At 58.6% G+C, this 52,183-nt stretch carries 45 protein-coding genes, 1 other RNA gene and 1 riboswitch; of the genes, 33 read left to right on the top strand and 13 right to left on the bottom strand.

Going from position 1 to position 52,183, the window contains the following annotated elements:
- Positions 1-108 precede the first annotated feature (108 nt).
- Positions 109-1,866, bottom strand: a complete 1,758-nt coding sequence (locus tag ACR0J4_RS22530) for a DNA polymerase III subunit gamma/tau (RefSeq protein WP_170642669.1) — start codon at positions 1,864-1,866, stop codon at positions 109-111.
- A 169-nt stretch (positions 1,867-2,035) separates the two neighbouring features.
- Between ACR0J4_RS22530 and ACR0J4_RS22525 the strand changes: the two genes are divergently transcribed.
- Positions 2,036-2,539: a phosphatase domain-containing protein gene (locus tag ACR0J4_RS22525; protein ID WP_170642670.1), complete on the top strand. Its 504-nt coding sequence runs from the start codon at positions 2,036-2,038 to the stop codon at positions 2,537-2,539.
- On the opposite strand, the gene ACR0J4_RS22520 is transcribed toward ACR0J4_RS22525, so the two are convergent.
- Positions 2,536-2,943, bottom strand: a complete 408-nt coding sequence (locus ACR0J4_RS22520; protein ID WP_170642671.1) for a hypothetical protein — start codon at positions 2,941-2,943, stop codon at positions 2,536-2,538. The two genes, ACR0J4_RS22525 and ACR0J4_RS22520, sit on opposite strands and share 4 nt — an antisense overlap.
- Before the next feature lie 88 nt (positions 2,944-3,031).
- Positions 3,032-3,251, bottom strand: a riboswitch (cobalamin riboswitch).
- A 160-nt stretch (positions 3,252-3,411) separates the two neighbouring features.
- Between ACR0J4_RS22520 and ACR0J4_RS22515 the strand changes: the two genes are divergently transcribed.
- Positions 3,412-4,269, top strand: coding sequence for an alpha/beta fold hydrolase (locus ACR0J4_RS22515; RefSeq protein ID WP_170642672.1), 858 nt, complete (start codon positions 3,412-3,414; stop codon positions 4,267-4,269).
- A 43-nt stretch (positions 4,270-4,312) separates the two neighbouring features.
- On the opposite strand, the gene rsgA is transcribed toward ACR0J4_RS22515, so the two are convergent.
- The 3 genes from rsgA to ACR0J4_RS22500 form a co-directional block, all read right to left on the bottom strand.
- Positions 4,313-5,341, bottom strand: coding sequence for a ribosome small subunit-dependent GTPase A (gene rsgA, locus ACR0J4_RS22510; protein ID WP_170642673.1), 1,029 nt, complete (start codon positions 5,339-5,341; stop codon positions 4,313-4,315).
- A gap of 157 nt (positions 5,342-5,498) precedes the next feature.
- Positions 5,499-5,597: signal recognition particle sRNA small type (ffs, locus tag ACR0J4_RS22505), an RNA gene on the bottom strand.
- Between the two features lie 39 nt (positions 5,598-5,636).
- The gene (locus ACR0J4_RS22500; protein ID WP_480668828.1) at positions 5,637-7,484 is read right to left on the bottom strand and encodes a bifunctional 2',3'-cyclic-nucleotide 2'-phosphodiesterase/3'-nucleotidase; all 1,848 of its coding nucleotides are present in this window, start codon (positions 7,482-7,484) and stop codon (positions 5,637-5,639) included.
- A 185-nt stretch (positions 7,485-7,669) separates the two neighbouring features.
- Between ACR0J4_RS22500 and nudC the strand changes: the two genes are divergently transcribed.
- Both nudC and ACR0J4_RS22490 read left to right on the top strand, forming a co-directional pair.
- A complete protein-coding gene (gene nudC, locus ACR0J4_RS22495) occupies positions 7,670-8,653 on the top strand; it encodes an NAD(+) diphosphatase (protein WP_170747260.1) in 984 nt (327 codons plus the stop codon).
- A 39-nt stretch (positions 8,654-8,692) separates the two neighbouring features.
- Positions 8,693-9,160, top strand: coding sequence for an SRPBCC family protein (locus ACR0J4_RS22490; protein WP_170642675.1), 468 nt, complete (start codon positions 8,693-8,695; stop codon positions 9,158-9,160).
- Between the two features lie 25 nt (positions 9,161-9,185).
- Here ACR0J4_RS22490 and ACR0J4_RS22485 read toward each other — a convergent pair whose 3' ends face one another.
- A complete protein-coding gene (locus tag ACR0J4_RS22485) occupies positions 9,186-10,019 on the bottom strand; it encodes a prephenate dehydratase (RefSeq protein ID WP_170642676.1) in 834 nt (277 codons plus the stop codon).
- 120 nt (positions 10,020-10,139) lie between these two features.
- On the opposite strand from ACR0J4_RS22485, the gene ACR0J4_RS22480 reads away from it, so the two are divergent.
- The 5 genes from ACR0J4_RS22480 to ACR0J4_RS22460 all read left to right on the top strand — a co-directional run bounded on the left by ACR0J4_RS22480 (position 10,140) and on the right by ACR0J4_RS22460 (position 16,511).
- A complete protein-coding gene (locus ACR0J4_RS22480; RefSeq protein ID WP_170471271.1) occupies positions 10,140-10,655 on the top strand; it encodes a c-type cytochrome in 516 nt (171 codons plus the stop codon).
- A 171-nt stretch (positions 10,656-10,826) separates the two neighbouring features.
- Positions 10,827-12,734, top strand: coding sequence for an extracellular solute-binding protein (locus ACR0J4_RS22475; protein ID WP_170642677.1), 1,908 nt, complete (start codon positions 10,827-10,829; stop codon positions 12,732-12,734).
- 1 nt (position 12,735) lies between these two features.
- Positions 12,736-13,830, top strand: coding sequence for a microcin C ABC transporter permease YejB (locus tag ACR0J4_RS22470; protein WP_170460207.1), 1,095 nt, complete (start codon positions 12,736-12,738; stop codon positions 13,828-13,830).
- Entirely contained in the window at positions 13,831-14,937 is a 1,107-nt protein-coding gene (locus ACR0J4_RS22465) for an ABC transporter permease (RefSeq protein ID WP_170642678.1), read from the top strand.
- Entirely contained in the window at positions 14,934-16,511 is a 1,578-nt protein-coding gene (locus ACR0J4_RS22460) for an ABC transporter ATP-binding protein (protein ID WP_170642679.1), read from the top strand. The genes ACR0J4_RS22465 and ACR0J4_RS22460 overlap by 4 nt, the downstream gene beginning before the upstream one ends.
- A gap of 19 nt (positions 16,512-16,530) precedes the next feature.
- Here the strand turns inward: ACR0J4_RS22460 and ACR0J4_RS22455 are convergent, their stop codons facing one another.
- Complete coding sequence (locus ACR0J4_RS22455; RefSeq protein WP_170642680.1) at positions 16,531-18,459, bottom strand: elongation factor G; 1,929 nt, start codon at positions 18,457-18,459, stop codon at positions 16,531-16,533.
- Between the two features lie 214 nt (positions 18,460-18,673).
- Complete coding sequence (gene hemN / locus ACR0J4_RS22450) at positions 18,674-20,029, bottom strand: oxygen-independent coproporphyrinogen III oxidase (protein ID WP_170642681.1); 1,356 nt, start codon at positions 20,027-20,029, stop codon at positions 18,674-18,676.
- Positions 20,030-20,090: 61 nt separating this feature from the next.
- Between hemN and fnrL the strand changes: the two genes are divergently transcribed.
- Positions 20,091-20,834 carry a transcriptional regulator FnrL gene (gene fnrL, locus ACR0J4_RS22445; protein WP_170638369.1) on the top strand — a complete coding sequence of 248 codons (744 nt, stop codon included), beginning with the start codon at positions 20,091-20,093 and terminating at the stop codon, positions 20,832-20,834.
- A 77-nt stretch (positions 20,835-20,911) separates the two neighbouring features.
- Here the strand turns inward: fnrL and ACR0J4_RS22440 are convergent, their stop codons facing one another.
- Positions 20,912-21,751 (bottom strand): universal stress protein, encoded by an 840-nt coding sequence (locus ACR0J4_RS22440; RefSeq protein ID WP_170638371.1) that lies wholly within the window; start codon positions 21,749-21,751, stop codon positions 20,912-20,914.
- 193 nt (positions 21,752-21,944) lie between these two features.
- On the opposite strand from ACR0J4_RS22440, the gene ccoN reads away from it, so the two are divergent.
- From ccoN to ccoP, 4 genes are read left to right on the top strand one after another with little or no spacing between them, the layout of a single operon-like run.
- Complete coding sequence (gene ccoN / locus ACR0J4_RS22435; protein ID WP_170638373.1) at positions 21,945-23,552, top strand: cytochrome-c oxidase, cbb3-type subunit I; 1,608 nt, start codon at positions 21,945-21,947, stop codon at positions 23,550-23,552.
- Between the two features lie 14 nt (positions 23,553-23,566).
- Positions 23,567-24,295 (top strand): cytochrome-c oxidase, cbb3-type subunit II, encoded by a 729-nt coding sequence (gene ccoO / locus ACR0J4_RS22430; protein ID WP_170460225.1) that lies wholly within the window; start codon positions 23,567-23,569, stop codon positions 24,293-24,295.
- 11 nt (positions 24,296-24,306) lie between these two features.
- Positions 24,307-24,513, top strand: coding sequence for a cbb3-type cytochrome c oxidase subunit 3 (locus ACR0J4_RS22425; protein ID WP_170460227.1), 207 nt, complete (start codon positions 24,307-24,309; stop codon positions 24,511-24,513).
- A complete protein-coding gene (gene ccoP, locus ACR0J4_RS22420; RefSeq protein WP_170642682.1) occupies positions 24,510-25,373 on the top strand; it encodes a cytochrome-c oxidase, cbb3-type subunit III in 864 nt (287 codons plus the stop codon). The genes ACR0J4_RS22425 and ccoP overlap by 4 nt, the downstream gene beginning before the upstream one ends.
- Before the next feature lie 142 nt (positions 25,374-25,515).
- Here ccoP and ACR0J4_RS22415 read toward each other — a convergent pair whose 3' ends face one another.
- A complete protein-coding gene (locus ACR0J4_RS22415; protein WP_170460231.1) occupies positions 25,516-25,674 on the bottom strand; it encodes a hypothetical protein in 159 nt (52 codons plus the stop codon).
- Positions 25,675-25,773: 99 nt separating this feature from the next.
- Here ACR0J4_RS22415 and ACR0J4_RS22410 point away from each other — a divergent pair, with 99 nt between their 5' ends.
- From ACR0J4_RS22410 to nusG, 7 genes are all read left to right on the top strand, one after another.
- The gene (locus ACR0J4_RS22410) at positions 25,774-26,652 is read left to right on the top strand and encodes a LysR family transcriptional regulator (RefSeq protein WP_170642683.1); all 879 of its coding nucleotides are present in this window, start codon (positions 25,774-25,776) and stop codon (positions 26,650-26,652) included.
- 99 nt (positions 26,653-26,751) lie between these two features.
- Positions 26,752-28,179: a cytochrome c oxidase accessory protein CcoG gene (gene ccoG / locus ACR0J4_RS22405; protein WP_170642684.1), complete on the top strand. Its 1,428-nt coding sequence runs from the start codon at positions 26,752-26,754 to the stop codon at positions 28,177-28,179.
- Between the two features lie 2 nt (positions 28,180-28,181).
- Positions 28,182-28,640 carry a FixH family protein gene (locus ACR0J4_RS22400; protein ID WP_170460237.1) on the top strand — a complete coding sequence of 153 codons (459 nt, stop codon included), beginning with the start codon at positions 28,182-28,184 and terminating at the stop codon, positions 28,638-28,640.
- Positions 28,641-28,644: 4 nt separating this feature from the next.
- The gene (locus ACR0J4_RS22395; protein ID WP_170642685.1) at positions 28,645-30,822 is read left to right on the top strand and encodes a heavy metal translocating P-type ATPase; all 2,178 of its coding nucleotides are present in this window, start codon (positions 28,645-28,647) and stop codon (positions 30,820-30,822) included.
- A gap of 5 nt (positions 30,823-30,827) precedes the next feature.
- The gene (gene ccoS, locus ACR0J4_RS22390) at positions 30,828-30,986 is read left to right on the top strand and encodes a cbb3-type cytochrome oxidase assembly protein CcoS (protein ID WP_170375394.1); all 159 of its coding nucleotides are present in this window, start codon (positions 30,828-30,830) and stop codon (positions 30,984-30,986) included.
- A gap of 101 nt (positions 30,987-31,087) precedes the next feature.
- On the top strand, positions 31,088-31,285 hold the full coding sequence (gene secE / locus ACR0J4_RS22385; RefSeq protein WP_050605011.1) for a preprotein translocase subunit SecE: 198 nt from the start codon (positions 31,088-31,090) through the stop codon (positions 31,283-31,285).
- A 211-nt stretch (positions 31,286-31,496) separates the two neighbouring features.
- Positions 31,497-32,030: a transcription termination/antitermination protein NusG gene (nusG, locus tag ACR0J4_RS22380; RefSeq protein ID WP_117872965.1), complete on the top strand. Its 534-nt coding sequence runs from the start codon at positions 31,497-31,499 to the stop codon at positions 32,028-32,030.
- A gap of 108 nt (positions 32,031-32,138) precedes the next feature.
- Here the strand turns inward: nusG and ACR0J4_RS22375 are convergent, their stop codons facing one another.
- Positions 32,139-32,918, bottom strand: coding sequence for a hypothetical protein (locus ACR0J4_RS22375; RefSeq protein WP_170642686.1), 780 nt, complete (start codon positions 32,916-32,918; stop codon positions 32,139-32,141).
- A 432-nt stretch (positions 32,919-33,350) separates the two neighbouring features.
- Here ACR0J4_RS22375 and rplK point away from each other — a divergent pair, with 432 nt between their 5' ends.
- Together rplK and rplA are read left to right on the top strand one after the other, a co-directional pair.
- Positions 33,351-33,800, top strand: coding sequence for a 50S ribosomal protein L11 (rplK, locus tag ACR0J4_RS22370; RefSeq protein WP_113791694.1), 450 nt, complete (start codon positions 33,351-33,353; stop codon positions 33,798-33,800).
- Between the two features lies 1 nt (position 33,801).
- Positions 33,802-34,500 (top strand): 50S ribosomal protein L1, encoded by a 699-nt coding sequence (gene rplA / locus ACR0J4_RS22365; protein ID WP_170375389.1) that lies wholly within the window; start codon positions 33,802-33,804, stop codon positions 34,498-34,500.
- 66 nt (positions 34,501-34,566) lie between these two features.
- Here the strand turns inward: rplA and ACR0J4_RS22360 are convergent, their stop codons facing one another.
- On the bottom strand, positions 34,567-35,526 hold the full coding sequence (locus ACR0J4_RS22360; protein ID WP_170642687.1) for a phosphotransferase: 960 nt from the start codon (positions 35,524-35,526) through the stop codon (positions 34,567-34,569).
- 435 nt (positions 35,527-35,961) lie between these two features.
- Here ACR0J4_RS22360 and rplJ point away from each other — a divergent pair, with 435 nt between their 5' ends.
- The 6 genes from rplJ to ACR0J4_RS22330 all read left to right on the top strand — a co-directional run bounded on the left by rplJ (position 35,962) and on the right by ACR0J4_RS22330 (position 47,829).
- Positions 35,962-36,480 (top strand): 50S ribosomal protein L10, encoded by a 519-nt coding sequence (gene rplJ / locus ACR0J4_RS22355; protein ID WP_170375385.1) that lies wholly within the window; start codon positions 35,962-35,964, stop codon positions 36,478-36,480.
- A 79-nt stretch (positions 36,481-36,559) separates the two neighbouring features.
- A complete protein-coding gene (gene rplL / locus ACR0J4_RS22350) occupies positions 36,560-36,934 on the top strand; it encodes a 50S ribosomal protein L7/L12 (protein ID WP_008204003.1) in 375 nt (124 codons plus the stop codon).
- A gap of 250 nt (positions 36,935-37,184) precedes the next feature.
- Entirely contained in the window at positions 37,185-41,321 is a 4,137-nt protein-coding gene (gene rpoB / locus ACR0J4_RS22345; RefSeq protein WP_170642688.1) for a DNA-directed RNA polymerase subunit beta, read from the top strand.
- Between the two features lie 50 nt (positions 41,322-41,371).
- Positions 41,372-45,613: a DNA-directed RNA polymerase subunit beta' gene (rpoC, locus tag ACR0J4_RS22340; RefSeq protein ID WP_170642689.1), complete on the top strand. Its 4,242-nt coding sequence runs from the start codon at positions 41,372-41,374 to the stop codon at positions 45,611-45,613.
- Positions 45,614-45,757: 144 nt separating this feature from the next.
- A complete protein-coding gene (locus ACR0J4_RS22335; RefSeq protein WP_170552583.1) occupies positions 45,758-46,831 on the top strand; it encodes a pyridoxal-phosphate dependent enzyme in 1,074 nt (357 codons plus the stop codon).
- 128 nt (positions 46,832-46,959) lie between these two features.
- Positions 46,960-47,829: a DMT family transporter gene (locus ACR0J4_RS22330; protein WP_170471239.1), complete on the top strand. Its 870-nt coding sequence runs from the start codon at positions 46,960-46,962 to the stop codon at positions 47,827-47,829.
- Here ACR0J4_RS22330 and ACR0J4_RS22325 read toward each other — a convergent pair.
- Complete coding sequence (locus ACR0J4_RS22325) at positions 47,814-48,629, bottom strand: putative rhamnosyl transferase (RefSeq protein WP_170552586.1); 816 nt, start codon at positions 48,627-48,629, stop codon at positions 47,814-47,816. The genes ACR0J4_RS22330 and ACR0J4_RS22325 overlap by 16 nt on opposite strands.
- 409 nt (positions 48,630-49,038) lie before the next feature.
- Here ACR0J4_RS22325 and rpsL point away from each other — a divergent pair, with 409 nt between their 5' ends.
- The 4 genes from rpsL to ACR0J4_RS22305 all read left to right on the top strand — a co-directional run.
- The gene (rpsL, locus tag ACR0J4_RS22320) at positions 49,039-49,410 is read left to right on the top strand and encodes a 30S ribosomal protein S12 (protein ID WP_005621086.1); all 372 of its coding nucleotides are present in this window, start codon (positions 49,039-49,041) and stop codon (positions 49,408-49,410) included.
- A 15-nt stretch (positions 49,411-49,425) separates the two neighbouring features.
- Positions 49,426-49,896, top strand: a complete 471-nt coding sequence (gene rpsG, locus ACR0J4_RS22315) for a 30S ribosomal protein S7 (RefSeq protein ID WP_039529242.1) — start codon at positions 49,426-49,428, stop codon at positions 49,894-49,896.
- 18 nt (positions 49,897-49,914) lie between these two features.
- The gene (gene fusA / locus ACR0J4_RS22310) at positions 49,915-52,032 is read left to right on the top strand and encodes an elongation factor G (protein WP_170375372.1); all 2,118 of its coding nucleotides are present in this window, start codon (positions 49,915-49,917) and stop codon (positions 52,030-52,032) included.
- Between the two features lie 60 nt (positions 52,033-52,092).
- A partial coding sequence (locus tag ACR0J4_RS22305) for a GTP-binding protein (protein ID WP_215675807.1) occupies positions 52,093-52,183 on the top strand: 91 nt, incomplete at its 3' end.

Below are 52,183 nucleotides of genomic sequence, written 5' to 3'. Positions count from 1 at the left end.
CAGCGCTCGGGCAAAGCCCGAGCGGTGCCGGGCCCAAGGCCGCCCAGGGTGATCGGCGTCAGCCGATTGCCCGTGGCGGGCGCGGGAGGGTTTGGTTTTGTATAGAGGTCAGTCTTCTTCGAAAGGATCCCATTCATCTTCGACCTCGGGCAGGGCTTCGGTCTCGACTTGGGCGGCGCGTTGTTCCGGTGTTTCGATCCGGGTGATTTTGGCCTTGGGAAAACTTGCCAGAACGGCCTGAACCAGCGGATGCGCCGAGGCCTCTTCTTTCAGAGCCAGTTCCGCTTTATCGCGGATTTCGGCGATCGTCGGAGCGTCGCCATCCGATACAATGGAAACCGCCCATCTGTTGCCAGTCCAACGTTGCAGGGCTGATCCCAGCCGTGGTGCAAGATCGGTCGGAGCTTGCGACGATGGTGTGAATTCGATCCGTCCTGGCTGGTAAGAGACCAGCCGCACGCCGTTTTCGACCTCGACCAGAAGCTTGACGTCTCGGTTGTTCCGGATCAGCTCGACCACATGTTCGAAACTTGGGTATCGCGCCAGTGCCGTCTGTGTATCTTGCGCCAAGGCGGCGACGGGTCCGCCGCCGGACCCGCGTGGCGCAGGGGCGTAGCTTGTAGCGGCGCGGGCTTCGACCGGGGCCGCGCCGTTGCTTTGAATGGGCATCCCACCACCAGGTCCGCCGTTGAGGGGCGGAGGTGTATCCTGCAGCCGTTTGATCAACTCTTCCGGGCTGGGCAAATCAGCCACGTGAGTCAGTCGGATCACAGCCATTTCGGCAGCCATCATGGCGTTCGGGGCGGCTGAGACCTCCTCAAGCGCCTTCAACAGCATCTGCCACATCCGAGTCAGTACCCGCATGGGGAGGGCATCGGCCATTTGCTGGCCGCGGGCGCGTTCATCCGGGGAAACAGTGGGGTCTTCTGCTGCGTCCGGGGTGATCTTCACGACCGAGACCCAATGAGTGATCTCAGCCAGATCACGCAGCACGGCCAGTGGATCAGCCCCCTCGGCATATTGGCCACCAAGCTCGGTCAACGCCCCTGCAGCATCGCCCCGCAGTATCATGTCCATGAGGTCCAGAACCCGGCCACGATCCGCCAGGCCCAGCATCGCGCGTACTTGATCTGCCGTCGTCTCTCCGGCCCCGTGTGAGATCGCCTGATCCAGTAATGAGGTGGCGTCGCGGGCAGATCCCTCAGCAGCGCGAGTGATCAGCGCCAACGCGTCCTCGGCAATCTCAGCACTCTCAGCTGAGGCGATCTTGCGCAGCAGGCCGATCATATCCTCGGGTTCGATCCGGCGCAGGTCGAAGCGTTGGCAGCGCGACAGAACCGTGACGGGAACCTTGCGGATCTCGGTTGTGGCGAAGATGAACTTCACATGCGCCGGCGGCTCCTCGAGCGTCTTGAGCAGCGCGTTGAAGGCGCTGGTCGACAGCATGTGGACCTCATCGATGATGTAGATCTTGTAGCGGGCCGAGGCTGCGCGGTAGCGAACACTGTCGATAATCTCGCGAATATCATTCACGCCGGTGCGGCTGGCGGCGTCCATCTCCATTACGTCGACATGACGGCCCTCCATGATGGCGACGCAGTGCTCACATTGGCCGCAAGGCTCGGTCGTGGGTCCGCCAGTTCCGTCCGGTCCGATGCAGTTCATGCCTTTCGCAATGATCCGTGCGGTCGTGGTTTTACCGGTTCCGCGAATGCCTGTCATGACAAAGGCTTGCGCGATGCGATCCGCCTCGAACGCGTTTTTGAGCGTGCGGACCATCGCATCCTGACCCACCAGATCGGCAAAGGTTTCCGGGCGGTATTTTCGGGCGAGAACCTGATAGGCGGGGCTGTCTGAGTCGGTCATGTCTGCTCTGGCGGATTCGGAACGTCACCGCAGCGTAGAGGCCTGCGCCGCCCGCGTCCACATGAGTTGAAGAACGATTTTGTTTTGGAAACCGGCGCGTCAGGGGTACACTCTGCAGATTGTGAATCAAGCCTAAAGTCAGGATCAACGCTTCCGGGGGGATGCTGTCATGACGAATTTGGTCATTCATGCTTTGCAAGTGGGCGGGGGCACACTTGCCCTAACGTCGATGCCGGGAAAGGGCGGCGACTATGCAGGCGACCTTGAAACGATTGGAGATTGGAGGCCGGGGCTCGTGCTTTCGATGACAACCGAGGCCGAGCTGGTCCAGTTTGGAGCCCGCGATTTTGGCCGCGACGTTCAGGGGCGCGCCAGCCGCTGGGTGCATCTGCCGATTCAGGATTTCGGCGTGCCACCGTCAGAGGTTGATGCGCAATGGCCCGATGTTAGTGCCGCGGCGCGGCAGGCTTTGTCTGGCGGAGGGCGCGTGCTTGTCCATTGTCAGGGCGGATGTGGTCGCTCTGGCATGGTGGTGCTGAGGTTGATGATCGAATGCGGCGAGGCTCCAACCCAAGCGCTGGATCGGTTGCGCAAGCTACGCCCCTGCGCGGTCGAAACCGATGCGCAGAAGCACTGGGCCACCTTGCCCGCCCGAGCTTTGGCAGACTCCTAAGCCGACAGTTGCAGTTCCGCCGGGGTCGTTTTGCGCGGCGCAATCACTGATGCCTCGAGCATGGCGCAGGGCAGGGATGTCATCGCTGCGCTAGGCAGGCTGCTCGTTTCGGTTCCGAACATAAGGTCGGCGTAGCGATGGAGGGTCTCGCTGTCGGCATTAGGGTCCGCTCCGCAATAGACCCGCACCCGAGACTGGCTGGCCCGAAACCGGGCGTGGCAGCCGTCCGTGCAATGGGTCAGGTCGCTGCTGCCTTCGATTTCGAAATCCGATGTGGTCGCCGGACCGGCTTGGTCCAGTGCGTCAACCATCGAACGCGCCAGCCGTGCCAATGCAGGGCAAGTCTTGCCGGTATGTTGGCAGATGGTTGCTGAGAACCTATGTGTCTTCGTCTTCCAGATCATCCTGCGCCCTCCGCGCGGTGGACAGGGGCTGGGATCAGGTGGGGCAGATAGGGTCTGTCACGGCCTGCCCGGACACCCCGCCCGAGTTTGGGTTATGTTGACGATGGCAGGTCTCCTGACTTGCGGGTCATCGCTTTGCCGACCTTCCCGGCCTTTCGGCCAGTGGCTCTTCGACATCGCTCACCGCTTACAGTTGCGGGGGCAGTCGCGGATTTGGTTCGTCCCGAGCAAGCCGGGGAAAACCGCACCGTGTTCCCTTTTCATCCCGACTTCTTGTGAAAGCCGGGAACCATCGAACCATCGCTAGCGTTCATAACCATTCTGAGTCAAGTTGAACTTTCTGCGCTGCGGAAAGACGATCCGCAAAGTGGACGCGTGGTCAAGCGGGATCGCAGTTGACTTGCATGGGCTGTCTGGGGTCAAGTTGCAATGTGAACTCATCAGTTCAGTTTTCCACCGAGGATGCCCATGTTGGATGCAAACCAAACAGTGCTGATCGAAGATGTTCAGATCCCGGTGGGGGATGGTGCCCTGTCCGGGCGGATCTACCGGCCCGTGGCGCAGCCCGAAACCGTAGTGGTGGTCAACAGCGCGACAGGGGTTCCGCGAGACTACTACAAGCATTTCGCACAATGGTTGGCCTCGGATCGTGATATCGCCTGTCTGATCTACGACTACCGGGAATTCGGGCATTCGAAATCGGGCCCACAGCGTCGGTCGAAGATTTCGATGGCCGATTGGGCGTTGCAGGACATGCCCGCCGCGCGGGCCGAGATGCGCCGACGGTTCCCGCTGTCGCAGCAATGGTCAGTTGGTCATTCGCTTGGAGGGATGCTGGGGCCAGTGCAGCCGGATATCGACAAGATTGATCGCATGATCTGCGTCTGTTCTGGCCTTGTGAAGTTGGGCGATCATCCTTGGCCGTACCGCGCTCTGGCCGGGTTGTTCTGGTATGGGCATGTGCCTCTGGTCGTGAGCGGCCTGGGGTATTTGCCGGGCAAGGCACTTGGGTTTGGAACAGACCTACCGCCTAAGGTCTATTGGCAATGGCGCAAATGGTGCACCGCGCCGCAAAGCTATCTGCCCGAGATCGGAGACACACTGCCGCAAGCTACGTGGCAGGATGCTGACGTTCCCGTCGACCTTTTTGCCTTCACAGATGATGAGATGGTCCCAGAAGCTGCCGTTTGGCGGTTGGCCGAGCTTTATGGTCCAAAAGCACGCCGTCACCTGTTGTCACCGGAAGAGTTTGGTGTTCGGGAGATCGGCCATATCGGTGTGTTTGCCCGCCGAAATGCGGTGCTCTGGCCACGATTGATCGCTTGATGGGGGGCGCCGGCGGACCGACGCCCCTTTTTCAGCCCGTGTTTCAATCGCCGCGCCGCGCGGATTTTCCGTGCATCGCAGATCGGACCATCTTGCCGAAAGCCTTGTCGCGTGCCCGCGCCTCGGCCACGGTCTCAGAGTTGCGCTGATCCTCGCGCCTCAGCTTGCGCCAGCGTTCCAACCGATCTGCATCCAGTGTGCCTGCTTCAATCGCCGCCTGCACAGCGCAACCGGGCTCGGCCTCATGCTGGCAATCCGAGAACCGGCAGGTTTGGGCCAGCTCCAGAATGTCCGAGAACACTTCGTCCACCCCGTCCTGCGCGTCGAGCAGGCGCAGGGCGCGCATGCCGGGGGTGTCGACCAGCCAACCGCCATTTTGCATCGGATGTAAGGCGCGAGACGTCGTGGTGTGGCGGCCTCGGGCGTCATCCTCGCGGATTGTGGCTGTTGCCTGATCCTGCCCGGTCATTCCGTTGGCGAGCGTTGTTTTGCCAACCCCGGATGACCCGACCAAAGCCGCTGTCTGACTCGCCGGACACCATGCCAGAACCTGCTGCAGGTCTAACGCTTCATGCGCGTTGACCGTCAGGACTGTCAAAAACGGTGCCAGCGCTTCGGCCTGCTTGGCGTAGGCTGCGGGGTCCGAGCAGCTATCTGCTTTGGTCAGGACCACGACAGGATAGCAGCCCGCCTGATGCGCCAGTGCCAGATACCGTTCGAGCCGGGGCACATTGAAATCCGCATTGCACGAGCTGACGATGAACAGCACGTCAACATTGGCTGCGATCAGTTGCGCCTCGGCTCCGGTTCCGGCAGCACGGCGTTGCAACAGGCTGCGCCGGTCAAGCAGATGCTGAACGCGATTCTTGTCATCGGCCAGCACCCAATCGCCAACCGTAAAATCGCCAGTGGAATGACCAGGGGCCAACAGAGGCATTTCACCGGTCTCGTTCATCCCGACCAGACGGTCCCGGTGAACGGCGGTGATACGAAAAGGCATGAATTGTGCGTGCGCCGCGTGCTGTGCGGCGAAGTGAGAGGACCATCCCAGGTCTGAAAGAGTAAAAGACATTGGTTTGCCTGTGTTCAGATATAGCAATCCCATCGGATGGCAGACGCGCATCCGTTGGTGATGTGTTCAGGCAATCGGAGAGTTGGGTTTAGAACCGATCTGCCCGAAGGGTGTTTGCTACAATCATAAAGCCCTCCTGCGGCTGATGGTTTATACAAAGTGAGAGGTTGGACATCGACCCAAGCGGGGCTCGTTGTGGCTGCTTCCTTCCGGACCTGACCAGGTTGGCGAGGCGCTCGCCCGCGCCAACCTCTCAAGGCCTGATATAGGGAAGCGATGTGAAAATGACAACCCGTCACAAGGTCAGTCGTATCCTTTCAAAGCCCTCGGCATCAGGCTCCAGCAATTCTGGGGAATATTCGCTCAGCTCGGGCAAAAACTTCAACGCTCCGCTGCCGGTTCTGAGGATCGTGTGCGCACCATTTAGCGGAGCGAAGGAGAACGGGTAAGGAGCCTGATCCAGAGGGTCTGCGGGTAGGTGATCTGACAGGTAGTCGCGTAGTATCTCTTTGATATCCCTAGACGGCAGCGGAATGGTCCGGGCCTTGTCAACGAAAGGGAAATGCCCACCGCCGCTGGCGCGATAGTTGTTGAGGGCGACCACAAAGCTCTGGTCGTCGCGGATTGTTTGCCCGTCAAAGCATAGATTGCAGATGCGCTGGGCGGTTGGATCGCTCAGGGTGCCGTTGCTGTCGAACCGCGCCGGGCTGGACAGGTCGATTTGATAGTTGATGCCAAACACAACGTCAAAGTTATGCCCCGCCCGGCGGGAATCGGTTAGCTCGGTTTGGGTGTCTGGGTGGATCTGGTTGAAAAAACTTGCCGACATCTCAAGCCATTCCCGCAATTGTGCGCCGGTGATTTCGACGGCCCGCAACTCGTTGGGAAAGACATGCAGGTCAGCGACGTGACGCAGGCAAATCTTGCCTACAGGCACGTCTGTGTAGTTCCTCGGCCCGGCGCGTCCGCCGAATTTGTAAGGAGACACTGCTGATAGAAGCGGCACTGCAGCGAAGGCGGTGCCGTGCAGGAACGGGCGCAAACCCGCTGCTTGCGCCGCCGCCACCAGGGCGAGCCCGCGATCCGGAGCGCAGAAGCAGAAATAGCTGTGCAGGCTCTGCGTGGTATAGCTGACAGGTTCGGCCATCATCTTGCGCGTGGCCAGATGAGCGGGCTTAAACAGGTTGCTCAGGTCCTTGTCTTCGACCTCATCGGCAGTGGCGACCAGGTTGCAGTGGTGATCGGTGATCTGCCAGCGCCCCTCGGGTGCCTTGGTCAGGTGCAGGTCTATGACCCCCAGAAAAGACCCAGCAGACCCGGCCATGACCACAGGTGTGCCGTGGACCAGACCATTTTCGGCATCAACGCCGTCTAGCCCATGATGGGCCACGCTGGGTAGTATCAGGTGCGTGTGACCGGCAACAATCGCATCAATTTCTTCAATCGCGGCAAGGGGGATGACGGCGTTCTCAAGCCCCGGCTGAGATACCGAATGCTCCAACCCCGAATGCGCCAGAGTGACGACCAGATCGCAGTCCTGCGCACGCAACGCCTCAGCCGTTCTTCGGGCGGCGGTCAGGATATCCTCGGCAACGACCTTGTCTTTCAGGTGATGCGCCTCCCACATCGTGGTTTGAGGCGGAAGCACTGACAATACGCCGATTCGGATCGTTTCTTCCTGCGCAATGGACCGAGTCAGAACGACACTGCGCAGCCAGGGCTGCCGATCGTCCACATGGGTCAGATTGCTGCAAATCACGGGGCAAGGGGCTTGGCCTATGACGCGTTCAAGCACATCCAGTCCGAACCCGAAATCATGATTGCCCAAGCCGATCGCGTCATATTCTAGCGCCTTGAAGGCCTGCATCATCGGGTGCGGGCCCTCGTTTTCCACCGCCCAGTCCCCAATCGGCGTCCCTTGCAGCGCGTCGCCATTGTCGAACAAAAGGGTCAAACTGTCCTCGACCTGTTGACGGGCGTTTCGGATCGCCGACGCCGTACGCGTCAGCCCGATGGTCGGGTCCGTTTTGTCCGCATAATAGTCGAACCCGGTCAGGGTCATGTGCAGATCGGTGGTTGCCAGAATGCGGATATGCACGCCGGCGTCCTGCGCGTCTTTCATGCGCGGGGAGATTGCGGTCACGTTCGGTTGTCTACTTTTGCGCTATGAGAGTTAAGAAAATTTACCAAGAGGACAAATAAGTGAAAAATCCGAGGCGGTCATGCGGTGTTTCAGTGGCACCTGTCGATATGCCGCAGTAGTGAATTGACATTGCAACACCTGCGCGGACATGGCAGCCCTAGGCGTAAAAGGCTGAGGGGACCCTAATGAAAAACGCAGAGAACGTGACATTCGGCAGCTCAGGCCTTGAGCGTGCGGCCCATCTGCGGGGAGACGCGGACAAGCTGACCGAAGCGGCCCAGAACCCAAACGCCCGCTGCCTGCTGCTGTGGCGTGGAAAAGTGCTGGTGCAGGGCGAGGCTCTGGATCGGTTGGGTCTGGTCAACATGGCGCATCCTCTCGTTGCGAATGGCCCAGGTGGAGTGGTTGAGACTCCGATCCTGCTTGGCTGTTCCGATGACGGGGCGGCGGTGTTTGCTGCCGATATCTCTGAATGGCAGGCCGAGGGGCTGGATCTGTCGAGCTTGGGCAATTTCATCGACCCGTCCGAGCAACAGCATCCCGATCTGCCCGAGGGCCATGTGTTTGCCGAACTGCGCCGGGTCATGACGCGCCTTTCTACCCGCGATGCCGAGCTTGCGGCGACAGCCAAGGCGGTGATCGGCTGGCACGAGACGCATCGCTTCTGTGCTCGCTGCGGTGCGCCAAGCGACGTATCGCAAGCAGGATGGCAGCGCAGTTGCCCGACTTGCGGCGGCCAGCACTTCCCGCGTACCGATCCGGTTGTGATCATGTTGATTACCCATGGAGACAGCGTGCTGATGGGGCGCTCGCCGGGGTGGCCCGAGGACATGTTCTCGTTGCTGGCAGGCTTCGTCGAGCCTGGCGAGACGCTGGAATCCGCGGTGAGGCGCGAGGTGATGGAAGAGGCGGGCGTTCCCGTCGGCGCAGTGTTCTATCTGTCCAGCCAGCCCTGGCCGTTTCCCGCGTCGCTGATGTTCGGCTGCGCTGGCGAGGCACTGTCTCGGGACATCCAGATCGACCCGGTTGAAATCGAAGAGGCGATGTGGGTCAGCAAGTCCGAGATGATGCAGGCCTTCGCGGGGGAGCATCCGCGCCTGCTGCCCGCTCGCAAGGGGGCGATTGCGCATTTTCTGCTGCAGAACTGGCTTGCAGATACGTTGGACTAACGAAACACTGGCAAGCAAGAACGAGCAGCAAGGGCCCACATGCAGTTTTCAGCGCGCGAAGATATCGAGGCTCCCATCCACTCGGTTTTTGACATGGTTGCCGATTTCGATCGGTTCGAACGCATGGCGATGCGCCGTGGCGTTGACGTGCGCCGTACCACCGGCGGGGTTGCGCCCTCCGCAGGCATGGCGTGGGAGACCGAATTCAAGTTGCGCGGCAAACCCCGCCAGATGTCCGTACTGCTGACCGATTGCGACCACCCCTTGCAAATGCGATTCGAGGCGACAGGCAAGGGCATGACCGGGGTTACAGTGGTTGACTTTATGGCCCTGTCTCAGCGTCGGACCCGCTTAAGTGTGGATTTGTCACTCAGCGCCAAGTCCCTGCCGGCGCGGTTGCTACTGCAGTCAATGAAGCTGGGACAGGCACGGTTTCGTAAACGCTTTCAAATGCGCCTGGCGGAATTCGCCCGAGAATTGGAACAGCGCCACCGGCATGGCGCTTAGGTTCAACGTGGCCTAAGGCGTGGGCCTAGCCGCGTGGCTGGGCTGCCGGGTAGACGCCAAGTATTTCCACATTGGTGGTGAAATGCTCAAGTTCGTCCATGGCCAGTTGCACGTTCCTGTCTTCCGGATGCCCGACGATATCGGCATAGAACTGGGTCGCGGTGAACGAGCCATCGACCATATAGCTTTCCAGCTTGGTCATGTTGATCCCGTTGGTCGCAAACCCACCCATCGCTTTATAGAGCGCCGCTGGAATATTGCGGACCTGAAAGACAAAGCTGGTGATCATGCCATGCGCGCCGCGCCGCGACATGTCGGCCTCGGGTGACATGACCAGAAAACGCGTGGTGTTGTCGCCATGATCCTCGATATGACGGGCGAGGACGTTCAGGCCGTAGATCTCTCCGGCCAGTTCGCTGGCCAGAGCGGCTGAATGGATTTCACCCGTCTCTGAGACCTCACGCGCGGCGCGGGCGTTGTCGGGGCTGACCCGCCCATGAATACCGTGCTGGCGAAGGAAGCCCGCGCATTGGGGCAGCAACACCAGATGGGAATGCGCCTCGGTGATGTCGTCGAGCGTCGCGCCGGGCACGGCCAGCAGGTTGATGTGGACGCGCACAAAGGCCTCATCAATGATCTGCAGACCACTATGGGGAAGCAGCCGGTGGATATCGGCCACCCGCCCATAGGTCGTGTTTTCGACCGGCAACATCGCCAGATCAGCCGCGCCGGACCGAACCGATTCGATCACATCCTCGAAAGTACGGCAGGGCAGCGCCTCCATTTCCGGGCGTGCGTTGCGGCAGGCCTCGTGGCTGTAGGCGCCGGGTTCGCCTTGAAAGGCAATGCGTTTGGTCATTTGGTCGGTCCCGTGCAACAAGTTACAAAATTGGGCGTTTCGTCGCGGTGTCTATACCTTGCCTCTCGCAAGGGGAAGCCTTAGACACCTTTTCAGACAGCTGAAATGGACTAGCGATCAATGTTCGACACGATGACAGTTACCAAGGCCGCTGCGGGCCTGTTCGGCACGTTCCTTGTGCTGCTTCTTGCCAAATGGGGTGGTGACATCCTGTACCATTCGCATGGGGGCCATGGGGATGCACAGGCTGCCTACATCATCGAGACCGAAAGCTCGGGTGAAAGCGCCGATGGCGAAGAGGTGGTCTTTGAAGACCTGCTGGCCGCCGCAGACCCTGAAAAGGGCGCCAGAGTTTTCCGCAAATGTACTGCGTGCCACAAACTGGAAGACGGTGCGAACGGCACCGGACCCTACCTATACGGCATTGTAGACCGGCCCGTTGCGTCGGCCAAAGGCTTCACCGGCTATTCGGCGGCGATGCAGGCGCATGGTGGCAACTGGACTCCCGAAGCGCTTGATGCCTTCGTTGAAAGACCCAACGCATATATCTCGGGTACATCCATGAGCTTTGCCGGCCTGAAAAAGCCTCAAGAACGCGCTGACCTGATTGCCTATCTGCAAACCATCGGCAACTGATTGCCATCACGTTTGCGAAAAAACCCAAAGCCGCTGCCTTGTGCAGCGGCTTTTTTTATGTCGAAAATCTTCACAAAGCGTTCACGCATTCTAAACTTGAATCAGCCAGGACTGGCGATTTAGCTGGCGGAACAAACATAGATGACGACAACAATCCAGAGGATGAGCCATATGAAACCCCTCCTGCCTGCTGCGCGCGACATGAGTATTCGGCATTGGGGGGTGGTCTTAGGGTTGGTCGCCGTAACGCTCGGATCAGCCGAGGTCGCCCACGCGAATGATGAAAACGTCACAACCAGTCACGGGTACTCCTATTTTGGAAATCTGGACTACCCGGCTGACTATCCGCATCTGAATTACGTCAATCCCGACGCCCCCAAAGGCGGTGAGATGTCACTGGCAGCGTCTGGAACCTTTGACTCGCTGAATCCTTACTCACGAAAGGGTCGGAGCGGAGCGTTAACCACAATCCAATATGACCGCCTGTTCGAAAGCGCGGATGACAGCGTCGGTCAGTACTACGGTGTTCTGGCGGAAAGCCTCGAGTACGACGAAGGCCGCAACTACGTCATCTTCAACTTGCGCCCTGAAGCTATGTTCTGGGATGGAACACCGGTAACGGCTGAAGACGTTGTTTACAGCCACCGATTGTTTATCGAGCAGGGCCTGCCGTCTTACGCGCAGGCCGTCGGGCGTATGGTCACTGGGGCCGAGGCGCTGGATGATCACACTGTAAGGTTCACGTTCAACCCAGAAGTCACGCGCCGTAGCTTGATCGAAACCGTAGGATCGACGCCTGTCTTCTCAAAAGCGTGGTTTGAAGCCGACGAGTCGCGTCGTCTGGATGAACCTCGGCTGGAAGTGGCGGTCGGTTCGGGTCCGTACAAGCTGGACAGTTATGACATCAATCGCCGTATCGTCTACAAGCGCCGCGACGACTATTGGGGCAAAGACCTGCCGTTCAACGTCGGCCGCAACAACTTTGACACTATTCGCGTCGAGTATTTCGCGGACCAGACTGCCGCTTTCGAAGGTTTCAAGGCGGGCGAATATACGATGCGGATCGAGAGCGATCCCAAGCTCTGGGCGACAAGTTATGACTTCCCCAAGCTGACAGAAGGTTCCGTTGTGCGCGACGAAATCAAGGATGGCAGCCCGCCGACGCCGTCTGGTTTTGTATTCAATCTCGGCAAGCCCCAGTTCGCAGATAAGAACGTTCGAAAAGCGTTGGCTCTGGCATTCAACTTTGAATGGGCAAACGAATCCTTGTTGTTTGGATTGAATTCACCTCGCAACTCTTTTGTGCAAGGCACACCGCTCGAAGCGCAGGGCACCCCATCGGGCCCAGAGCTGGCCTTCTTGGAAACGCTTGGCGATGTCGTCCCGGCTGATTTTCTATCCGAGGATGTCGTTGTTGCTCATGAATCCAACCCAGCGCGCCTGAACGACCGGCGCAACCTGCGCAAAGCGTCGAAGATGTTGGACGAGGCGGGTTGGCCCGTGGGCGAAGGTAACGTGCGTCGCAATGCTGAAGGGCAGACGCTGAAGGTGAATATCCCTTACCCTTCGAACTTGCCGACATCGACGGCGACGATGATCGAAACCTACGTTCAGAACCTTCAGGCATTGGGTGTAGATGCATCTGCGGAAAAGGTTGATCCGGCACAATACACATTGCGTAGCCGAGAGCGCGACTACGATATGGTCTATTCCACGCGGTATGGGTCGTTCCTGTCGACCGGCGGCGGATTGAGCCAGATGTATGGGTCCGAAGAGGCAGCCTTTAGCCTGTTCAATCCCGCTGGCCTGGCAAGCCCGTTGGTCGACGCGATTATTGAAGCGTCTTTTGAAACCGACAATCAGGCTGATCAGGACGCAGCACTTATGGCTTTGGATCGTGCCCTGAGGTATGAGTTTTTCGTGATCCCCGTGGGATACATCGCGGACTACTGGACAGCCTATTACGACATGTACGAATACCCTGAGAACCTGCCGCCCTATTCGTTAGGTCATTTGGACCTTTGGTGGATCAACCCCGAGAAAGAAGCCGATTTGAAGGCAAAAGGCGCGCTGCGGTAAAATGGGCGCCTATATTCTAAGACGCCTGCTTTTGGTCATTCCGACCTTGCTGGGCATAATGGTCGTCAACTTCACGCTGGTGCAGTTTGTTCCGGGTGGACCCGTTGAACAAATCATCGCTCAGATCGAAGGACAGGGCGATGTCTTTGCGGGCTTCGCCGGGGGTGGAGACGCCGGTGCCGGGTCCGAGCCTGCAGGCGGTGTATTCGACGACAAATATGTGGGTGCGCGCGGCCTGCCTCCGGAGTTCATTGCCGAATTGGAAAAGGAATTCGGTTTCGACAAGCCGCCGCTTGAGCGTTTTCTTGGCATGATGGGCAATTACCTAACGCTCGATTTTGGCGAGAGCTATTTCCGGTCGATCAGCGTGATTGATTTGGTGCTGGAAAAGATGCCCGTGTCTATCTCACTGGGTCTGTGGTCGACGCTGATTGCCTATCTGGTGTCGATTCCGCTAGGCATCCGCAAAGCAGTCAAGGACGGGTCGCGGTTTGATACCGTGACGAGCGGAGCCATCATCGTGGCCTATGCCATTCCCGGTTTCCTGTTTGCCATCCTTCTGCTGGTGCTGTTTGCCGGTGGATCCTACTGGCAGATCTTCCCGTTGCGGGGGCTGACTTCGGACAATTGGGACAGCCTGAGCCTTTTGGGCAAGATCGCCGACTATTTCTGGCATATCGCGCTGCCGATCATTGCCTTGACGATCTCGGCCTTCGCGACGCTGACGCTGCTGACCAAGAACTCGTTTCTGGATGAGATCAAGAAGCAATATGTCATGACCGCCCGTGCCAAGGGATTGGGAGAACGCAAGGTCCTCTATGGCCATGTCTTCCGCAACGCGATGCTGATCGTGATTGCAGGCTTTCCTGCGGTATTCATTGGTGTCTTCTTTGGTGGTTCGATCATTATTGAAACGATCTTCTCTTTGGACGGTCTGGGTCGCCTCGGGTTCGAGGCCGCCGTGGCGCGGGACTATCCGGTGATCTTTGGCACTCTGTTCATCTTTGGTTTGATGGGGCTGGTCGTCGGTATCATCAGCGACCTGATGTATGTGCTCGTCGATCCGCGTATCGATTTTGAGAAGAGGGAGGGGTAAATGACGCTGTCCCCCCTGAATCAACGGCGTTGGCGCAATTTCCGACGCAATGGCCGCGCTTTCTGGTCTCTGATCATCTTCTCGGTGCTGTTCGGCCTGTCCCTATTCGCCGAATTCATTGCCAACGATAAACCGATCCTCGTACAGTATCGTGGTCAATTCTACACGCCGATTTTTAACTTCTATCCCGAAACTGAATTTGGCGGCGATTTCCAGACCGAGGCGATCTATCGCGACCCCGAGGTCCGCTGCCTGATCGACAGTGGCGGGCTTGAGGACTGTTTCGACGATCCCGAAGGTATAATCGAGCAGATCGAGGCAGGGACATTTCAAGCCGAAGGGTTCGAGCGCGGCTGGGCCATCTGGCCGCTGATCCCCTATTCCTACAACACCAGTGTTGATCGCCCGGGTGCGGCCCCCTTGCCGCCGAATGGTCAGAACTTGCTGGGCACGGATGATACCAAACGGGACGTGCTGGCGCGGGTGATTTATGGTTTCCGCCTGTCGATCCTGTTCACGTTGATGGTGACTGGCGTGGCGAGCCTGATCGGTATTTTCGCCGGTGCCATACAGGGCTTCTTCGGTGGCTGGCTCGACCTGATTTTTCAGCGTGTCATCGAGATATGGTCCGCGACTCCGTCGCTTTATGTCATCATCATTATGTTCGCCATTCTGGGCCGAAGTTTCTGGCTACTGGTGATCCTGATGATCCTGTTCAGCTGGACCGGATTGGTCAGCGTTGTGAGGGCCGAGTTCCTGCGGGCGCGCAATCTGGAATATGTCCGCGCCGCGCGGGCGCTGGGTGTTGGTAACACGACGATCATGTTCCGCCACATGCTGCCCAATGCGATGGTTGCGACGCTGACCTTCATGCCCTTTATCGTGACCGGCACGATTGGCGGGCTGGCTTCGTTGGATTTCCTTGGCTTCGGTCTGCCCTCTTCTGCGCCGTCGCTAGGTGAGCTGACCTTGCAGGCCAAACAGAACCTGCAGGCCCCGTGGCTGGCCTTCACCGCTTTCTTTACCTTCGCCATCATGCTGTCGCTGCTGGTCTTCATTTTCGAAGGCGTCCGCGATGCATTTGATCCCAGAAAGACCTTCTCATGAGCCTTTTGGATGTAAACAACCTCAAGGTCTCATTCCGCCAGGACGGAGAGGTATCGGCTGCGGTTAAAGGCGTCTCTTTCACCGTGGATCGGGGGGAGACGGTTGCGCTGGTGGGTGAGTCCGGTTCGGGGAAATCGGTGACGGCGCTTTCGACCGTGTCGCTGCTGGGCGACAGCGCGATGGTCGAAGGCTCGGTCAAATATGACGGGGCCGAGATGATCGGGGCGACCGAGGACAAGCTGATGGAGGTGCGCGGCAACGATATCAGCTTCATCTTTCAGGAGCCGATGACCTCGCTCAATCCCCTGCACACGATCCAGAAACAGATGGCGGAATCGCTGGCCTTGCATCAGGGCTTGGCAGGGGATGCCGCGCGCGACAGAATTGTGGAGTTGCTGAACAAGGTTGGCATTCGCGACCCTGAGGATCGCCTGGACAGCTATCCGCACCAGCTGTCGGGCGGGCAGCGGCAGCGTGTGATGATTGCCATGGCGCTGGCCAACAAACCGGATGTTCTGATCGCGGATGAACCAACGACCGCCTTGGATGTAACCATTCAAGCGCAAATTCTCGAGCTACTGGCTGAGCTACAGAAATCCGAGAACATGGGGATGCTGTTCATCACCCATGACCTTGGGATTGTGCGTCGGATCGCCGACCGGGTCTGTGTGATGAAAGACGGTGAGATTGTCGAAACCGGAATCACGGCAGAGATTTTCAACAACCCACAGCATCCCTACACGCGCAAATTGCTGGAGGCCGAGCCTTCAGGACACCCCGACCCCGTCGCCGCAGACGCGGAAGAGGTCGCCCGCACCGATCACCTGAAGGTCTGGTTCCCGATCCAGCGCGGCTTTCTGAAACGCACGGTCGGTTATGTGAAGGCCGTCAACGATGCGACGTTCAGCGTGCGGGCCGGGGAAACCCTTGGCATCGTCGGCGAAAGTGGCTCGGGCAAGACGACGATGGCGTTGGCCATTATGCGGTTGATCGCGTCCGAGGGTGGGATCACCTTCCGCGATCAGGATGTTCGCCGCTGGTCCACGCGAGAGTTGCGGCGCCTGCGCAAGGACATGCAGATCGTGTTTCAGGACCCGTTCGGCAGCCTGAGCCCACGTATGACATGCCAGCAGATCATCTCCGAGGGACTCTCTATTCACAACGTCGACCCGCATCGCGCCCCGCGCGAGCTGGTGGCCGAGGTGATGACAGAGGTGGGCTTGGACCCGGCCTCAATGGACCGCTACCCGCATGAGTTTTCGGGCGGGCAGCGTCAGCGGATTGCGATTGCGCGGGCCATGGTGCTGCGCCCGAAACTACTGGTACTGGATGAGCCGACAAGCGCGTTGGACATGACGGTGCAGGTTCAGATCGTTGATCTCCTGCGCGATCTGCAGCGGAAATACGGGCTGGCGTATCTGTTCATCAGCCACGACTTGAAAGTTGTGCGGGCGATGTCCCACAAGGTCATCGTCATGCGCAACGGCGACGTGGTCGAGATGGGCGCATCCGAGGATCTGTTTGAAAATGCGCAAACAGATTACACCCGTGAACTGATTGCGGCGGCGGGCTAAGGCCCGCCTCACATTTCCTTCAGGCGCTGGCTTTTTCGCGATCGGCGGATTTGGGGACCGGACCGCGCAACTCTTCATAATGATCGAAGCTCAGATTGACCCACCCCGTTCCCCGCGTGGCACTGGCGAGAGTTCGGTGCAACTCATCTTGCGCCACGGCCGGAAGTTGGGCGTTGAAGATTTCCCAACCTAAGGCATCCGGATTGCCCTCGAACCCCAAAACCTGCCCTTGCAGCGAACTGATCGTGGGAACCAGATCTCCGACGAAATCTGACGGCAGATGAATCTCGGCCGTGAGAATCGGCTGCAGTACCACGGGCTTGGCCTGCGGCAGTGCCTCACGCACCGCATTCTTGCCCGCCGTCCGGAACGCGTAGTCCGAGCTGTCGACATTGTGGTGTTTGCCGTCGCTGAGGGTGATTTTGACATCCACGACCGGGAAGCCTTCGGGGCCTTGTACCAACGCGTCTTTGGCCCCGTGCTCCACGGATGGGATATAGTTCTTCGGCACCGCGCCGCCCTTAACAACCTCTTCGAATTGAAAGCCCGAGCCACGGGGTAGAGGCGCGACCGAGATCACAACGTCGGCGAATTGTCCGGCGCCGCCCGATTGCTTGCGATGACGGTGGCGATGTTCGACCGGCGTACGGATGGTTTCGCGATAGGCGGTCTCGACGGGGTCGGTTTCGATCTCGATCCCGAAATCCTCCAATAGCTTGGCCGTCACGCGCCGCATGTGTTGTGGACCCTGAGAGCCGAGTACGGAATGTCCGCTCAGCTCGTCTTGTTCCATATGCAGCCCCGGGTCGATCTCGACCAAACGGCTCAGAGCGTTTGAAAGGCGTACGTCGTCGCGCTCATGCGCGGGTGAGACGACCTGCCGGTGCGCAACTGGGTGCGAAGACGCCCAATCCGGAAGCGGTGTAGCCGACCGGCTGTCATAGATGTATCCGGGGTTGAGGTGGTCAGACTTAACTGCAAGCCCGATTTGTCCGGCCTCCAACGCGCCAATCTGTGTTTTGGCGTCGAGGCTCGTCAAATTGCCGACCGTTTCGCCCCCAAGGGCTTCATGCGCTTTGACACCATCGCCCAGCCCGCGCAGCACGGTGATCTTGCCAATATGTTTCTTCACATCGGCAAAGCCCGCAATCGCGCGTGCATTGTCCGCGGCTTCATCTCGCCCGGCGGCGATATCGAACTCGGGCGCTTCGTGCCGCAGGGCTTTCATCAAGCGGGTGAGCCCATTGCCATGTTGCGCGGCCCCGAGACAGGCCGGGATCAACTGATGATTTTGTAGGACCTGAGCGGCCAAATCGTAAATCTCAGCGCTGGGGGGCTGCTTATCTTCGATCAGTTGCTCCAGCAGATGGTCGTCGAAATCCGACAGCGTTTCCAACAATTCAGTGCGGGCTTCCTGTTCACGGTCCTCGACGGATTGAGGCAGCTCAATCAAGGCCGAGGGCTGTCCTTCTTGGTACTTCCACGCACGTTCCGAGATCAGATCGACCGCGCCTATGATTGTATCGCCGTCACGGATCGGGACCTGCCGCAAGGCGATGTGATGGGTGCAATAGGTCTGCAGGGCCGCGATGATGTCTCGGATACGGCCGTTGGGGTTGTCCATTCGGTTGATGAATAGAAAGCAAGGGATGCCAGCCTCTTCTACCAGCCGCAGGTACGGCGCGCACAGAACGGCGGCATCGGGGTCTGGCGGGACGACAACCACGGCGGCGTCCGAGATCGCCATGGCTGGTCCCACATAGGCCAGCGCATCGCCGCCGCCATCCACGTCAACCGCGCACCACGGTTCGTCCAAATAAGAAAAACCGTGCAAATGCACGGTTCCGGAGATGTCGAATGTTGTCGGGCGCCCGTCGAGGCGGCTGATGGCCTCGACCAGAGTGGATTTGCCCGATTGACTGGGGCCTAGGACGGTGAAAACGCGCATATGTGCTGTCCCTCTTTCAGGTTGCAGAGTGGCTGCACGAAAGGGGCTGCCTTGCGCAAATGCGGTGGCATGGTTTGTCTGCGGATTTGCCTGCCTCGGGCTGTGGACCTGATCGAAGACCCACGCCCCGAGTGTGGAGAAAACACCAGCCTTGCGTCAAGCCCCCGTTCGGTATCGGCTTGGGTCTGCCGAAAACCGGGCCGCTTGCCCCAAGTTAGATCGCAGAGCTATGTCCGGCTTTGCTCAGGTCATAGGCATCGAAACTGCGGGCGATCATCCGGGTCAGAGCACGCGCCTCGGGCGGGATAAACAGCCCGTCATCGGTGACGCGCAGCAGGCCGTCAAATCTTGCGTTTACCTCGGCGTACATCTTATTCAGCTCTGCGATGGATACATCATGGCTGCGCAGGATCTCGGCCGAGTCGACCCGGAAATCGCACATCAACGCTTCGATTAAGCGGGCGCGCAGCACGTCCTGTCCCTTGAACGCATGCCCACGCGAGGTCGAGAACTGACCGTCGCGAATTGCCTTGGTATGGGCCGAGGTCGCGGGGTTATTCTGCGCGTAGCCCTGAGGAAAGCGCGATATCGAGCTTGCACCGATGCCGATCAGAACCTCGGCCTGATCGTCCGTATAGCCCTGGAAGTTGCGTTTCAGTTGGCCCGCTTTCAATGCTTTGGTCAGCCCGTCTTCTTGCGTCGCAAAGTGGTCGATTCCGATCTCGGCGTAGTTGTCCCACATGAACAGACGGCGGGCGGTGTCGAAAAGGTCCAGACGCTGCTCGGGCGTTGGCAGAGCCTCGGACGGGATCAGTTGCTGCCGTTTCGCCATCCACGGCACATGGGCATAGCCATAAAGCGCGACGCGATCCGGGCTGAGCGACAGAAGCTTCTGCACGCTTTCTGTCATCCGCGCCTTGGTCTGATGCGGTAGGCCAAACAGGATATCGGCATTCAGGCTGGTGATCCCACGCGCGCGGATCATATCCACCGCATCCCGCGTGGTATCGTAGCTTTGGATGCGCCCGATGGTTTTCTGGATCTCGTCATCGAAATCCTGTACTCCGATCGAGGCGCGGTTCATGCCCGCTTCGGCAAGGACGTCCAGACGCGCTTCGTCAATCTCATTCGGGTCGATCTCGACCGAGAACTCGGCATCCGGTCCCAGCGGCACGATATCCAGAATGTAGCGCGCCAGATCGCGCATCAGGTCGGCATTCAGCAGGGTTGGGGTGCCGCCGCCCCAATGCAGGCGGGATAGAAACACCCCCTCGGGCAATCGCGCGGCCAGCAGGTCCAGCTCGGCCTTCAGCACGTCGACATAGGCGACCACGGGGCTGTCGGTTTGCGTGCCTTGTGTGCGGCAGGCGCAGAACCAGCAGAGGCGCCGACAGAAGGGGACATGGACATAAAGCGAGATGGCGCTGCTGGGTTTAATCCGGGCGATCCAGTCACCAAAAAGATCAGCCCCCACGTCATTGCCGAAATGGGGGGCGGTCGGGTAGCTGGTGTAGCGAGGCACCTTCGCGTCAAAAAGTCCAAGCCTTGCCAATTGTGATTTATCTATCATGGAGATACCTTTAAGGGACCGAAGTCTTGGTTGCTTTGATAGAGATCAAGTAGGAAAGCGAATGTCAGTAGAGATAAAGTTTGATCATACCAACTGTGACGAATGCCCGATTCGTCATCGGGCCGTCTGTGCCCGGTGTGACGCGGATGAGCTGCAGTCCCTTGAGGAGATTAAATATTATCGCAGTTTCGAAGCGGGTCAGACGATCATCTGGTCCGGCGATCAGATGAACTTTGTCGGCTCGGTCGTCTCGGGTATCGCGTCTCTGACCCAGACGATGGAGGACGGGCGGACCCAGATGGTAGGTCTGTTGCTGCCCAGCGATTTCGTCGGGCGTCCCGGACGTGATTCTGCGCCATATGACGTTCAGGCCACCACGGATGTGGTGATGTGCTGCTTTCGCAAGAAGCCGTTCGAAGGGTTGTTGAGTGAGACCCCTCATATCGCGCATCGGCTTTTGCAGATGACTCTGGACGAGTTGGACGCAGCGCGGGAATGGATGCTTGTTCTGGGTCGCAAGACGGCGCGGGAGAAGATCGCCAGCCTGCTTTCGATCATCGCGCGCCGGGATGCCTCGATCACGCAGAAAGGGCTGTCAGGCCCACTCGTGTTCGACTTGCCGCTGACGCGTGAGGCGATGGCGGACTACCTCGGTCTGACGCTTGAAACGGTGAGCCGACAGATCTCGGCCTTGAAAAAGGACGGGGTTATCGTGTTGGAAGGCAAACGCCACGTGACCATCCCCGATCTGGGTCGCCTTATGGAAGAGGCCGGAGATGACTCGGACGGAGGTTTCTTGGTTTAGCGACGCCACCTGACAGGCATATGCCAAGGTGATCAAGCCGCCCCGCAGGGCGGCTTTTTGTTCGGGTCAGCACGCGATCAGTGCGCCATGAAGACTGGTACAGCGGATTGTTCCAGCATGTTGCGCGTGGCACCGCCAAGGATCGCTTCGCGAAAGCGAGAATGGCCGTAGGCGCCCATGACAATCATGTCTGATTCAGTGTCCATAGCGTGGCGGTTCAGAATGTCCGACACCCGGGTCATGGTTTTGCTGAGGACTTCGATTTCGCACCGGACACCGTGCCGCGCGAGCATCTGGGACAGCATGCCACCCGGGTCAGAGCGGTCGGGCCCATGCCGTGGCGGGTCGATCACCACGATACGCGCCAGATCGGCGTCTTTCAAAAACGGCAGGGCGCAGCGCACCGCACGCATGGCCTCGACGCTTTCGTTCCAGGCGATCATGATGTTCTTGGGCTTCGAAACAGGTTGCCCCGCGTTTGGGACGACCATGACCGGAGCGTGACCTTCGAACATTGCGGCTTCGACAATTGGTTCCGCCTCGGCACCGCGCCCCTCGCCATACGGGTGAGGCAGGACAACCAAATCCGAGAACCGCGCCCGATGGGCAACGTGGCGTCCTATGTCCGCGATCTGGGCGACTCCGTTTTCGGCCGACCACCGCACACCGGTTTTTCCCAGAAAATCCTCGGCATAGCTAAGCAACTCATCGGCCTCGGCATTGGCCCGGCTGAGGGTTTCCTGAAGGATAAGTGCGTTCGCCCCGGCGTAGTAATACCCTGTCTGACTGCGATCGACACCCAGGCACAAGGCCTCGGCATGACCATCCTGCGCCTCGGCCAATGCCGCCGCCTGAGACAGTGCTGCCTGCGCATTCGTAGTTTCCGTCATTATTGTGAGAATTGATTTGTAAGCCATATCGACCTCGTCTTTCGAGCAGCCGATCCAATGCGACCAGCGCCCCTCCACTTGACTATGGGTGTCACAGAAAACAACGGATTGTCTTGACTCAGATCAAAGCGGCAGAGGACGTTCTTCTACATTACGAACCACAGTCAAAAAGGTTCTGTGCGGCACGTAAATCGCGCAGGGCAGGGTAAAGGGACGCAATATGTCGAATTACATCAAGCTGATCGTGCTTGGTCTGATCGTGCTGTTTGCCGCGATCGGGTCCAATTATGCACGCGATTTGGCGTATCAGGTGCATGCGATACTGGTGATGATCATCGCCGGTGGTCTGTTCATCTGGACGCTTCGAAACACGGATGAGCCAGATATTCTTGTCGATCGCTCCGGCGAGTACATGGACGGCGTGATCCGCTACGGCGTGATCGCAACTGCCTTCTGGGGCGTGGTCGGGTTCCTGGCGGGAACTTTTATTGCGTTCCAGCTGGCATTTCCAACGCTCAACTTCGAATGGGCGCAGGGCTATCTGAACTTTGGACGGTTGCGTCCGCTGCACACCTCTGCGGTGATTTTTGCCTTTGGGGGCAACGCTCTGATCGCGACCTCGTTCTACGTGGTCCAGCGCACCAGCGCGGCGCGCCTTTGGGGCGGAAACCTGGCCTGGTTCGTGTTCTGGGGCTATCAGCTGTTCATCGTTCTGGCAGCGACCGGATATGTTCTGGGTGGCACGCAGTCCAAGGAATATGCCGAGCCTGAATGGTATGTGGACCTGTGGCTGACCATCGTCTGGGTCGCCTATCTGGCTGTCTATCTGGGTACGATCATCAAACGGAAAGAGCCGCATATCTATGTGGCCAACTGGTTCTACCTGGCCTTTATCGTGACCGTTGCGATGCTGCACCTGGTCAACAACATGACCATCCCGGTCAGTATCTGGGGTTCGAAATCGGTTATCGTCTGGTCGGGCGTACAGGATGCTATGATCCAGTGGTGGTATGGCCACAACGCTGTGGGCTTCTTCCTGACTGCGGGCTTCCTGGGCATGATGTACTACTTCATCCCGAAACAGGCCGAACGTCCCGTATTCTCGTACAAGCTGTCGATCATCCACTTCTGGGCGCTGATCTTCCTGTATATCTGGGCCGGTCCGCACCACCTGCACTATACCGCGTTGCCTGACTGGGCCTCGACGCTGGGCATGGTGTTCTCGATCGTACTGTGGATGCCGTCCTGGGGTGGTATGATCAACGGTCTGATGACGCTCTCGGGCGCATGGGACAAGCTGCGCACCGACCCAATCATCCGTATGATGGTCATCTCGGTTGGCTTCTATGGCATGTCCACCTTTGAGGGTCCGATGATGTCGATCCGTGCGGTGAACTCGCTCAGCCACTACACCGACTGGACCATTGGTCACGTACACTCGGGCGCGCTGGGCTGGAACGGCATGATCACCTTTGGTGCGCTGTACTATCTGGTGCCTGTCCTATGGAAGCGTGAGCGTCTGTATTCCCTGCAGATGGTAAGCTGGCACTTCTGGCTCGCCACGATCGGCATCGTTCTCTATGCCGCGTCGATGTGGGTCACTGGTATCATGGAAGGCCTGATGTGGCGCGAAGTGGATGCCAACGGCTTCCTGGTGAACTCGTTCGCTGACACCGTTGCCGCCAAGTTCCCGATGTATGTGGTTCGCGGTCTGGGTGGGGTTCTGTTCCTCGCTGGCTCGGTGATCATGTGCTACAACCTGTGGATGACTGTGCGTAAGGCACCGGCCAAAGAGGCCAGCCTGACCGTCGCAGTCCCGGCTGAATAAAGGAGGCCGGAGCAATGGCAATTCTTGACAAACACAAAGTGCTTGAGACCAACGCGACCCTTTTGCTGATCTTCAGCTTTCTGGTCGTGACCATCGGTGGCATCGTGCAGATCACCCCGCTGTTCTATCTTGAGAACACCATTGAGAAGGTGGAGGGCATGCGCCCTTACACCCCTCTCGAAATGGCGGGCCGTGAGATCTACATCCGCGAGGGCTGCTATGTCTGCCATAGCCAGATGATCCGCCCCATGCGGGACGAGGTCGAACGCTATGGCCACTACTCGCTGGCGGCCGAGTCGATGTATGACCACCCGTTTCAATGGGGATCCAAGCGGACCGGACCTGATCTGGCACGTGTCGGCGGCCGTTACTCGGACGATTGGCATGTCCGTCACCTGCGCGATGCCCAATCGGTGGTGCCGGAGTCGGTGATGCCGAAATATGGCTTCCTCGAGAACCGGAAGATCGACGGCAAGTATATCGGCGATATCATGGCGGCAAACGCGGTGGTCGGTACACCCTACACCGACGAGATGCTGGAGAACGCACAAGCCGACTTCCGCGCTCAGGCCGATCCAGACAGTGACTATGACGGGCTGTTGGAGCGTTATGGTGACAAGGTCAACGTCCGCAACTTCGACGGTCAATCCGACCTGACCGAAGCTGACGCACTGATCGCCTATCTGCAAATGCTGGGCACGCTGGTCGACTTCTCGACCTTCACGCCTGACGCAAGCCGCTGAGGGAGGGTGCAATGGAAGAATATACTCTCCTGAGGCAGTTCGCAGATAGCTGGATGTTGCTTCTGCTGTTCGCCTTCTTCGTTGGCATCATTGTCTGGGTGTTCCGCCCGGGCGCCAGCAAGGAATACAGCGATACCGCCAACATCCCTTTCCGGCACGTTGATGCACCCGCACCACGGCAAGACCAACCCGCCACATCCAAGGAGGCGCGGCCATGAGCAAGATACCTGATAAACAGCCGGGTGACCCGAATACCACCGGTCACAGCTGGGACGGCATCGAAGAATTTGACAACCCGATGCCCCGCTGGTGGCTGTGGACCTTCTACGCCACGATCTTCTGGGGTGTGATCTACACGATCATGTATCCCGCATGGCCTCTGGTTCAGTCGGCGACGGCCGGAATCACGGGCTGGTCATCCCGGGCCGAGGTTCAGCAAGAGTTGGTCTCGTTCGAAGAGGCCAACGCCCCGTGGAACGCCAAGCTGGTCGAAACCCCGCTCGAGGAAATCTCGGCGGACCCTGAGTTGCAGCAATATGCCGTCAACGCAGGCAGCGCCGTGTTCCGCACCTGGTGTGCGCAGTGCCACGGCTCGGGCGCGCAGGGCGCGGCGGGCTTCCCGAACCTGCTGGATGACGCATGGCTGTGGGGCGGCACGATGGAAGATATCCATTTCACCGTCAGCTATGGGATCCGGAACGAGGAAAGCGACGATGCGCGTTACTCCGAAATGCCGGCCTTTGGCGAACTCCTCGAAGGTGAAGAGATTACTCAGGTGGTTCAATACGTGATGTCGCTGACCAATGCGCAGACCGACGATGCGGCGGCGCAGGCAGGTAAGGTTGTCTTTGAAGACAATTGTGCCGCTTGTCACGGCGAGGACGGTAAAGGCGACGTCTTCCAGGGCGCGCCGAACCTGACGGATGCCATCTGGCTCTATGGCGGCAGCGAAGAGGCCCTCACTGAGACGGTGACCTACAGCCGCTTTGGCGTGATGCCCAACTGGGATACCCGCCTGACCGAGGCGCAGATCCGCGCCGTAACCGCCTATGTCCACCAACTGGGTGGCGGTCAGTAAGGCTACAAGAATACCTTGGGGCGGCTTGCTGCCCCTGGGTCCCGGCACCGGCTGTTCCATCTGTTCGCGCGTTTCCTGAACAGCCGGTGCCTATTTCCAAAACCATCATAGGGCCATTGGCCGATCCAGAACAGACCGCGTTTCAAAGGTCTTCAAGATCGACCGTGCGCGGGTGTTTCTTCCACCAATGATGCTCGGGCAACCAGCGCGCTTTGTTGCGGGTTGGTTTTGGTGCATCCCTGAGATTTGGCTCGTTGATCCGTGTCGCGGTCATGAACGATTTCGCAAAAACACTCAGCATGGGGCTTTCCTTTCGCGTTTTCTGTATGCGTCGAGGATGATGTTTCCCTGTACAGGATGCGAGCCAATTGCTATTTCTATATGTAAGCAGGGATTACATATGAACTGGTTGAAATTGCCTCCGCTCTCGTCCCTTCGCGCTTTTTCGGCCTTTGCTGAGAAGGGTGGTGTGGTGCAGGCCGGCGCTGCGTTGAATGTGAGCCACGCTGCCATAAGCCAGCAGTTGCGCGTGCTGGAAAAGCACATGGGCGTGGCTCTGGTCCGGCGCGATGGAAAGTCGCTTTCCCTGACACCCGAAGGCACGCATCTGGCCCGAGCCGTGCAGCTTGGGTTCGGTTCAATCGGCGCAGCCGTGGAAGAGGTGATGAGCACAGGCGGTGCCCGCCCGGTTCACGTGTCGCTGACACCAACCTTCGCCGCCTCGTGGTTGATGCCGCGACTGCCGGAATTTCAGGCCAAATACCCTGAAATCAGCCTGACGATCGACCCTTCTCCGCATCTGGTGGAACTGACGCCGGGCGGCGTCGATGTCGCGATCAGGTACGGGTCCGGTGGGTGGCCTGGTGTGGACTGCGAAATGCTGCTGGAAACCCCTTTTGTTGTCGTCGCGGCCCCCAGCCTGCTGGGCGGTCGATCGGGTTGGACGCCGGAAGAGTTGAGCCAGCTGCCTTGGCTGGAAGAGTTCGGCACCACCGAGGCCTCGACTTGGTTGGCTAGGCGCGGGGTGGATCACCCGCCTCAGGGGCGTCGCATCTCGCTGCCGGGGACCTTGCTGCTTGAAGGGCTGCGGGCAGGGCAGGGTGTCACAGCCACGGTGCGACATTTCGTCGAGCAAGATATCAAGGCGGGCCGCCTTGTCGAGCTCCATACCGAGCCTGAAAGCAGCGGATACCACGTTTTGACGGCCAAAACGCCTTTGAGAGCAGCGGTAAAGACCTTTGTCAGCTGGCTGAGGCGGCAGGCGGGTGACGCGCGGTAAAAGGTGTTTGTCTGATGCGCGTTTTGACCCATGTCAATGTTTGCGCGTCCATGATCTGGAAGAACACACTTCCATAAGACCCATCCTTGGAGCCAGCCAGTGAGCGATTCCGATCCCGCCCCCAGCTTGTATGCCGCCCGAGAACCTATCTTTCCTCGGCGTGTCTCAGGTCCTTTCCGGAACCTGAAATGGATTATCCTGATTGTGACCTTGGGGATCTACTACGTCACCCCATGGATCAGATGGGACCGAGGGCCCAGCCTGCCGGATCAGGCTGTGTTGCTGGACCTGGCCAACCGCCGCTTCTATTTCTTCTGGATCGAGATCTGGCCGCACGAATTCTACTTTGTTGCGGGCCTTCTGATCATGGCCGGTCTTGGGCTTTTCCTGTTCACATCGGCCTTGGGCCGGGTGTGGTGCGGATATGCCTGCCCGCAGACTGTCTGGACCGACCTGTTCATTCTGGTCGAACGCTGGATCGAGGGTGATCGCAACGCCCGCTTGCGCCTGCACCGGCAAGAGAAGATGGACCTCCGCAAGGCCCGTTTGCGTTTGACGAAATGGACCGCATGGTTCCTGATCGGCCTCGCAACCGGCGGAGCCTGGGTCTTCTACTTTGCCGATGCGCCAACCCTTCTGCGTGATTTGGTGACCGGCAACGCACACCCGGTTGCCTACACGACCATGTTGATCCTGACCGGCACCACTTTCTTGTTTGGCGGCTTCGCGCGCGAACAGATCTGCATCTATGCCTGCCCGTGGCCACGCATTCAGGCGGCGATGATGGACGAGGATACTCTGGTCGTCGGCTACCGTGAATGGCGCGGCGAGCCGCGCGGCAAAGGTAAGCGCACGGCAGATTCCGAGTTGGGTGATTGCATCGACTGCATGGCCTGCGTAAATGTCTGCCCCGTTGGTATCGACATTCGTGATGGTCAGCAGTTGGAGTGCATCACGTGCGCCCTGTGCATCGACGCCTGCGACGACATGATGGCCAAGATCGGCAAACCTCGGGGTTTGATCGACTATATGGCGCTGAGTGATGAGGCGCATGAACGCGCAGGTCAGCCTCCTAAGAATATCTGGAAACACATTCTGCGTCCGCGCACGATCATGTACACCGCGTTGTGGTCTCTGGTCGGGTTCGCGCTGCTGTTCGCGCTGTTCATCCGGTCTGATATCGACCTGACGGTCGCGCCTGTGCGCAATCCGACCTTTGTAACGATGTCGGACGGCACGATCCGCAACACTTATGACGTGCGCCTGCGCAACAAACATGGCGAAGAGCGTCCGTTCGATCTGTCTCTGACCGGCGATCTGGCCTTGGCTCTGGAAATCGAAGGCGTTGACGGGCAAACTGTGACTGTGGCCCCCGATACCGCGCAACTGGTGCGGGTCTACATTACGGCGGCGCCTGGTACGGGGCCTGCGCGTGCGGATACGTCTGCCGTCCGGATCTGGGTCGAGGATCTCGACAGCGGTGAACGCGCCTATAAAGACACAAGCTTCAACGGACGAGGGAACTGATCATGTCCGAGCGGAAATTCACCGGCAAACACGCCCTCGCGGTGTTCGTGTGTGCCTTTGGTGTGATCATCACGGTGAACCTGATCCTGGCCTATAGCGCGGTCAAAACCTTCCCGGGGCTGGAGGTCAAGAACTCCTACGTCGCCAGTCAGGAGTTCAACGACCGCCTGAAGGAACACCAAGCTTTGGGTTGGGAAGTACGCGCTGAAAACACGGGCGGTCTGCTGATCCTGCACATCACCGATGCCACCGGCGCGCCGGTTCAGGTGGCCGAATTGCAGGCCGTTGTGGGCCGAGCCACGCATGTTCGCGATGATTTCTCGCCCGATTTCACCTTTGACGGGCTTGCCTATGCAACGCCTGCGACGCTGGGCAAGGGGAACTGGAACATCCGTCTGGTCGCCCGCGATCATTCGGGGGCTGAGTTCGCTCAGCGGGTACCCCTGTACGTGAAAGGGTAGGGCGGTGACGGCTCAGCTATCCTCAGGTACGGCGGCTTGTCCGGGGTGTATCGCCGCCCCGGCGGAAGCTGCGCGTCCGATCCCTGAGGATGTTCAGATCGCGCTGTCTCTGCCCGGCATCCATTGCTCGGCTTGTATTGCGAATGTTGAGCGGGCTTTGAACGCCCATCCCGGGGTCGAGGACGCGCGCGTCAACCTGACCCTGAAGCGTGCGATGATCAAAGCCGCGCCTGAAATGCGGGCTGTTGATCTGATCCCGGTGTTGGAGCAGGCGGGCTATGAGGCGCATGAGCTGGACGCCGGAGCCCTGTCGGCCACCAGTGCGGACAAGGCGGGACGTGACCTGCTGATGCGCTTGGCTGTGGCAGGGTTCGCCTCGATGAACGTGATGCTGCTGTCGGTCTCGGTCTGGTCTGGGGCGACGGACGCGACGCGGGATATGTTCCACTGGATCTCTGCTGCGATTGCACTGCCTGCGATTGCTTTCTCGGCCCAGCCCTTCTTTGCCAACGCGTGGTCCGCTTTGCGTGTGCGTCGGCTGAACATGGATGTGCCGATTGTTCTGGCGATCCTGCTGGCGCTGTTGACCTCGCTTTGGGAAACAGCGTTGAGCGGCGAGCATGCCTATTTCGATGCCGCCCTGACGCTGACCTTCTTCTTGCTGGCGGGTCGGTACCTGGACTACCGCACCCGCGCCGCTGCTCGGTCCGCGGCTGAGGAGCTGACAGCACTGGAGGTCCCTCGTGCCCTTCGGTTGATCGACGGCACTGAAGAAGAGGTCGCTGTATCCGCACTGTCCGTTGGTGACCTGATCCTTGTACGACCAGGTGGGCGGATGCCAGTGGATGGCCAGATCGTCTCGGGTCAGTCGGAATTGGACCGTTCCCTGCTGACGGGTGAGACCCTGCCAGTATTTGCCGAGGCAGGCCAGATCGTCAGCGCGGGCGAGGTCAACCTGACCGGCCCTCTGACCATCCGCGCCACGGCGGTTGGTGAAGATACATCTCTGCATCGTATGGCTGATCTGGTGGCCATCGCTGAATCCGGCCGGTCTAGATACACCTCGCTCGCGGACAAAGCGGCCAAGCTATACGCGCCCGGCGTCCACATCCTGTCGGCGCTCAGCTTTTTGGGCTGGTACATCTATTCCGGCGACCTGCGCACGGCTCTGAACATCGCAGCAGCGGTGCTGATCATCACTTGCCCTTGCGCGCTGGGGCTGGCGGTTCCTGCGGTGACCACCGCGGCATCGGGTCGGTTGTTCCGCAAGGGGATGCTGATAAAACACGCCACCGCGCTGGAGCGTCTGGCCGAGGTCGACACGGTCGTCTTCGACAAAACCGGCACTCTGACCTCAGGCGCCCCCGAGGTGATCAATCTGGGCGTCCACACCACTACCGATCTTGAGATCGCACTGGCCCTGGCCGAGGCATCGGCGCACCCCTTGTCGGTCGCTCTGGCTAAAGCGGCGAGAGATGCCGGGATCAAACCCGCCACGCTGCGCGACATCACCGAGGTTCCCGGTTTTGGCACAGAGGCCCAGTATCGAAGCCAGCGCGTGCGTCTGGGGCGCGCGGCTTGGGTCGGTGCGGAACAAGGGGCCGAAACCTCTGCATGGCTGTCGGTTGGACCCAATGCACCGGTGGCCTTCCAGTTCACCGATGCCTTGCGACCGGGCGCGGCCGAGGCCGTCTCGGGCTTCGCCAAAGCCGGAAAGCAGGTGATCCTGATTTCGGGCGATTCGACGGGGGCCGTGAAAGCGCTGGCCGAGAAACTGGGGATCGAGAACTGGATTGCCGAAGCGTTGCCTCAGGACAAAGCGCAGCGCATTCAGGAGCTCAGTGAGAATGGCCGCAAGGTCCTGATGGTGGGTGATGGTCTGAACGATACGGCTGCCCTTGCGGCGGCGCATGTGTCCATCTCACCGGCCTCGGCCCTGGATGCGGCGCGCGTTGCGTCGGATATCGTTCTTCTGGGAACCGACCTTTCCCCTATCGCGGATGCCTGCGACACTGCCGTCAAAGCCACGAAACGGATTCGCGAGAATTTCCGCATTGCTACGGTCTATAACGTGATTGCAGTGCCGCTGGCGGTGATCGGGCTGGCCACGCCCTTGATAGCGGCGTTGGCGATGTCGACCTCTTCGATTACCGTATCTTTGAACGCCTTGCGGCTGAGGTAACTGTTATGGAAGTGCTCGCCTATCTGATCCCGATTTCCTTGTTTCTGGGCGGAATTGGCTTGGTTGCTTTTGTCTACACGGTCCGCTCGAACCAATACGAAGACCCCGAGGGCGATGCGCGCCGTATCCTCAGCGATGAATGGGATGACAAACCCAAGCAGTAGCTGGCTGAGGATGCAAAATCACAGTTGATCCCAACCGCCCTTGAAATTGCCGCAATGCCCGGCTATGTCCGGCCTATCCGCAAGCAGAGAGAACCCGCCAAATGGCCACCACCAACCCGATCCAGTTCATTCAGCAAGTTCGAGCCGAAGTTTCCAAGGTCGTCTGGCCAACCCGGCGCGAGGTGCTGTTGACCACGGTCATGGTGTTCATCATGGCTGCTCTGACCGCTGTATTCTTTGCTCTGGTCGATCTGGGCATTCGTGGCGGCTTGCAACTGATCCTGGGCGCGTTCAGCTAAGCGCCCTTGGGCGCGGAAACACCGCAGCCCCCCTTGCACAGCGCGGAATCTCAGAGTAGTTCACACGGGACTATTCGGAATGGGCGTGTGGCGATTCGGGCTGCGCGCCGCTTTTTATTCCGGAACACGCGGACAGGCCGCGACAGGATTTCAATACAGGGCGAACCCGCAATGCGGGACTTGGCCCAAGACAAACAAGGACGACAGGTTCATGGCGAAACGGTGGTACTCGGTCAGCGTTCTTTCGAATTTCGAAAAGAAGATCGCAGAGCAGATCCGCACGTCGGTGGCTGAACAGGGCCTTGAGGACGATATCGACGAAGTACTGGTCCCTACCGAAGAGGTGATCGAAGTCCGTCGCGGCAAGAAAGTCACCACCGAACGCCGCTTTATGCCCGGTTACGTTCTGGTGCATATGGAAATGTCGGATCAGGGCTATCACCTGATCAACTCGATCAACCGCGTCACCGGCTTCCTTGGTCCCCAAGGCCGCCCGATGCCGATGCGCGACGCAGAAGTGAACCAGATCCTGAACCGTGTTCAGGAAGGTGAAGAAGCACCGAAACTGATGATCAGCTTCGAGGTTGGCGAGAAGGTCAAGGTCAACGACGGTCCGTTCGAGGATTTCGACGGCATGGTTGAAGGTGTGGACGACGAGAACCAGAAGCTGAAGGTCTCGGTTTCGATCTTTGGTCGGGAAACGCCGGTCGAGTTGGACTTTACGCAGGTTACCAAGCAGGGCTGATTACCTTCTCGGAGAATTCCAGACGCCGCGGTGCCACAGACACTGGGGCGTTTTCATTTCCTCGGACTACTTGGGTTTGGTTGCTGTGTCGCAAGTCACACGGGTAGCCTACGGCTGGACTATGGAGAGAGTTGTGTTGAGGGCTTGAAGAGCCATATTGCGAGCTTCATCAACGGGCATGTCAACAAAAATTGGGTCAAGATTGTTTGTGCTGACCGTCAATCGCGACCCTTCATCAAACGGCTGCCAAGCCCAGCATTGAGTTTTTGTCCCTACGTCTGACAATAGACAAATTGAACCTTTGTTCAGATCGCCTTGGCGTTCTTTCTTCAACGACCCTCCTTCTTTCCAATACGGTTTGGGAAAGCCAAGTTCATCCTCAGTCGCAAACAGCACCTTTCCCACGTGGCGGTACGGATACGAGGAATAGCGACCGCACCACTCGGGCTCATCAATGCCCTCACAGAGAGAAGTCAGAGCCGCATGATTGGATGCGGGGTTTATCCACACCACGTCCATATCAATAGCTCGTGCGCCGTTTTGGCTAAGTCTGCATATTTTCGAAAAACCAGATTTATGGTCCATACTTCCGAAATGGGTTGCGGAATTCCCAATTTTGAGGCGGGGTTTTAGTTCCAGTGGTAGAACTACAACTTCACCAGCAATGCGAACATGCAGGTCTTCTTTGAGGCAATCATTTGGCACGTACTGAAGCCAAAGGACGTGACCCGTATATGCGCAGGCTACAATGACCGGAGCTGAAACGCATATGATCGGGGAAACTCGCGAAAGTCTCATGACACTGCCCCAGCCGGCACCGAGTGCAAACATGGCAAGGCAAGACAGGATGACAATGAGGTACCCTAGCCCAGCATATTGACCCGCCATCGGGTGGTACACCAAGAAGCCCGTGGGAAGGGCAATTGAAGCGAGCATGAGCGGAGCGCGAACTCGCCAATCAAATCGAAACGCTATGGCGGAAATCAACGCGACGCCTGCTAGAGCAATCGAAAAGACGGTGGGTGAATTCAGAGGGAACAAAAGCTGCCTTTTGCAAATGGTTTGTTTTGATATTAGCAATCTTCAATCAGAAGTAGATTTGGCGCGATGCTGGAATTCCCTACTGTGAGTTCGGTTTGGATGTACGTGAGTGGGTATTCGCAATGCCCTTGCCAACCCACTCATTCCCCTATAAACGCCGCCTCTATCGTCTTCGGGCGAGATTCTCTCGTGGGAGGTTTTAGGGATCGCGATCCCGGATCGGACCACGCAACATAAACCGGGTGGGACGCGTCCTGCCTACGTTGAAAGGAAAACCAAATGGCTAAGAAGCTTGCTGGTACAATGAAACTGCAGGTTCCTGCAGGTCAGGCGAACCCGTCGCCTCCAGTTGGTCCGGCGCTGGGTCAGCGCGGCATCAACATCATGGAATTCTGCAAGGCGTTCAACGCCAAGACCGCAGACATGGAGCAAGGCGCTCCTTGCCCGACCGTGATCACCTACTATCAGGACAAGTCCTTCACAATGGACATCAAGACGCCGCCCGCGTCTTATTACCTGAAAAAAGCAGCTGGTCTGAAGCCGGTTGGCAAGCGTAACCGCCCCCGTGGTGCGGAGAACCCAGGTCGTGAGACCGTGGCCACCGTGACCACCAAGCAGGTTCGCGAAATCGCCGAAGCCAAAATGAAAGATCTGAACGCCAACGACGTCGAAGGCGCAATGCAGATCATCCTGGGCTCGGCCCGCTCTATGGGCATCGAGGTGAAGTAAGATGGCAAAACTCGGTAAACGTACCCGCGCTGCGCGCGAAGCTGTCGCCGGCAAAGAAAACCTGTCGGTTGAAGAAGCAGTTGCCCTGGTAAAAGGCAACGCGACCTCGAAATTCGACGAGACCATTGAAATCGCGATGAACCTGGGCGTTGACACCCGTCACGCAGACCAGATGGTTCGCGGCGTTGTTGGCCTGCCGAACGGCACCGGTAAGGCGATGCGCGTTGCTGTATTCGCTCGTGGCCCCAAGGCAGACGAAGCGAAAGAAGCTGGCGCAGACATCGTTGGCGCAGAAGACTTGATGGAAACTATTCAGGGCGGCACCATCGAATTCGATCGCTGCATCGCGACCCCTGACATGATGCCGATCGTTGGTCGTCTGGGTAAAGTTCTGGGCCCGCGCAACCTGATGCCGAACCCCAAAGTTGGCACCGTGACCATGGACGTGAAAGCGGCCGTGGAAGCAGCCAAAGGTGGTGAAGTTCAATTCAAAGCTGAAAAAGGTGGCGTTGTGCACGCAGGCGTGGGCAAAGCGTCCTTCGACGAAGCCAAGCTGGCTGAAAACGTCCGTGCCTTCATCTCGGCTGTTGCGAAAGCCAAGCCGTCGGGCGCCAAAGGCACCTACATGAAGAAAATTGCACTCAGCTCGACCATGGGCCCGGGTGTGACACTGGACGTGGCGGCTGCAGCAGGCGAATAAGCCTTAACGCAGACGCAGCAATCCATGAATCCCGAGTAGCGCAAGCTGCTCGGGTTTTTTGATGCGCTAGCGAAAGGCCTGTTTCAGTCGTGCTTGCAGCCGCTCTCGTTTGCGCAGTTCAAACTCGCTGCAGGTGATGTCGGGTTGCCAGAGGCGCAGCCAGTCCTTCAGCAATCGGCCCCGCAGGCAGCAATCGAGAATCTGTGTGTCGATCGGGTGGCGATACTGGCGGAAAAACATCTCTTTGTTGCGGGTCAGAGCGCCGCTTCGGTCGACGTCTTTGTCCGCCCCGTCTCGGAAGATATCCGCTTTCAGAAAGTCGACGATATCGTAGGCGGCCAGCTTGTCGCGGGCCTCAGTGAAATCCAGCCCGATGGCGGTGCCTTGGCCCATGATCAGGTTCAGGCCGTGAAAATCCCCATGGGAAAACACGCGCAGGTCAGGGCGGTTTTTCAAGGATGCGGCTTCGGCCAGAAACTCCTCGACCATGGGCTGGCCGATGTCCGAGACGTGCGAGGGCACTTGGGTGGACTGCTCGCGTATGCTGTCGATCATCCATCGCGGGCGAAACGCGTAGTCCGTGGCGTTTTGAACCCCGTGCAGGTCGTGCAGCCACGACCCCGCCCGTCGATAGACTTGCGCCACCTGGGTGTCGTCTTCGCTATTGTAGATGATATCGGTCGCGGTTGGGCGCTCGACAAACTCAGTCACCATGAACGCGCCGTTTGGTGAGATGTAGACGGGACGAACGACCCGGTTGTTTCTGGACGTCCTAAAGTGGTCGGTCAGTTGCTCCAGCAGGTCGAACTCTTTGCACAGGCGACCTGTTTCCGGCGACAAGGTATCAAGCTTCAGCGCATAGGAGCGGTTCGAGGTTTCGACCTTCCACACCAGACGGGTATCGGGGAAGGCGTGGGATCGACAGTGAAAGCGTACCTGTGTGATGGGCGTGCTCAGACAGTCCTGCGCCAACTCTTGGGCGTAGGCACTGGCCTTGTCGAATTCTTCCAGAGTAACCGCTGTCATTTTGCCTCAAGCCCGGAGTGTTTTCGGGCATTCATACCGGAGGTGACCGTAGCTGAAACCCACTGTCAATGACATTGCTGGCGTGTATTGACCGCTCTGCGGGTCGCCCCGCATACAAAGGGCGGTTCGGACCTGATGCCGCAAGTGCAAATAGGGGCAATTTACCCCTTGGAAACCCCCTCCATCTGCCCTAAGTAGGGCTGCGAAGTAAAGCGTGCGATTCGTCGTGCGCTTTATTTCGTTTCGTCCAAGACGGTGGGTGGTGCCATATGGCCCCTTAATTCCCTGCCTGAGACGGGTAAGACCAAAGAATTCTGAGGGTCCCGCCCTCGGGCGCATTTTGGCCAATCCCGTAACAACGGACCTGAACGCCGGGGTTAACCCCTCGGCAAATATGAGCCGGGGTGAGTGATCGCCCCAAACTTGGAGAGAACTGTGGATAGAGCCCAGAAAGAGAAAGTGGTCGAGGAACTCGGCCAAATCTTCGAAAGCTCTGGCGTCGTAGTGGTTGCTCACTACGCCGGTCTGACAGTTGCCGAGATGCAGGACCTTCGCGCACGTGCTCGTGACGCGGGCGGCTCCGTGCGTGTTGCCAAGAACAGGCTCGCCAAAATCGCCCTTGAGGGTAAGCCGTGTGAAAGCATGGCCGACCTGCTGACAGGGATGACCGTTCTGACCTATTCCGAGGACCCTGTGGCAGCAGCCAAGGTGGCCGAGGACTTCGCCAAAGAGAACCAAAAGTTCGAAATCCTTGGCGGTGCAATGGGCGAGAACGCTCTGGACCGGGCTGGTGTTACAGCCGTGTCGAAAATGCCGTCGCGTGAAGAGCTTATTGCTACGATCGCTGGTATGCTTGGCGCGCCTGCTTCGAACATCGCCGGTGCAATTGGCGCACCTGCAAGCAACATCGCAAGCATCCTTTCCACCATCGAAGAGAAGGCGGAAGCTGCGTAAGCGGTTGGCACTGAATGATCTGCGTATGGGATACCCCCTGACGTTGGAACACACACTGTAAACGGAAAGAGCTGATAAAATGGCTGATCTGAAAGCACTCGCAGAAAGCATCGTGGGTCTGACCCTGCTGGAAGCACAAGAACTGAAAACCATCCTCAAAGACGAATACGGCATCGAGCCCGCAGCAGGCGGCGCAGTTGTCATGGCTGCTGGTGGCGACGCCGGCGGTGCAGCTGAGGAAGAAAAAACCGAATTCGACGTCGTTCTGAAGAACGCCGGCGCATCGAAAATCAACGTCATCAAAGAAGTTCGCGGCATCACCGGCCTGGGCCTGAAAGAAGCCAAGGAACTGGTCGAAGCCGGCGGCAAGATCAAAGAAGGCGTGGACAAAGCAGAAGCAGAAGACGTCAAAGCCAAGCTGGAAGCAGCTGGCGCCGAAGTCGAACTGGCCTAAGCTTAGTCTCTGGCGCATCGCTGATGTGCCGAAAAATTTGGCTGGGTCCGGAGAAATCCGGGTCCAGCCGAACCTGTCTTAGAAAGGGCCTCAATTCGTGGGGCGTTTTCTAAGACACGGTTTTCGGATCGGGAGGCCGCCTTCGGGACGGTGGCCACGAATTGATCCGGGCGTGTCGTCTCGAATGTGCAAGATGCCGGGGCCCGACGGTGTCTTTGCCCGCTGAGAACATCGAAAGGTGACATCTGACATGGCTCAAACGTTCCTTGGCCAGAAACGTCTTCGTAAATATTACGGCAAAATCCGCGAAGTGCTGGAGATGCCGAACCTCATTGAGGTACAGAAATCTTCTTATGATCTTTTCCTGCGCTCCGGCGATGCAGAACTGCCCACAGACGGCGAAGGCATCAACGGTGTGTTCCAGTCGGTTTTCCCGATCAAGGATTTCAACGAGACCTCCGTTCTGGAGTTCGTGAAATACGATCTGGAAAAACCGAAATACGACGTCGAAGAGTGCATGCAGCGCGACATGACCTACAGCGCACCGCTGAAGGTCACTCTGCGTCTGATCGTGTTTGATGTCGATGAGGACACCGGCGCGAAATCGGTCAAAGACATCAAAGAACAGGACGTGTTCATGGGCGACATGCCCTTGATGACACCGAACGGAACGTTCATCGTGAACGGCACCGAGCGTGTGATCGTGTCCCAGATGCACCGTTCGCCCGGTGTGTTCTTTGACCACGACAAGGGCAAAACCCATTCCTCGGGCAAGTTGCTGTTTGCCTGCCGCATCATCCCGTATCGCGGCAGCTGGCTGGACTTTGAGTTCGACGCCAAGGACATCGTCTTCGCCCGGATCGACCGTCGCCGCAAACTGCCTGTGACAACCCTGCTGTATGCGTTGGGTCTGGATCAGGAAGCGATCATGGACGCGTATTACAACACCGTGTCCTACAAGCTGGACAAGAAGAAGGGCTGGGTCACGCCGTTCTTCCCCGAGCGTGTACGTGGCACCCGTCCGACCTATGATCTGGTTGACGCCAAATCCGGTGAAGTGATTGCCGAAGCGGGCAAGAAAGTTACCCCGCGCGCAGTCAAGAAACTGATCGACGAAGGCACCGTCACCGACCTGCTGGTTCCGTTCGATCACATCGTTGGCAAATATGTCGCCAAGGACATCATCAACGAAGAAACCGGTGCGATCTATGTCGAGGCCGGTGACGAACTGACGCTGGAATATGACAAGGACGGCGATCTGATCGGCGGCACCGCGAAAGAGCTGATCGACGCGGGCATCACCGACATTCCGGTTCTGGACATCGACAACGTCAATGTTGGTCCATACATGCGCAACACCATGGCGCAGGACAAGAACATGAACCGCGAAAGCGCGCTCATGGACATCTACCGCGTCATGCGTCCGGGCGAGCCGCCCACCGTCGAAGCTGCGTCGGCCCTGTTCGACACCTTGTTCTTCGACAGCGAACGCTATGACCTGTCCGCTGTTGGCCGCGTGAAGATGAACATGCGTCTGGCTCTAGACGCGCCGGACACCCTGCGTACCCTGCGCCGCGAAGACATCGTGGCCTGCATCAAGGCGCTGGTGGAACTGCGTGACGGCAAAGGTGACATCGACGATATCGACCACCTCGGCAACCGTCGTGTGCGTTCGGTCGGCGAGTTGATGGAAAACCAGTACCGCGTTGGCCTGCTGCGTATGGAGCGCGCGATCAAAGAGCGTATGTCGTCGGTCGAGATCGACACCGTCATGCCTCAGGACTTGATCAACGCGAAACCCGCTGCGGCTGCTGTTCGCGAATTCTTCGGCTCGTCGCAGCTGTCGCAGTTCATGGACCAGACCAACCCGCTGTCGGAAGTCACCCACAAACGCCGCCTCTCGGCGCTTGGCCCCGGTGGTCTGACACGTGAGCGTGCGGGCTTTGAGGTGCGCGACGTACACCCGACCCACTATGGCCGGATGTGCCCGATTGAAACGCCGGAAGGTCCGAACATCGGTCTGATCAACTCGCTGGCCACCTTTGCCCGCGTGAACAAGTATGGCTTCATCGAAACACCGTACCGCGTCGTCAAAGACGCCGAGGTGACCGATGAGGTTCACTACATGTCCGCGACCGAGGAAATGCGTCACACCGTGGCGCAGGCGAACGCGACGCTGGATGCTGATGGCAAGTTCATCAACGATCTGGTCTCGACCCGTCAGGCTGGTGACTACACCCTCGCCCCGCGCGAGAACGTGGACCTGATCGACGTGTCGCCGAAACAGCTGGTCTCGGTCGCCGCATCGCTGATCCCGTTCCTTGAAAATGACGACGCCAACCGCGCTCTGATGGGCTCGAACATGCAACGTCAGGCGGTTCCGCTGCTGCGCGCCGAAGCGCCGCTGGTCGGTACCGGGATCGAGGAAAAGGTCGCGATCGACTCGGGCGCTGCGATTCAGGCGAAACGCGCTGGTATCATCGACCAGGTCGATGCCCAGCGTATCGTTATCCGCGCGACTGAGGATCTGGAACTGGGCGACGCTGGCGTTGACATCTATCGTCTGCGTAAATTCCAGCGTTCGAACCAGAACACCTGCATCAACCAGCGTCCGCTGATCAAGGTGGGTGACACCGTCCAGAAGGGCGAGGTCATTGCTGATGGTCCGTCGACCGATATGGGTGAACTGGCCCTTGGTAAGAACGTGGTCGTCGCGTTCATGCCGTGGAACGGTTACAACTACGAAGACTCGATCCTGATCTCGGAACGTATCGCGCGTGATGACGTCTTTACCTCGGTCCATATCGAGGAGTTTGAAGTCGCCGCCCGTGACACCAAGCTGGGCCCGGAAGAGATCACCCGCGACATTCCGAACGTCGGTGAAGAAGCGCTGCGCAACCTCGACGAGGCGGGCATCGTTTACATCGGTGCGGATGTTGAGCCGGGCGACATTCTGGTCGGCAAGATCACTCCGAAGGGCGAAAGCCCGATGACCCCGGAAGAAAAGCTGCTACGCGCCATCTTTGGTGAAAAAGCGTCTGACGTGCGCGACACCTCGCTGCGCGTGAAGCCGGGTGATTACGGGACGGTCGTTGAGGTCCGCGTCTTCAACCGTCACGGCGTCGAGAAAGACGAGCGTGCGCTGCAGATCGAGCGTGAGGAAGTCGAACGTCTGGCCCGTGACCGGGACGACGAGCTGGCGATCCTGGACCGCAACATCTATGCGCGTCTGCAAGGCCTGATCCTGGGTAAAACCGCTGTCAAAGGCCCGAAAGGCGTTAAGGCAGGGTCGGTGATCACCGAGGAACTGCTGGAAACCCTGACCCGTGGTCAGTGGTGGCAGCTGGCGCTGGAAGGTGAGCAGGACGCACAGATCGTTGAGGCTCTGAACGAGCAGTACGAAGTGCAGAAGCGTGCTCTGGACGCCCGTTTCGAAGACAAGGTCGAGAAAGTCCGTCGTGGCGACGACCTGCCGCCGGGTGTGATGAAGATGGTCAAAGTCTTCATCGCCGTGAAGCGTAAGCTGCAGCCGGGCGACAAGATGGCCGGTCGTCACGGGAACAAAGGTGTGATCTCCAAGGTTGTTCCGATGGAAGACATGCCGTTCCTGGCCGATGGTACTCCGGTTGACTTCTGTCTGAACCCGCTTGGTGTGCCTTCGCGTATGAACGTTGGTCAGATTCTTGAAACCCACATGGGTTGGGCCGCACGCGGTCTGGGTCTGAACATCGACGACGCTCTGGGTGAATACCGCCGCTCCGGCGACCTGACCCCTGTGCGCGAAGCGATGAAGCTGGCCTATGGCGAAGATGTCTACGAAGAAGGCATCACCGGCCTGGACGAGGATGGCCTGATCGAGGCTGCGGGCAACGTGACCCGCGGTGTTCCGATCGCGACCCCGGTCTTCGACGGTGCCAAAGAAGCAGACGTCAACGACGCGCTGGTGCGCGCGGGCTTCTCGGAAAGCGGTCAGTCGGTTCTGTTCGACGGTCGTACCGGTGAGCAATTCGCACGTCCGGTGACCGTGGGCATCAAGTACCTGCTGAAACTGCACCACCTGGTGGACGACAAGATCCACGCGCGTTCGACTGGGCCGTACAGCCTGGTTACCCAGCAGCCGCTGGGTGGTAAGGCGCAGTTCGGTGGTCAGCGCTTTGGTGAGATGGAGGTCTGGGCTCTGGAAGCTTACGGCGCCGCCTACACCCTGCAGGAGATGCTCACCGTGAAATCGGATGACGTCGCCGGCCGGACCAAGGTCTATGAGTCGATCGTCAAGGGCGAGGATAACTTTGAAGCGGGCGTACCGGAATCGTTCAACGTTCTGGTTAAAGAAGTCCGTGGCCTCGGCCTGAATATGGAACTCCTGGATGCGGAGGTTGAGGAGTAAGGGCGCTGCCCTTCCTCCCGTCCCCCCTTCCGCAAGATTTGAGGTAACAAATGAACCAGGAAATCACCAACAACCCGTTCAACCCGCTGACGCCCCCGAAGGTATTCGACGAGATCAAGGTCTCGTTGGCGTCGCCCGAGCGGATCCTGTCTTGGTCCTATGGCGAGATCAAGAAACCCGAAACTATCAACTACCGGACGTTCAAGCCCGAGCGTGACGGTCTGTTCTGCGCACGTATCTTTGGCCCGATCAAAGACTACGAATGTCTGTGCGGCAAATATAAGCGGATGAAGTATCGCGGCGTTGTCTGCGAGAAATGCGGTGTGGAAGTCACCCTGCAGAAAGTCCGCCGCGAGCGCATGGGCCATATCGAACTGGCCGCGCCCGTCGCACATATCTGGTTCCTGAAATCGCTGCCGTCCCGCATCGGTCTGATGCTGGACATGACGCTGCGCGATCTGGAACGCGTTCTGTACTTTGAAAACTACGTCGTCATCGAGCCCGGTCTGACTGACCTGACCTACGGCCAGATGTTGACCGAAGAAGAGTACATGGATGCGCAGGATGCCTATGGCATGGACGCGTTCACCGCGAATATCGGTGCTGAAGCCATCCGCGAGATGCTGGCCCAGATCGATCTGGAAGCCGAAGCCGAGCAGCTGCGTGCTGATCTGGCCGAAGCAACCGGCGAACTGAAGCCCAAGAAGATCATCAAGCGTCTGAAGGTTGTCGAATCCTTCCTCGAGTCGGGCAACCGGCCCGAGTGGATGGTGATGACCGTGATCCCGGTCATTCCGCCGGAACTGCGTCCGCTGGTTCCGCTGGATGGCGGCCGTTTCGCGACTTCGGATCTGAACGATCTGTATCGCCGCGTCATCAACCGGAACAACCGTCTGAAGCGTCTGATTGAACTGCGCGCGCCTGACATCATCGTCCGCAACGAAAAGCGGATGCTGCAGGAATCCGTGGATGCTCTGTTCGACAACGGCCGTCGTGGCCGCGTGATCACCGGCGCCAACAAGCGTCCGCTGAAATCGCTGTCGGACATGCTAAAGGGTAAGCAGGGTCGCTTCCGTCAGAACCTTCTGGGGAAACGCGTCGACTTCTCGGGCCGTTCGGTCATCGTGACCGGTCCGGAACTCAAGCTGCACCAGTGTGGTCTGCCCAAGAAGATGGCGCTGGAACTGTTCAAGCCGTTCATCTACTCGCGTCTTGAAGCCAAGGGTCTGTCTTCGACCGTGAAACAGGCGAAGAAACTGGTCGAGAAAGAACGTCCCGAAGTTTGGGATATCCTCGACGAGGTGATCCGCGAACACCCTGTCATGCTGAACCGTGCGCCGACGCTGCACCGTCTTGGCATTCAGGCGTTCGAGCCGGTCCTGATCGAAGGTAAAGCCATCCAGCTGCACCCGCTGGTCTGTTCGGCCTTTAACGCCGATTTCGACGGCGACCAGATGGCCGTTCACGTCCCGCTGAGCCTCGAGGCGCAGCTGGAAGCGCGTGTTCTGATGATGTCGACGAACAACGTTCTGTCGCCTGCAAACGGCGCGCCGATCATCGTTCCGTCGCAGGATATGATCCTGGGTCTCTACTATGTGACTCTGGAACGCGAAGGCATGCCGGGCGAAGGCAAGGTCTTTGGTTCGATCGAAGAAGTTCAGCACGCGCTGGACGCCGGTGAAGTGCACCTGCACTCGAAAATCACCGCGCGGATCACGCAGATCGACGACGAAGGCAACGAAGTTCAGAAGCGTTATGAAACCACTCCGGGCCGTCTGCGTCTGGGTGCTCTGCTGCCGATGAACAACAAAGCGCCGTTCGAGCTGGTCAACCGCCTGCTGCGGAAGAAAGAAGTGCAGCAGGTGATCGACACCGTCTACCGCTATTGTGGTCAGAAAGAGTCGGTTATCTTCTGTGACCAGATTATGTCGATGGGCTTCAAAGAAGCGTTCAAGGCGGGCATCTCGTTCGGTAAGGACGACATGGTCATTCCGGGTGACAAGTGGGGCATCGTTGATGACACCCGCGGTCAGGTGAAGGACTTTGAACAGCAGTACATGGACGGCCTGATCACTCAGGGCGAAAAGTACAACAAAGTTGTCGATGCCTGGTCGAAGTGTAACGACCGCGTCACCGAGGCTATGATGTCGACGATCTCGTCGTCGGATCGGGCAGAGGATGGCTCCGAGCAGGAACCGAACTCGGTCTACATGATGGCCCACTCCGGTGCGCGTGGCTCGGTCACTCAGATGAAACAGCTGGGCGGTATGCGCGGCCTGATGGCCAAGCCGAACGGTGACATCATCGAAACGCCGATCATCTCGAACTTTAAAGAAGGTCTGACCGTTCTCGAGTACTTCAACTCGACCCACGGTGCCCGTAAGGGTCTGTCGGATACCGCTCTGAAGACGGCGAACTCGGGTTACCTGACCCGTCGTCTGGTGGACGTGGCACAAGACTGCATCGTTCGTGAGATCGACTGCGGCACCGAGCGTGCGATTACTGCCGAAGCCGCCGTTAACGACGGTGAGGTTGTTGCCTCGCTGGCCGAACGTGTGCTGGGCCGTGTGGCGGCTGACGATGTTCTGCGCCCGGGCACCGATGAGGTGATCGTGGCCGCAGGCCAGTTGATCGACGAGCGCATGGCAGACACCATCGACGAAGCCGGGGTTGCGTCGATGCGCATCCGCTCGCCTCTGACCTGTGAGTCCGAGGAAGGCGTCTGTGCAACCTGCTACGGTCGTGACCTTGCGCGTGGTACCATGGTGAACACAGGTGAAGCCGTCGGCATCATCGCCGCGCAGTCCATCGGTGAGCCCGGTACACAGCTGACCATGCGGACCTTCCACATTGGTGGTGTTGCGCAAGGTGGTCAGCAGTCGTTCCAGGAAGCCAACCAGGAAGGCGTTGTTGCGTTCGAGAACCCGCAGATCCTGGTCAATGCCGCAGGTGAAAGCCTGGTCATGGGCCGGAACATGAAGCTGGTGATCAACGACGAACACGGCGAAGAGCGGGCCAGCTTCAAGCTGGGCTATGGCTCCAAGCTGTTCGTCAAGGACGGCACCAAGGTGGCCCGTGGCGACAAGCTGTTCGAATGGGATCCCTACACCCTGCCGATCATCGCCGAAAAAGCCGGTACTGCGAAATACGTTGACCTGGTTTCGGGCCTTGCTGTCCGCGACGAGACCGACGAAGCAACCGGCATGACCCAGAAGATCGTGATCGACTGGCGCGCGGCCCCCAAAGGCAGCGACCTCAAGCCCGAGATCATTCTGGTCGGCGAAGATGGCGAGCCGGTCCGCAACGATGCGGGCAACCCGGTTCACTATCCGATGTCGGTGGATGCGATCCTGTCGGTCGAAGACGGTCAGAAGGTCGAAGCCGGTGACGTTGTCGCGCGTATCCCGCGTGAAGGTGCCAAGACCAAGGACATCACCGGTGGTCTGCCGCGTGTGGCCGAACTGTTCGAAGCGCGTCGTCCGAAAGATCACGCGATCATCGCAGAAGCCGATGGTTACGTGCGCTTCGGTCGCGACTACAAGAACAAGCGCCGCATCAGCATCGAACCGGCTGACGAGTCCATGGAGACCATCGAGTACATGGTGCCCAAGGGCAAGCACATCCCGGTCGCCGAAGGGGACTTCATCCAGAAGGGTGAATACCTGATGGACGGTAACCCGGCTCCACATGACATCTTGTCCATCATGGGTGTCGAAGCGCTGGCGGATTACATGATCGACGAGGTGCAGGACGTGTATCGTCTGCAAGGCGTGAAGATCAACGACAAGCACATCGAGGTCATCGTGCGCCAGATGCTGCAGAAGTGGGAGATCCTGGATTCAGGCGACACCACCCTGCTGAAAGGCGAGCATGTCGACAAGCAGGAGTTCGACGCGGCCAACGAGAAGACCATCGCCCGCGGTGGTCGTCCGGCACAGGGCGAGCCGATCCTTCTGGGGATCACCAAAGCCTCGCTGCAAACGCGTTCGTTCATCTCGGCGGCGTCGTTCCAGGAAACCACCCGCGTGCTGACCGAAGCTTCGGTTCAGGGCAAGAAAGACAAGCTGGTTGGCCTGAAAGAGAACGTCATCGTCGGTCGCCTGATCCCCGCCGGTACCGGTGGGGCCACGCAGGCCGTTCGCCACATCGCGCAGTCGCGTGATAACGTGGTCATCGAAGCCCGCCGGGAAGAGGCCGAAGCAGCCGCTGCTCTGGCCGCGCCTAGCTTTGACGACGACATGGTCGGGGATGAGCTGGATGTTCTGGTGGAAACACCGGAAAGCCGCGAGTAACCCTCGGACCACAATAGTAGAAAAGGCCCTGCGATTTCGCGGGGCCTTTTTTTGTTTGCACCCCCGAAGCGCGCCTTCGCAAAGAAAATTATCAATGTGAACCGGTTTGTGGCATGGTTGCGCAAAGCAGAGGAGGGGGCCGCCATGACAACCCGGCAAACGCAAGGGCGCAAGCGCCTGTATGACAGCATTCTGGACACTGTCGGAGACACGCCCTGCGTGCGCATCAACAGAATCGCGCCCTCAAACGTGACGGTTTACGTGAAGTTCGAAGCGTTCAATCCGGCCAGTTCCGTGAAGGACCGTCTGGCGTTGAACATCATCGAAGCGGCCGAGCGGGACGGTCGGCTGAAACCGGGGCAGACGGTTGTTGAGGCAACCTCGGGCAATACCGGGATCGGATTGGCGATGGTCTGTGCGGCCAAGGGCTATCCTCTAGTTGTGACCATGGCCGACAGTTTTTCGGTCGAGCGGCGCAAGCTGATGCGGTTCCTGGGGGCCAAGGTTGTCCTGACTCCGCGCGCCCAGAAAGGGTTCGGCATGTATACCAAAGCCAAGGAGCTGGCCGAGCAGAATGGCTGGTTCCTCGCCAGTCAGTTTGAAACCGCGGCAAATGCCGACATTCATGAAAACACCACCGCGCGAGAAATTCTGGCGGATTTCGACGGGCAGAAGCTCGACTATTGGGTGACGGGTTATGGCACCGGTGGAACCGTCTCTGGCGTGGCGCGGGTTCTGAGAAAAGAACGCCCGGAGACGAAGATTATCCTGACAGAGCCTGCGAATGCGGCCATTGTCTCTTCGGGCTATGTCAACACCCGCAACGACACGCATCAGCCGACCGAAAGCCATCCGAACTTCGAGCCGCATCCGATCCAAGGCTGGACGCCTGATTTCATTCCTTGGGTCCTGCAGGAGGCCATAGACAACGGCTTCTATGATGAGTTGATCCCTGTGCCCGGCGCAGACGGTATTGCCTGGTCGCGCCGTTTGGCTGCGGAAGAGGGGATTTTCACCGGCATATCGGGCGGGTCCACATTTGCGGTGGCGATGAAACTGGTTGAGACCGCGCCGGACGGATCGGTGATGCTGGTGATGCTTCCAGATACCGGTGAACGGTATCTTTCGACCCCGTTGTTCGAAGGGGTGGAGGAAGAGATGACGGATGAGGAGATCGCGATCTCCAAATCGACGCCATCAGCCCATATGACGGACTGAAGCGACTGGAAAACAGCCGGTTACAGTTGCTCTTCGTGAAAAAATTTTAGGATTGAGACGCGCGAATTGACTTTGCGCCAGATTGAAGCGTGAATACCGCCATTGATTGAAGGCCGAGTATTGTTTGAATGAGTCCGAATGTTAAAGGCGCGCTGCTGATGATGGCCAGCATGGCCGCATTTACAGTGAATGACACGCTGGTCAAAATCGCGCTGCGAGAATTGCCCTTGTTTCAATTAGTTGCGATCCGGGGAGCTTTGGCGACTCTGCTTGTTTACGGGTTGGCGCGCCATCTTGGGGCGTTGCATCTGAATTTTTCGCGGCATGACAAATGGCTAGTTTCTATTCGCTGTGTTGCCGAGCTTTCCGCGACGTTTTTCTTCCTGACCGCGCTCAAGAACATGCCGTTGGCGAATGTGACGGCGGTTCTTCAGGTGTTGCCGTTGACCGTGACGCTGGGGGCGGTCCTGTTCTTCTCGGAACATATCGGCTGGCGGCGCATTATGGCGATTGTCGTCGGGTTCATGGGCATGTTGCTGATCGTACGGCCCGGGCCGGACGGGTTCAGCGTCTATGCGATCTATGCGTTGCTGGCTGTGGTCTCGGTGACGATCCGAGACCTGATCACCCGGCGCATGTCGCCGCAAGTTCCATCACTGGTGGTGACCCTGGCCACCTCTCTGTCGATCTCTGTTGCCGCAGGGCTGGTGTCGACGTTTGAGGGCTGGGTCAACCTGTCCGGCGGCAATGCTGTTCTGGTGGCCTCGGCGGCTGTATTTGTCCTGATCGGATATCTATGCAGCGTGATGGTGATGCGAGAAGGCGAGGTTGGGTTTATCGCCCCTTTCCGATACTCCAGCCTGATTTGGGCCTTGGGGCTGGGCTGGGTTGTGTTTGGCGAATGGCCCGATGCGGTGACCTTGTTCGGCGCCGGGCTGGTTGTCGCGGCTGGCTTGTTTACCCTGTTCCGCGAAAGGACCACTCAGGGCGCGCCGTGAACCTGCCGGACGATGCTCTGATCAATGGCAAAACGGGCGATGAACTCTCCCTCAAGCTCGGGGGTGAGGGCCGAGAGTTCGCGGTCATAGTTGCGCGCCCCGCGTGAGTCGTTGAACCCGTTGAGCGAACGCACCCACATTGGTGCATCGGTATAGCTGACGATGGGCATGAAGCGGCCCATGCGATGATGGGTAAAGCTGATGATCGTCTGTTTGCAACCACCTGCGATATGCATTCCAAGACCCACGCCCAAAAGCGGTTTATGCGTCGGTTTCGCCGTGATCCCATCGGCGTTGAGACGGGCAAAGAAGCCCTGATTGAAATCAATGCCGACAATGGTGCTACGCTCCATCAGGCCTTTGCTGTCTTTGGCGGCTTCGCGCAGACGCTCAACGAAATCCACCGACACGGCGTCGTCATCGTCATGGCGGAATTGGATGCAAGGCTTATCCGGGTCTTTTCGGGCCGCGTTCAGGATATCCTTCATGATGTGGCGATGTGATTTGTCGACCCGAGGCGATTCCTCAACGATCCGGACCTGTTTCACATCTGCTGTCAGGTCGTGCAGCCTGCCATAGGCGTCTTTGGGCAGGCAGTCTCCGATCACCACCAGCAGCTCGAAATCCTCGTCGGTGTGTTCGCGAAAACAGGGCAAGGTCGAGGACTCGAACAGTCGGAACCTCTCTTCCAGACGGGCAGGGCTGTAGAGGTGACGACGCCGATCATCCAGGGTTTCATGTTCGGTCTGAAAGCTGCCAAGGGCCGGAAAGGAAAAGCGGCAAAGGCCGATAACCTGCATCTGTCATCCATAGCTAAGAGGTCTGCGCGCACTATGCCGGGCTATGCCTGCACCCGCAACGCCAGAAGAGGCTGGCCCGTGCTCGCAATCGTTGATATCACAGCGCAATCCGGCCAGTTTGGTGCCCAGATTTTCGCGCTGGGGTAAGTGCTGTTGACACTTGGGCCGACTCCCCCTATTACGCGCGTCATCTCGGTACCGGGGGCCGCCCCAAAACCGATTTCAGTAATGAACTGGTCAAGACCCGGACAATTTTGCAGTTCGCGTCCTCTGATAACAAACCGCGACGTTCACCTCGGAATGGGAACGCTCGCGGGTTTTGCGCTTGTGGACGCATAAGTGCAGCAAGTTTAACCGCACGCAATGCGCGTGCATGTCATGTGTGTTGCAAAACGGGGAAGAAACCGGAATGCCAACTATTCAACAGCTGATCCGCAAGCCGCGGCAGCCCAAAGTAAAACGCTCGAAGTCCATGCACCTGGAGCAGTGCCCGCAGAAACGCGGCGTCTGCACCCGTGTGTATACCACCACACCGAAAAAGCCGAACTCGGCTATGCGTAAGGTTGCCAAGGTGCGCCTGACCAACGGGTTCGAGGTCATCTCGTACATCCCCGGTGAAAGCCACAACCTGCAGGAACACTCGGTTGTTCTGATCCGTGGCGGCCGTGTAAAAGACCTTCCCGGTGTGCGTTACCACATCCTGCGCGGTGTTCTGGATACTCAGGGCGTCAAAGATCGTAAGCAACGTCGTTCGAAATACGGCGCGAAGCGTCCCAAGTAAGAAGGAGAGGCTGATATGTCACGTCGTCACGCCGCCGAAAAACGCGAAGTCCTGCCCGACGCCAAATTTGGCGACAAGGTACTGACCAAATTCATGAACAACCTGATGATCGACGGCAAGAAGTCGGTCGCAGAGCGCATCGTTTACAACGCCTTTGACCGCGTTGAGAACAAAATCAAGCGCGCACCGGTCGAAGTGTTCCACGAAGCGCTCGACAACATCAAACCGTCGGTCGAGGTTCGCTCGCGCCGGGTTGGTGGTGCAACCTATCAGGTTCCGGTCGAAGTGCGCCCCGAGCGCCGCGAAGCACTGGCCATCCGTTGGCTGATCACTGCTGCGCGTGGCCGCAACGAAAACACCATGGAAGAACGCCTCGCCGGCGAACTGCTGGACGCTGTACAGTCCCGCGGTACCGCCGTGAAGAAGCGCGAAGACACCCACAAGATGGCCGAGGCGAACAAAGCCTTCAGCCACTACCGTTGGTAATTCAGAGGCTTATCAAAAATGGCACGCGAATATCCGCTCGAACTATACCGTAACTTCGGTATCATGGCGCACATCGATGCAGGTAAGACCACCTGCTCGGAGCGTATCCTGTATTACACTGGTAAATCCCACAACATCGGTGAGGTGCACGATGGTGCAGCCACCATGGACTGGATGGAGCAGGAGCAGGAACGCGGCATCACCATCACTTCGGCTGCGACCACCACTTTCTGGGAGCGCACCGAGGACGGTCAAACCGCCGATACCCCCAAGCACCGCCTGAACATCATCGACACCCCCGGCCACGTTGACTTCACCATTGAAGTTGAACGCTCGCTGGCGGTTCTCGACGGTGCCGTCTGCGTTCTGGACGCAAACGCCGGTGTTGAGCCCCAGACCGAAACCGTGTGGCGTCAGGCTGACCGCTACAAGGTTCCGCGTATGGTTTTCGTCAACAAAATGGACAAGATTGGCGCAGACTTCTTCAACTGCGTTCGCATGATCGAAGACCGCACCGGCGCACGCGCTGTTCCGGTTGGTATTCCGATCGGCGCCGAGTCCGAGCTGGAAGGTCTGATCGACCTGGTCACCATGGAAGAGTGGTTGTGGCAGGGTGAAGATCTGGGCGCAAGCTGGATCAAAGCTCCGATCCGCGACAGCCTGAAAGACATGGCTGACGAATGGCGCGGCAAGATGATCGAAGCGGCCGTCGAAATGGACGACGACGCGATGATGGAATACCTGGAAGGCAATGAGCCCGACGTTCCGACCCTGCGCGCCCTGCTGCGCAAAGGTACGCTGGACATCGCGTTCGTTCCGGTTCTGGGTGGTTCGGCGTTCAAGAACAAAGGCGTTCAGCCGCTGCTCAACGCTGTGATCGATTATCTGCCCAGCCCGCTGGACGTTGTTGATTACATGGGCTTCAAACCCGGCGACGAGGAAGAAGTTCGTGACATCGCCCGTCGTGCAGACGACGAAATGGCCTTCTCGGGTCTGGCGTTCAAAATCATGAACGACCCCTTTGTTGGCTCGCTGACCTTCACCCGGATCTACTCGGGCACCATGAACAAGGGTGACTCGATCCTGAACTCGACCAAAGGTAAAAAAGAGCGCATCGGTCGTATGATGATGATGCACTCCAACAACCGGGAAGAGATCGAAGAAGCGTTTGCAGGAGACATTATCGCGCTGGCGGGTCTGAAAGACACCACCACCGGTGACACTCTGTGTGACGCGAAGGATCCGGTGGTTCTGGAAACCATGACCTTCCCTGATCCGGTGATCGAGATCGCAGTTGAGCCCAAAACCAAGGGCGACCAAGAGAAGATGTCCCAGGGTCTGGCCCGTCTGGCCGCTGAAGACCCGTCCTTCCGTGTGGAAACTGACCTGGAATCCGGTCAGACCATCATGAAGGGCATGGGCGAACTTCACCTGGACATCCTGGTTGACCGTCTGAAGCGCGAGTTCAAGGTTGAGGCGAACATCGGTGCTCCTCAGGTGGCCTATCGCGAAACCATCTCGATGCCGGTCGAGCACACCTACACCCACAAGAAACAGTCGGGTGGTTCGGGTCAGTTCGGTGAGGTTAAACTCGAGATCACTCCGACCGAGCCGGGCGAAGGTTACTCGTTCGAAAGCCGCATCGTTGGTGGTGCCGTTCCGAAGGAATACATCCCAGGTGTTGAAAAAGGCATCCAGTCGGTCATGGACAGCGGCCCTCTGGCTGGCTTCCCTGTGATCGACTTCAAGGTTGCTCTGCTGGACGGTAAGTTCCACGACGTTGACTCGAGCGTTCTGGCGTTCGAAATCGCGGCCCGTATGTGTATGCGTGAAGGCATGCGCAAAGCTGGCGCGAAACTGCTGGAACCGATCATGAAGGTGGAAGTGATCACCCCGGAAGAATACACCGGCGGTATCATCGGCGACCTGACCTCGCGGCGTGGCCAGGTGTCTGGTCAGGAACCGCGCGGCAACGCGATCGCGATCGACGCGTTCGTTCCGCTGGCGAACATGTTCGGCTACATCAACACTCTGCGTTCGATGTCGTCGGGCCGTGCCCAGTTCACCATGCAGTTCGACCACTACGATCCGGTTCCGCAGAACATCTCGGACGAGATCCAGGCGAAATACGCATAACCAAAGATTTGAGGGAGCGTGGGTATCACGCTCCCTTCATTACCGAAAAAGGAGGCCATCATGGCAAAGGAAAAGTTTGAGCGTACAAAACCGCACGTCAACATTGGCACGATTGGCCACGTTGACCACGGCAAGACGACGCTGACCGCAG

This window comes from Ruegeria sp. B10, assembly GCF_056539825.1.
The sequence above is the reverse complement of the archived record's forward strand: the minus strand, read 5'-3'. Positions and strand labels throughout refer to the sequence as shown.

Excerpts from the sequence above, each read along its gene's own strand:
- ACR0J4_RS22530 (WP_170642669.1), bottom strand. The coding sequence starts at position 1,866 with ATGACCGACTCAGACAGCCCCGCCTATCAGGTTCTCGCCCGAAAATAC.
- ACR0J4_RS22525 (WP_170642670.1), top strand. The coding sequence starts at position 2,036 with ATGACGAATTTGGTCATTCATGCTTTGCAAGTGGGCGGGGGCACACTT.
- ACR0J4_RS22520 (WP_170642671.1), bottom strand. The coding sequence starts at position 2,943 with ATGATCTGGAAGACGAAGACACATAGGTTCTCAGCAACCATCTGCCAA.
- ACR0J4_RS22515 (WP_170642672.1), top strand. The coding sequence starts at position 3,412 with ATGTTGGATGCAAACCAAACAGTGCTGATCGAAGATGTTCAGATCCCG.
- rsgA (WP_170642673.1), bottom strand. The coding sequence starts at position 5,341 with ATGTCTTTTACTCTTTCAGACCTGGGATGGTCCTCTCACTTCGCCGCA.
- nudC (WP_170747260.1), top strand. The coding sequence starts at position 7,670 with ATGAAAAACGCAGAGAACGTGACATTCGGCAGCTCAGGCCTTGAGCGT.
- ACR0J4_RS22490 (WP_170642675.1), top strand. The coding sequence starts at position 8,693 with ATGCAGTTTTCAGCGCGCGAAGATATCGAGGCTCCCATCCACTCGGTT.
- ACR0J4_RS22485 (WP_170642676.1), bottom strand. The coding sequence starts at position 10,019 with ATGACCAAACGCATTGCCTTTCAAGGCGAACCCGGCGCCTACAGCCAC.
- ACR0J4_RS22480 (WP_170471271.1), top strand. The coding sequence starts at position 10,140 with ATGTTCGACACGATGACAGTTACCAAGGCCGCTGCGGGCCTGTTCGGC.
- ACR0J4_RS22475 (WP_170642677.1), top strand. The coding sequence starts at position 10,827 with ATGAAACCCCTCCTGCCTGCTGCGCGCGACATGAGTATTCGGCATTGG.
- ACR0J4_RS22470 (WP_170460207.1), top strand. The coding sequence starts at position 12,736 with ATGGGCGCCTATATTCTAAGACGCCTGCTTTTGGTCATTCCGACCTTG.
- ACR0J4_RS22465 (WP_170642678.1), top strand. The coding sequence starts at position 13,831 with ATGACGCTGTCCCCCCTGAATCAACGGCGTTGGCGCAATTTCCGACGC.
- ACR0J4_RS22460 (WP_170642679.1), top strand. The coding sequence starts at position 14,934 with ATGAGCCTTTTGGATGTAAACAACCTCAAGGTCTCATTCCGCCAGGAC.
- ACR0J4_RS22455 (WP_170642680.1), bottom strand. The coding sequence starts at position 18,459 with ATGCGCGTTTTCACCGTCCTAGGCCCCAGTCAATCGGGCAAATCCACT.
- hemN (WP_170642681.1), bottom strand. The coding sequence starts at position 20,029 with ATGATAGATAAATCACAATTGGCAAGGCTTGGACTTTTTGACGCGAAG.
- fnrL (WP_170638369.1), top strand. The coding sequence starts at position 20,091 with ATGTCAGTAGAGATAAAGTTTGATCATACCAACTGTGACGAATGCCCG.
- ACR0J4_RS22440 (WP_170638371.1), bottom strand. The coding sequence starts at position 21,751 with ATGGCTTACAAATCAATTCTCACAATAATGACGGAAACTACGAATGCG.
- ccoN (WP_170638373.1), top strand. The coding sequence starts at position 21,945 with ATGTCGAATTACATCAAGCTGATCGTGCTTGGTCTGATCGTGCTGTTT.
- ccoO (WP_170460225.1), top strand. The coding sequence starts at position 23,567 with ATGGCAATTCTTGACAAACACAAAGTGCTTGAGACCAACGCGACCCTT.
- ACR0J4_RS22425 (WP_170460227.1), top strand. The coding sequence starts at position 24,307 with ATGGAAGAATATACTCTCCTGAGGCAGTTCGCAGATAGCTGGATGTTG.
- ccoP (WP_170642682.1), top strand. The coding sequence starts at position 24,510 with ATGAGCAAGATACCTGATAAACAGCCGGGTGACCCGAATACCACCGGT.
- ACR0J4_RS22415 (WP_170460231.1), bottom strand. The coding sequence starts at position 25,674 with ATGCTGAGTGTTTTTGCGAAATCGTTCATGACCGCGACACGGATCAAC.
- ACR0J4_RS22410 (WP_170642683.1), top strand. The coding sequence starts at position 25,774 with ATGAACTGGTTGAAATTGCCTCCGCTCTCGTCCCTTCGCGCTTTTTCG.
- ACR0J4_RS22400 (WP_170460237.1), top strand. The coding sequence starts at position 28,182 with ATGTCCGAGCGGAAATTCACCGGCAAACACGCCCTCGCGGTGTTCGTG.
- ccoS (WP_170375394.1), top strand. The coding sequence starts at position 30,828 with ATGGAAGTGCTCGCCTATCTGATCCCGATTTCCTTGTTTCTGGGCGGA.
- secE (WP_050605011.1), top strand. The coding sequence starts at position 31,088 with ATGGCCACCACCAACCCGATCCAGTTCATTCAGCAAGTTCGAGCCGAA.
- nusG (WP_117872965.1), top strand. The coding sequence starts at position 31,497 with ATGGCGAAACGGTGGTACTCGGTCAGCGTTCTTTCGAATTTCGAAAAG.
- ACR0J4_RS22375 (WP_170642686.1), bottom strand. The coding sequence starts at position 32,918 with ATGGCGGGTCAATATGCTGGGCTAGGGTACCTCATTGTCATCCTGTCT.
- rplK (WP_113791694.1), top strand. The coding sequence starts at position 33,351 with ATGGCTAAGAAGCTTGCTGGTACAATGAAACTGCAGGTTCCTGCAGGT.
- rplA (WP_170375389.1), top strand. The coding sequence starts at position 33,802 with ATGGCAAAACTCGGTAAACGTACCCGCGCTGCGCGCGAAGCTGTCGCC.
- ACR0J4_RS22360 (WP_170642687.1), bottom strand. The coding sequence starts at position 35,526 with ATGACAGCGGTTACTCTGGAAGAATTCGACAAGGCCAGTGCCTACGCC.
- rplL (WP_008204003.1), top strand. The coding sequence starts at position 36,560 with ATGGCTGATCTGAAAGCACTCGCAGAAAGCATCGTGGGTCTGACCCTG.
- rpoB (WP_170642688.1), top strand. The coding sequence starts at position 37,185 with ATGGCTCAAACGTTCCTTGGCCAGAAACGTCTTCGTAAATATTACGGC.
- rpoC (WP_170642689.1), top strand. The coding sequence starts at position 41,372 with ATGAACCAGGAAATCACCAACAACCCGTTCAACCCGCTGACGCCCCCG.
- ACR0J4_RS22335 (WP_170552583.1), top strand. The coding sequence starts at position 45,758 with ATGACAACCCGGCAAACGCAAGGGCGCAAGCGCCTGTATGACAGCATT.
- ACR0J4_RS22330 (WP_170471239.1), top strand. The coding sequence starts at position 46,960 with ATGAGTCCGAATGTTAAAGGCGCGCTGCTGATGATGGCCAGCATGGCC.
- ACR0J4_RS22325 (WP_170552586.1), bottom strand. The coding sequence starts at position 48,629 with ATGCAGGTTATCGGCCTTTGCCGCTTTTCCTTTCCGGCCCTTGGCAGC.
- rpsL (WP_005621086.1), top strand. The coding sequence starts at position 49,039 with ATGCCAACTATTCAACAGCTGATCCGCAAGCCGCGGCAGCCCAAAGTA.
- rpsG (WP_039529242.1), top strand. The coding sequence starts at position 49,426 with ATGTCACGTCGTCACGCCGCCGAAAAACGCGAAGTCCTGCCCGACGCC.
- fusA (WP_170375372.1), top strand. The coding sequence starts at position 49,915 with ATGGCACGCGAATATCCGCTCGAACTATACCGTAACTTCGGTATCATG.